This window comes from Bradyrhizobium canariense, from assembly GCF_019402665.1.
Classification (GTDB): domain Bacteria; phylum Pseudomonadota; class Alphaproteobacteria; order Rhizobiales; family Xanthobacteraceae; genus Bradyrhizobium; species Bradyrhizobium canariense.
Genome location: NZ_VSST01000019.1, coordinates 1 through 56,497 on the forward strand (window position 1 = coordinate 1; position 56,497 = coordinate 56,497).

Here is a 56,497-nt window from a genome sequence, read left to right on the forward strand (position 1 = left end):
CGCGTCCTCGCGGCGCGTTTCGCCCGAGCTTTGCCTGGTAGCTCCACCCTCTTTTCCAAGAGGGCGCAGGGAAGGCCGGGTGCCGGCTGGCACCCGCGGTCCGCTGCGCGAAAATGTAGCGCAAGGAAACCGCACAGCAGCATACAGGTGTAGCCAATCACTCGGCCTTCCCTGCGCGATGGTTGGACGGCTTATGCCGTGCTCTCCCGGGAGCCGAGTTCTCTTTGGCCTCCCTCGCCTTCGCGAAATTCACCGGCACCGCGCCGGTTGACGCAGATGCCGCATTCGCCAGGGCTTGACCGTAGCAACGACGGCCAGGACCACACGGTTTTGCCGTACGCACGGCCCGCCATTTCGCCGCAGTTTTTCCAGCCCTGTCGACGGAGCCGGAAACTTACAGACGAGACGAAGCCTAGCAGCGCCGCTCGTCGGAACGAAGCCTTGGGCTCACGGAGAGCAATCCGCCCTGCCCTTAGCCACTCGTACCCGAACGCTGCCGCGTCCACCGCAAGCCCGGCTCGCGAACGTGACGACCACAAGATCGCCCCTCAAGGATGAGCCGGGATGAGCGACACATACGCCAAAACCGAATTTCGGTAAAGTGGAATATTTTTGCGGCCAACGATTGACAGAGGAGCGACACAGGCGCGGTCCCGTAGCCCGGATGGAGCGCAAGCGTAATCCGGGAAGGTGCCAGACACCGCGCGAGCGGCCCCGGATCGCACTTGCGCTCCATCCGGGCACCGGGGCTTCGCCGTCCTACATCATCTGCTTTGCGCAAAAAAAACACCCGGCGGTTTCCCGCCGGGTGTTCGTTCATGTGTTTCGACAGATCTTACCAGTTGCGCTGAGCGCGGAGGATCATGGCGATCGAGTCCTGGTCCTTCAGTTCGTAAACCGCGGCCGGCTTAGCGGTAATAACGTTCGGGACGAGGCCAACCGTACCGGAGTACTTCTGGTCGAGGTGGGTCCAGGAGACGTCAGCCGAGAACGTCAGGTTCTTGACCGGGGTCCAGCGGGTGACGACACCGAGCTGGCCGATGGCGAAGTCCGGGTTACAACCCGTCACACCGGCCAGGCCGCCGAACACGCCGCCAGCACCGCCGGCGCCGCAGAGGGTGGTCTTGGCCAGCGTGCCGAACTGGGCCTGTGCGTAGGCACCGTACAGCGAGGAGTTCCAGTATGGATCCCAGTTGTGGGTGTAAGCGCCGCGGAAACCCCAGGTCTTGACGGTTTCCTGCGAACTGCCGGTCACGAACACCGTATCGGGAGCGCTGGCGAAGCCGATGCTGCCGTAAGAGCCAGCAATGCCCGAATTGCCGTACAGCGCGTAGCTGCTGCCCGACAGATTCTGGAAGTTGTAGCGGGTCGCACCGTCGGTGTAGACGCCCTGGATGTTGATCGTGTCACCCGCGCCGGTCGGGATGTTCTTGATCGACAGAGCGAGCTGAACCGCCCAACCCCATTTGTCGTCGGGGTGGCCGGTCGGCTCGGTCGCGCCGTAATAACCGACGTGGTTGTCATGCGCGGCCACCGACGCCTGGAACAGGCCCCAGGCCTGGTCGACACGAACCGTACCAACGAGGTTCGGCGAACGAGTGCCGCCGATCGCGTTGGTGCCGTACGAGCCGCCGATCATGCCGCCCGCGGTCGCGCCGGTCATGTTGACGTTTCCGGCCTGATAGTAGGCCGAGACGTCTTCAGCCGAGAACGACGCCGTGATGCCCTGACCGAAGTCGGCGGTGTAGGTGAACTGGTTGACACCAGTGACCGTGCCGCTGCCGCCGACGAGGTTGTCGGTGATGTTGCCGGGATAGTTGGTCCAGGGCGCGTCGAACTGCGACACGGCCTTACCCATGGTGAAGCCGGCGAACTGAATGAAGGCGTAGTACACGCCGAGTGCGCCACCCGAGGTGTTGCCGTCGGTGCCGTTGACCGAGCCGCTACCATTCGAACCAACGAGGCCGGTGCCGGCAGCGTTGAGACCGAGCGTACCGCTGTACTGGGTTGCGCCCGTTGCCGACCCGGTCGGGGTATAGTTGCCGCTCGTCCAGGTGAAGACGCCGTCGAAGAAGGTGCGGACCACGCCGTATTCGGTCGCTGTGCGGGTGTCGATGTTGAGGTCTTCACGAGCGCGGAAGGTGTAGTAGTTCATCAGGCGGTTGCGAGCACCGGCAGTGCCGCCCTGGTTCGGATTGAAGTCCGAGTTGGTGTTGAAGTTCGCGTCAGCGCGCACGTAGCCGCCGAGCTTGATGCAGGTGTCGGTGCCCGGGATGTAGTAGAAGCCGGCGCCGTACAGCGAACAGATCTTCACGTATTCGACCGCCTTGGCCTTCACGGGAAGATCGGCTGCGAACGCCCCGGAGGCGGCCATCAGGCCGGCAGCCGAGCCGAGAAAGAGTGTCTTCGTCAACTTCATTAGTAAACCTCCAGGTCGGTTCAGGGGGCTCGGGTCCTCGGTGGACGCCGCTTTACCCTCTCAATTTCGATCAATTCAGATCCGCACGAAGGTCCGGACTGAAACGACAGCGAGGTGCCCCCCCTCCGTCGTGGCTTCACATATAGTTTATAAAAACAACTGCCTCAATTTATTGATTTGATGAATCGACAGTTCCGGCCGGGATGTGGCTTAAGAGCAACAGCGGCGGCTTTGGTAGCGAAGATTCCATATAACCAAACAAGAAAAGCCCTCAGGGGGCATCCCGAGGGCTTCTTGGAGGTCTCGCATCGCTGTCCATCGAGCGGGTCAAGAGCAGCGAAATAGAGTAGGATAGTCGATAATAAAATTAATTGTTCTTTGCAAGCAATAATTTGTCCTGTGATTTCAGCTGCGCGGTATCTCCCTGTCGTCGGCGCGCGATTTTCGAGACGCTTCCAAGATATCCCATTAAAGATGGCTCATAGAACAAATGGGGAGGGAGCCACATGATCGAGAAGAAACTCGACAGGGCGATTACGGACTTTATCTGGAACGTCGTTGAAATTCATTCCCAGCTGGAGGACATCCACACCAGCTGGGCCGGACTGCTGGGCATTACCGAGCCGCAGTGGCTGATCCTGATGGCAATCACTGAACTGGACCAGGGGCGAGGTGTCGCCGGAATCGACATCGCAAACAAGCTGCGGGTCCACCCGGCCTTCGTGACCAACCAGACCAAGGCCCTCGAAAAGGGCGGCTTCCTATCGCGACGGCCGGCAGCAGACGACGCACGCTACGTCCTGATGTCGCTCACCGCAAAGGCGACCTCGGAGATCGAAAAGCTGTCCAAGAGAAAGCTCGCCTTGAACTCGACCATGTTCAACGAGCTCGACGAGAAGACCTTGGCCGATCTGAATGCCGCGCTCGCAACGATTGCGAAGAATGCCCGGTTGGCCGCACGGTTGCTGGCCATCGACGCCTCCTGACCCCCTGACCTCAGACGCGGAACGTGCGCCTCGATCAATCCCCAATCTCTTCTCGCCTTCCCAATCTCTTGCGCGGCTCAGAGGTAGGTCACAGAGCCCAGCTGGGGGGCAATTCCGAGTTTGCTGTCGAGCCATTCGAAAATGAAATCGTCCACCGCGATGAAATTCTCGACCTCGCCCAGGGGGTGCGGAATGCAGTTCGGCACGACGGTCGCGCAATCGGCTCCGGCCTGCCGATAGCCGGCTTGCAGTTCGAGAGCATCCTCCTCCCAAACCATTGAGCGGCTCCCGACGACCATCAGAAGTGGGCAAGGGATCCGACGCGACGGCGGCAACGAACCCGTTGAGGTCCCGTCACGGACCGTCTGCTCGACGCCGATCATCCAGCGCAGCGATGCCCGGCGCATGACCGGCGTCGCAATGCCGCCGTCGCCCACGACGGCAGCCATCCTGCGATCCAGGAGGGCAAGACGGGATGCGTGACTGGCGGCCGCCCCCTCGCCGTAGACCGCGATCTGCTGCGAATCGACGTCCGGACGCGCTTCCAGGTAATCCAGCCAGCATTGCAGAATATGCGCCGGCTTGAAGGGGCTGCGACCGGATGAATTGCCGGTATCAACGAGCAGGAGTGACATGTTCCGTCGCCCGGAGGCCGGCAACAGCCTGCTCATCAACGAGCCCAGGGTGATGTCCTCGTCGCTGACACAGATAACCGCGGGTGCGAAAGACCGATCGGGGAACGCCGGCAGAAAGTAGCCCGCAAGCGAGCCTTGATCAAAGCAGTCGATCTCCACGCGCTCGATCGCCGAACCGGCGTCCTCCTCGAAGCCCCTCAGGCTGAGTCCGACCTTGTCTACGAGGTCGGTACTCCCGGGATCTCCGGGCCAAGACAGGTTCCTCGCGACTTCAAGGGCCGTCAGCGAGCACAGCCACGCTTCCCGCGCGATCTGAGCTGAACCGGCTGCGCGCACCGATTCGGCGAAGATCCGGTACTCGCCTGAGATCCTCAACCAGTCCGAAATCCACCGATGCCTGTGCGCCTCGCGCACGAGTTCGGTGACGGACAAGCTTTCGAAAAAATCGGACGCGCGTTTCCGCAAGCACGCCAGGCTTCGACCGGCGCCGTCGCACGTGCCGTGAGGCCAATGATCATGTTCCATGACAGTCCCCGAACGGCGCGTCGGCGGTTGCTTGGACTCGGCGCAGCGCTGTCAGCGCAACGCCCTGCATGTCTGCTCGATGCGATATCACGCGTGCGTGATCGCGCTTGCGTCTGCCGTCCCGATGATCGTTCCGCTTTCCCTTCGCGGGCGGGGCACTGGACCAGACGGACTACAGTCCGAACGAACCGGTCGCAAAGCAAGTCTCACGCCGACTCCAACTCAATCGTCACGTCTCAGCTCCGTTGCTGATACACAGTTTAGGCCCCGCACCACTCTGCCATTTTTTGCTGTTCCGCGTTTGCAGTTTTTTGTTGCGGTGGACGACTAAAATTGGAGCTCATTTAACGAGGGAGAAGGCATCGCCTGTGTCGGCTTCCATCATGAATTCCTGATGACGCCGATCCGCCGTGCCACCAATCACGCCAGCGACAAAAGATGCGGCGGGTTGCCGCCTGATCGATGCCGACGCCCTTCGCCACGGGACTTTCCCGCGGTCGACGTCGCAGGAAAACCCGCGCGACGAAATCCTCGATGTCGCTCATCCGCACCCGGCGCGCGAGACGTGACGAGGTATGATCGCGTTCTGGGCGAGCCCGGCGATTGAGGCGTGCAACATTTCTTACTTCGGTAAGCCAGTTATTTGAGCAACTCATGGACATCCAGAACCCGTCGCCGGTGAGGCGCCGTCGCGCTTTCGGCGTCAAGCAACACGCCGGGCCGCCTGCTGAGCCTTCCGTGCCTTGTATCCATTATCCCAGTTGCCATCCCCACGCACTTTGCCTTACATGCCGGCCAAACTCGCCCGCGGATGACGGCCGGGGCTCAAAAATCGCACAAATTGTCAAAGGGACGAGACATGGCGCGTAACATCCTGATTCTCGGGGCTTCCTACGGCTCCCTGCTGGGCACGAAGCTGCTGATGGCGGGGCACAACGTGACCCTGGTCTGCCGCGCCAAGACCGCGGAGTTGATCAACCGCGAGGGTACCGAGGTGCGCATCAAGTTGCGCGACGAGGCGGTTCACCGCGCCATCTTCTCGCGCGACCTGCCCGGCAAGCTCGACGCCGTGACGCCGGCCAATGTGGACTTGTCCCGTTACGACATGGTCGGCCTTGCGATGCAGGAGCCGCAATACACCAACCACACGGTGCGCGTTCTCATGGTCAGGATCGCCGCGGCGAAGCTGCCGTGCCTGTCGATCATGAACATGCCGCCGCTGCCCTATCTGAAGCGGATCCCCTCGCTCGCAGACATGGATCTCGAGGAGGCCTACACCAATGCGCAGGTGTGGGAGCGCTTCGAGCCCGGGCTGGTGACCCTGTGCTCGCCCGACCCGCAGGCGTTCCGTCCGCCGGAAGAGGCTGCGAACGTGCTTCACGTCGGTCTGCCCACGAATTTCAAGGCATCCGTGTTCGCCGACGAGAAGCACAACAAGGTGCTGCGCGAGCTCGAAGCCGACATCGACGCGGTGACCCTGGACGGCCACGACGTGCCGGTGAAGCTGAAGGTATTCGATTCTCTGTTCGTGCCGCTGGCGAAATGGTCGATGCTGCTGACCGGCAACTACCGCTGCATCACGCCGCACGAGCCGCAGTCGATCCGCGACGCCGTGCACGGCGATCTCGCGCGCTCGCAGACGATCTACGAGCATGTCGACGCCATCGCTCGGCGTCTCGGCGCCGATCCGCAGGACCAGGTACCGTTCGCGAAATACGCCAAGGCTGCCGAGAGCCTGCTGAAGCCGTCATCGGCCGCACGCGCGGTGGCTGGCGGCGCGCCCTTCATCGAGCGCGTCGACCTGCTGGTCAAGCTGATCTCGCATCAGCTCGGCGCGCCCAATGCAGAGATCGACCGCACTGTCGAGACCGTGGACCTGAAGCTCAACGAGAAGATCGTGCAGGGCGGATCGGGCGCGCTGTAACGGGCGCTTCCATTCGCGATCGGACGCGTCGGCGCTTACGCTCCCAAGACACCGGGGCTGAGCGTCGCGCCTGGGGCTGCCACCATGCTCTCACGCAAATGATCGCGCGCGGCACTGTTCCTGGTGTGACGCAAACTCAACAGGAGTGATCGCGAGTCATCGATCACGCGATCGTGTCGCTTTCAGTTCCCTCCTGTTTTCACCGCAAATATCACGCCTGAATGACACAGAGCCCATGTGGCTCGTCATTTCTAGACGTGGCGCAGCGTGAAAATGCGGCATTTCCGCTCGAACTGAACCAAAGCGCACAATCCTTGTCCGCCGCGCGCTCGAACGAGGTCGCACGCTTCGGACGAGATCCTTCATTTGCGCAAACGCCGCATGCGCGCGCGCCAGGCTCGCCGTCTTGTCTGGCGGATGTGCCTGAGTAACATAGCTTTGCAAGACAGTCTTTACGGCTTTTCCAGACACGGTTTGCAGTCCCCGCGTTCGGATCCAGACAAGAAAAATCGAAGAAAAAGAAGCAATGGACCAGGCGATGCTGAGCGTCGTCCGCGCAGTAGAGGCAGGCGCGACGACGATGAAGGGCGTGATCGACGCCACCGGACTGTCCCGTCTCAAAATCGAACGTGCGTTGAACGCGCTGGAGAAGCAGAAGCTGCTGGTCCGCGACGGCCAGGGTTTTCGCGGAACCGGCCCGACCAGGACAGCCCAGCCTGCCCGACAATGCGGCTCGTGCGATGCCTGCTGCGACATCCTCGAAGTCGCCGCCGTCGACAAGCCGGTGAACCAGCTGTGCAAGCATTGGCAGACGGGCACGGGTTGCACCATCTACGAGCGCCGTCCCCAGATGTGCCGTTCATTCGTCTGCGCCTGGCTGCAAGGCCATCTCGACGACCACTGGTTTCCCGCGAAGTCGGGCATCATCGTGCATTTCAGCCAGGACGCCGTCAACGTCACCGTCGATGATCCTTGCCCTGATCGCTGGCGCGAGGAGCCCTATTTCAGCAAGCTCGCCGAATGGTCGCTGAACGGCATCAAGCGAATCGGAAATCGCGGCTACGCGACGCTCGTCGTCTCCGGCGCCGACCGGTTCCTGCTGCTCGGGCGCACCGTCGTTCCCGAGCCAACGCTGTTCGGCACCGCGTTCATGCCGCTCACCGCCGACACATTTCGATTCTGGCGGGCGACATCCCCGGAGCATCTGCAGCGGCTGCACGAGCGTATCGCCGAGATCGAGCGGATCAGGCAGGAATTCGGCTCCTGCGCCATTCCTTCCGATGAGGACGACGATCCGCAAGCGCCCTATCGGCCCGCACTTCTACGGCAATCGAATCACGCCTGAACTCCGCCGTGGGCAACAACGCATGATTTCCGCCATGGTGCTCGACGCGCCGCGACCGGGTTGTTAAGTCCCTGTCCGCGAATGATAGGACTTGAGTCGGGCATGACGGTTGCAATCGAGATGGGGCAGACCACGGCGGGCGCTGTGGCCGCCATGGACCTCGAGGAACTGCTGGCGACCCGCCTCCTGGTGCAGGGCAATTCGGGCTCCGGCAAATCGCATCTGCTGCGACGGTTGCTGGAGCAGAGCGCACCCTGGGTGCAGCAGGCCATCATCGATCCCGAAGGCGATTTCGTCTCGCTGGCGGAGCATTTCGGCCATCTCGTGATCGAGGCCGAGGATCACACCGAACGCGGCCTTCAGGTTGCCGGCGAGCGCGCACGGCTGCATCGCGTCTCCACCGTGCTCAATCTCGAAGGGCTCGACGCCGAAAACCAGATGCGCCGCGCCGCGGCCTTCCTCGGCGGGCTGTTCGATGTGGACCGCGACCATTGGTATCCGATGCTGGTGGTCGTCGACGAGGCGCAGCTGTTTGCGCCTGCAGTCGCGGGCGAAGTCTCGGACGAAGCGCGAAAGCTTTCGCTTGGCGCGATGACCAACCTGATGTGCCGCGGCCGCAAGCGCGGGCTCGCCGGGATCATCGCGACCCAGCGGCTGGCAAAGCTCGCCAAGAACGTCGCGGCGGAAGCGTCCAACTTCCTGATGGGCCGCACCTTCCTCGACATCGACATGGCGCGCGCCGCCGACCTGCTCGGCATGGAGCGGCGGCAGGCCGAATCGTTTCGCGATCTCGAACGCGGACAATTCATGGCGCTCGGCCCCGCGCTGTCGCGACGGCCCCTGCGTTTGAATATCGGCACGACCGAAACCCAGCCGCGCAATTCCACGCCGCGGCTGATGCCGATGCCCGAAGCCGCACTCGAAAACATGCGCGCCGTGATCCTGGCCGCGCCGCCCCCCGATGCCAGCCGGCCGCAGCGCCGGCCCGCGCCCGATCTGCTCGAGCAGCTCCGCGCCGCGAAGGCTGCGGCACCGGAGATCGGGCCCGAAATGATCGAGGTTCCGGTCAGCGCCGAGGAGCTCGCCGAACGGCGCGAGCGCGTGGATCGGACCCTTCGTGCCGTGCTCGCCGCGCCCGACGCCGGTTTCCGCGCGGTCGGCGTGCTGTACCAGGAGTTCGTGGTCCGCTGCCGCATCGAGGGCCTCGGCTCGGCGGTGCCCGACCTCACCGAATTCCGCCGCATGCTGACGCGCGCACGCGCCGGGCTCGGCGCCGAGCATGCCGAGGACGACGCCTGGCAGGATGTGTCGCTCCGCGCCTCGATCCTTCCCGACGACATGCAGGGCGTGTTCATGATGATCGCGCGCGCGGCGAAAGAAGGCTGGCCGTGTCCCGGCGACGCCGCCATCGCCCGCGCCTACGGCTCGCACTCCCTGCGCCGGGCGCAGCGCCTGCTCGGCTACATGGAAGAGCAGGGTCTGATCGTCTGCCAGCTCGACGGCGCCGGCCGCCGGATCGTGACGCTGGTAGAACTGGCCTGGGCCACCGCGCCGGGCGATCCCAATGCTGATGATTTACCCGCGGAGCAGGCTCCGAGCGCGGCTTCGGCTTGAGCCAGCGGATTGTCGATCAGGCCGCTTCGGTGACATCGGCGCCGATCAGCGCATCGGCCGCGCGCCGCCGCTCAACTGCAAACATGCGCCGATAGAGCACGACTGAGACGAGCCAGGCGACCGCGAACAGCGCGACCACGGCGAAGCCGACATTGGCGAGCGAGTCGTTGAGCGCGTCGACCAGTGCCCACGCGCCGCCGGACAGGCCGAGCCGGTCCGCGATCAGCCCGAGCGCCTCGATTCCCCCGATCAACAGCGCCACCGCCACGGAAGCTCCTGTGATCGTGAGGTTGTACCAGAGCTTTCGCAGCGGATCGACGAAGGCCCAGCGATAGGCGCTCACCATCAGCGCGGAGTCGGCGGTATCGACCAGCGCCATGCCCGACGCGAACAGCGCGGGGAAAACGAGAACATCGGCAAACGACGCACCGCGCGCGGCTTCGCCGGCGGAGATGCTGAGCAGGCCGATTTCGGTTGCGGTGTCGAAGCCGAGCCCAAACAAAAAGCCGAGCGGATACATGTGCCAGGGTTTCGTCACCAGGCGGAACATCGGGCCGAGCAGCCGCGCCAGGAGACCGCGACTGGCGAGCAGGGCGTCGAGGCCCTCGGCGTCGTGAATGCCCTGCTCCCGTGCGGCGCGAAACGTCCGCCACAGGCCGGCGAAGATGACGAGATTGATGGCCGCGATCACCAGCAGGAACAGCGCCGAGACCGACGTGCCGATGAAGCCGCCGATCTCCTTGAGCAGGCTGTCGCCACCCAGGGTCACGACGCCGAGCGCGAGCAGCATGGTCGCGACCACGACGATCGTGGAATGGCCGAGCGCGAAATAGAGACCGACGCTGCGCGGCGCGCCGCCGGCCTGCATCTGCTTGCGCACGACATTGTCGATGGCCGCGATGTGGTCGGCATCGACGGCGTGGCGCAGGCCGAACACCCAGGCGAGCAGCGCGGTCGCCATCACCGTCGGCCGGTCACCGAACGCCGCGAAGGCCCAGGCCCACGCCGCGATGTTGGCCGCGATCAACCCGCCGAACAGCAGCACCATCCCGGGCTCGACCGCCCGCAAAGATAATCTCGTCACGTCAATCATTCGGTCCACTGCGCACGCCCATCGCACGAGCGGTATGATCTTTTCATAAGGTGGTCATACTGGCCAGACTCGACTTCCACCCGATGATCGCATATGCGGATTTGCGGGAGGGAGGAGACGACAGCGGACCCCTTACGCGGCCTCGGAGCCGCCGAGATAGGCATCGCGGATGCGGGGATCGTCCTTCAGCGCGCGGGCGGAGCCGGAGAGAACGATCTTGCCGGTCTGGAGCACATAGGCCTCGTGCGCGATCTCGAGCGCGAGGCTGGCGTTCTGCTCGACCATGAAGACCGAGACGCCCTCCTGGTTGATGGTGCGGATCAGCTCCAGCACGCGGTCCACGTAAAGCGGCGACAGGCCCATGGTCGGCTCGTCCATCACGATCATCCTGGGACGGCTCATCAGCGCGCGCGCCATCGCGACCATCTGCTGCTCGCCGCCCGAGAGCGAGCCGGCGCGCTGCGACAGCCGCTGGCCGAGCTTCGGGAACAGCGTGAGCATCTTGTCGAGATCCTGCGCGATCGCCTCGCGGTCGTTGCGCACGAACGCACCCATCAGGATGTTCTCGCGCACGCTCATGTCGGCGAACAGCCGTCGCGCCTCCGGCACCGAGGCGATGCCGCGGCGGACGATCTGCGGCGTGGTAAGTCCGAGCAGCGAGGCACCGTCGAAAGTCACCTCGCCCGAGCGCGGCTTCACCAGGCCCAAAATGATCTTCATCGTGGTCGATTTGCCGCTGGCATTGCCGCCGAGCAGGCAGACGATGTGGCCGCGCGGAACTGATATCGACAGGTCGAAATGCACCTGGGCCTGACCGTAGAAGGTGTTGACGTCGGTGAGCGTCAGCAGCGCATCGGGAGGCGGGTTCGTCATGCCGCGCTCTCCTGCTTCGTCGTCAGGCCGTGGCCGAGATAGGCCTCGATCACCTTGGGATCGCCGCGCACCTGTTCACCCGGGCCTTCCGCGATTTTCTTGCCCTCGTCCATGACGATGACGCGATCGGAGAGGCGCATTACCATTTCGAGCTTGTGCTCGATCAGCAAGATCGTCAGCCCTTCGGCTTTCAGCTCGGCGACGAGCCCCTGCATCTCCGTGGTTTCGGTTGGATTCATGCCGGCGGTCGGCTCGTCGAGCAGCAGCAGGCGCGGCCTCAAGGCGAGCGCACGGGCGATCTCGACGCGGCGGCGGTTGGCGTAAGAGAGACTGTAGGCGGGCTGGTCGATGCGCGGCAGCAGCCGCTCGCCGAAGCGCGCGAGAATGACCTTCACCTCCTCGCGCAGCCGCTCCTCCTCGGCCTTGACGCTGGCGGGGCGCAGCAGCGCCAGACCCAGTTCCAGCAGCGGGCCGATCAGCGGCACGGCCGGCTTGACGGCACGCAGCCGCGTATGGGCGCCGATCAAGACGTTGTCCATGACGCTGAGATTGCCAAACACGCGACCGAGCTGGAACGTGCGCGCGATACCTTCGGCGGCAAGCCGCTCCGGCGAGAGACCCGTGATGTCCTGACCTTCGAAGCGAACCGTCCCGGCGTCCGGCAGATCAAGCCCGGTCACGAGATTGAACAGCGTCGTCTTGCCGGCCCCGTTCGGGCCGATGATGCTGATCAGTTCGCCTTTGGCGAGATCGAGATCGATGGCGTCGACGGCGGTGAGGCCGCCGAAACGCCGCGTCAGACCGCGCAGGGACAGCATGGTCGTGCTCATCACATCGTCCCCAACAGGCCCTGCGGCCTGAACCGCACCAGCAGCAGCAGCACGATGCCGTAGATCAGGATGCGATACTCCGCCGCAATGCGGAACACTTCCGGCAGGCCGACCAGCGCGACCGCCCCGAGAATCGCTCCGACGACATTGCCGAGGCCGCCGAGGATCACCACAGTCAGCGCCAGGATGGATTGCTGGGTGTTGAAGGTCTCGTGGTTGATGTAGGAATAGAGGTGCGCGGCGATGCCGCCGCTGACGCCGGCGGCAAAGCCGCCGAAGATGAAGGCGAGCGATTTGTAGCGATTCAGGCTGAGCCCATAGGCGCGCGCGGCGATGTCGTCGTCGCGGATGGCGCGAAAGCTGCGGCCGAGATGCGAGCCGAGCAGGCGTCCCTGCAGCAGCGCCAGCACGACCATCACGATGAAGCTGAACCAGTAGATCGAAATCGGGCTGACCAGCTCATAGCCAAACAGCGACAGCGGCGGAATGCCGGAGATGCCGATCGGCCCGCGCGTGACGCTCTCCCAGTTCAGGATCACCAGCGAGACGATCTCGCCGATCGCGAGCGTCGCGATCGACACATAATGCCCGCGCAGCCGGAACGACGGCGAGATCAGCGCCGTGCCCAGCGCCGCGCTCATCAGGCCGCCGCCGATGATGGCAAGGCCAACCGGGACGGCGAACGTGAGCGACAGCAGCGCGGAGGTGTAGGCGCCGATCGCGAGCAGCGCGGCGTGCCCGAGCGAAACCTGGCCGATCGTGCCTGCCACCAGGGTGAGGCTCAGCGCGAGCATGCCGAGCAGCCAGGCGTTGATCAGGGTCTGGAGCACGTAGAACGACACCGGCAACAGCGGCAGGATCGCGAAGACGGCGGTCGCGATCAGCAGAGCCCAGCGCGGAATACGCACCGGGCGGCTCGGCGCAATGAAAGTGCCGGTGAGCGGCTCGGGCGGCGCCTGCCGTGCGCTGGCGAACAGACCGTTCGGGCGCAGCACGAGCACCACGACCAGCAGCAGGAATGCGAACAGATTGCGGTAGCTGGTGCCGAACACGGCGACGCCATAGCTCTCGACCAGTCCGAGCAGCAGGCTGCCGATCACCGCGCCCGGCACGTTGCCGGCGCCGCCGACGACTTCGGCGACGACGCCCTTGAGCGTCGCCTGCAGGCTCATCGCGGTGTCGATCTGGTTGTAATACATGCCGACCAGCAGGCCGGAAACGCCGCCGAGCGCAGCCGCAATGCCGAACACCGCCTGATTGACGCGATTGACGTCGACGCCCATCTGCATCGCGGCGTCGCGGTCCTGCGCGGTGGCACGCACGGCCCAGCCGAGCTTGCTGTAGCGCAGGAACACGAACAGCAGCAACGCGCTGGTGAGGCCGACACCGGCGATGAGGAGATCGAGCGGTCCGATCGTGCCGCCGCCGATCTGGAAGCGGATATCCGGCAACTGGCTCGGCAGCGCGCGCGGATTGGGCGAGAAGGTCAGCATCACGAGCTGATCGAGCACGAAGCTGATGCCGATCGTCGCCAGCAGCGGCGCGATGCGCACCGAGTTCTGCAGCGGACGCAGGCCGAACCGTTCGATGATCAGGCCGACCAGCGCTGCCGCCACCGCGACCACGATGATGGTGAGCGGCAGCGGCGTGTGCAGCTGCACCACCGCGACCCAGCCGATATAGGCGCCGACGAGGTAGATCGACCCTTGCGCAAAGTTGATCAGCCGGCTGACGCCGAAAATCAGCGCGAGCCCGACCGCAACGAGGGCGTAGACGTTACCGACGATCAGCCCGTTGATCGTGTAGTCGAGCCAGGAAGACACGCAGAAAATCCCCTCAGGTCGGCTTGCCGTCCCAGAGCGCGAACTGGCCCTTGCGTACGACGAGCTCGGCATTCATGGCGCCCTTGACGCGCCGGCTCTCGACGTCGAACGTCGCTTTGCCGAAGATCACGCTCGAGACGTCCTTCACTTTCGTGAAGGCGTCGCGGATCGCACGCCGGTCGGTGCCGCCGATCTTCACCACGGCGGCGGCCATGTTCATCGCGTCATAGGCGTAAGCGTTGAACGCGTCGGGCTCCACCCCGTTGTACTTCTTCTTGAAGCCCGCGATGAACGTCTGCACCTCGGGGCGCGGGTCTTCCGGGAAGTAGCGCGTGCCGACATGGACGTCCTCGACGGCCTCGCCGCCGAGCTCCAGGAATTTCGGCGAGTAGACCGAGCTCGCGGCGCAGATCACCTGCTTCAGCCCGACCTGGCGTGCCTGCCGCGCGATCAGCGCACCGTCGGAATAATAGGAGATCAGGATCAGCCCGTCCGGATTGGCGTCGCGGACCCGCACCAGCGTGGAGCGGAAGTCGCGCTCCTCCGCAATGTAGCCTTCGGTGACGGCGATTTCGGCGCCGTGTTCTTTCGCGGCCTTGACGAAATAGTCTCGGCTGGTCCGGCCCCAATCGGTGTTGAGGTGCAGCACGGCGAGCTTCTTCAGGCCGAGACGCTTCACGGCATAAGCCGCCAGCAGCGGCTGCTCGTCAGCCTGGCTGACGGAGGTGCTCCACATGAAGTCGCCGCCCTTGGTGAAATCGGGATGCGAATTGGTGAAGCCGAACTGCACCAGCCCGCCGCGCTGATAGATCGGCGAGGCCGCCATCGAGGCGGGGCTGGAGAAGTCGCCGAGCTCCATGACAATCCTGGGATCGGAGACGAGCTTCTGGGCGATCGCCACCGACTGGCGCGGGTCGCTCTGGCTGTCTTCGAAGCTGTAGGCGAGCTTGCGGCCGTTGATGCCGCCCGCTGCCTGGATCTCGTCCAGCGCGAGATCAAAGCCCTGCTTCCACTGCGTGCCATATTGTGCGTTCGGCCCGGTCAACGGACCGCTGACGCCCAGCAAAATCGGTTCGGACGATTGCGCAAGCGCGGCGCGCGAGAAGGCTGCTCCCGCCATCATGGCGGCAAGCGAGCCCTTGACCAGGGTACGACGATCGATGTTGCTCATGGACGGCTCCATCCTGTCAGGTGTTGAAACAACCAGCAATTTCCATGCCGGTGAGATTGGCTATTTCGAGGGCTCGCCGAGCGACAGCATCAGCCGGTTCGCCCAGTTGAAGAACGACGCGCCGTTGATGACGTCGACGATCTCGGCATCGTCGAGACCGGCGCGGCGCAGCTCATCGATATTGTCGGGGCCGAACGCGATCGGCGTTGCGGCCAACGCCACCGAGGCATTGACGACCGCATTCCAGCGCTCGTCGCCGAGATCGGCGCCGACGCCTTCGTCGAGCAGCCGCTGCACATCGTCGCGGCGCTTGGAATAAGTGCTGGCGAAACGCGCATGCACGGAGGCGCAGTAGATGCAGCCGTTGTAGCGCGAGGTCGCAGCCGCCGCCAGCTCGCGCTCGGCGCGCGGCAGGCCGTCGGCAACGTTGTAGAAGATGTCCTTGTCAGTCTTGGTGCGGGCTTCCAGCACCTCGGGATCGCGCACCAGCAGTCGAAAATATTCGGACTTGGAACGGGAGCGATCGACGAGGCCGGCGAAATGCCGCGCGGTCAGCTCGGCTTCGGGCAGCGGATCGATCCACGACACCCAGCCCAGTTCATCCTGGGTGAAGACGACGGGCGGATTGACGTTGTTTGCAGCGCTCATGATTGCGATCTCCTTAGCCGGCGCCCGCGGCGTTTGCGCTGCCAAGCGAGGCGCCGAGCACGCGCAGTCCGGTGACGACGCGCACCTGGAACGACAGGAACGCAACGAGCTGAGAGAACGTGACGATTCCGGTGTTCGACCAGCCGGCGGCGAGCAGCGCCTTCATGTCGGCTGCAGCCGCATCGCGCGGGCGGAACACCAGCAGATGCGCATGTTCGAACGCCGCAGCGAGCCGGGCGCCAAGCTCGGGCTTGCGCTCAGCGCTGACGCGATAGATCAGGCCGGCCTCGTTCTCGACCGACAGCGGGCCGTCCGGAAACGCACCGTAGGGGCCCGAGGTCTCGCCACGCGCGATTTCGACATCGACCGCTTCGACCAAGCGCGCGCCATTGGCGGTCGCAGCTAACTTCGCCCGATAGAAGCCGGCCATCGTGGGCTCGCGGTGAAGGCCGATCACGAAGAGCGCAACCGCGGCGCGCTCCACCAGCGAGACATCACCGGCATCGATCGGCTCGAACAAAGAGAGATAGCTCTTCTGCGCGTTGTCGCGCGCCTGCAGGCGGCGCGCGCGAATGGCGTCGAGGGACGAACCCGGTTCGATCCCGGCGAGCGTGTCGATGATATCTTTCGTAGCCATCATTCAGCCTCTTGCACCTGGTGCAACGCGATTCCGTTCATTCCGACTATCCCGCCAGCGCCACATCCGCCGCCGTCCGGGTCCAGCCCAGCGCCGGCGCGACCTTCTCCGCGACCAGCTCGATCGAGCGCAGGATATGGGGATGCGGGGCATCGACCGAATGCGCCTGGAAGACGAGATCGGTCACCCGCTCCAGCGTGGCGTCGGCGCGGAGCGAAGCGATGACGTCGTCGGCCGCGCCGACATGGGTGTCGAACGCTGCGATCATCTCCTCGAGCGTCTCGCCCGGCTTGGCGTGGCCGCCCTTGAGGAATTGCGGCAGCGCGCGCCGCAGCCCGATACCGGCAAGGCGCAGCGCCTCGGTGCGGTCGTCGGCGACGAAGATGGTGCGCGAGGCCATGATGCGGGGTTCGCGTCCCGGCGGCAGTGCTTCGAGGTAGGCATCGATGACCGGATTCTGAATCTCGGCCAGCGTTGCCTTCGGCGCCTCCTTGGTTCGAGGCTGGGTGCGCGACAGCAACAGGCCATCGCCTGCCTTGCCGGCACGCGCGCCGCCCGCAACGGAGAACGTCGCCTGCCAGATCCGGTTGTCCAATTGCGGCCGCTGCGGATAGAGCGTGTCGCCACCGTCGAGCGGCTTGCCGACCAGCGCCGTGCGGACGATTTCCAGATTGCGCGCAAAGATCTCGTTGCGCTGGGCGCTGTCGAGGCCGAAGGCGGCAAAGGCCGAGGGATTGCCGCCGGTGCCGACACCGAGCTCGAAGCGACCATTGCAGAGCAGATCGAGCACCGCAGCGTCCTCCGCCACCCTGACCGCATTCTCCAGCGGCAAGGTGACGATGCCGGTGCCGAGCCGGATGCGCGAGGTTTGGGCTGCGACGTAACCGAGGAAAGTAAAGGGCGACGGCAGGCCGCCCTCGCGCTCGTGGAAATGGTGCTGCGCGATCCATGCGGAATCGAGGCCCGCTTTCTCGGCGCGCACGATCTGCTCGGCCGCGAAGCGATATCGGTCGGCGGGCGGGGCGTCGTCGAGAAGCCGTGTGAAAAAGCCCAGGCGTTTCAGGTTTGCTAAGCGTTTCATACGACCCCTGCAAGGCGAGGATGGGCCCCGATGATGTCGGTTGCCGCAGTTCCAGACAAGCGGGCATTGCGCAGGGCTCGTACGCAAGGCTGCCCGCCGGGATCGCCCTGAGCTGAACTTTGGCTGGGCAGACTGCCTACCAGCTCGGCAGTACCGCGCCCTTGAACTTGGTCAGGACGAACTCCTTCACCTCCGCCGTGTGATAGCTGTCTACCAGCACCTTGACCCAGGGCTTGTCCTTGTCGACCGTGCGAACGGCGATGAGATTGACGTAGGGACCCTTCGGGTCCTCGCGCAGGATCGGATCCTTGACGGGATCGAGGCCCGCCTGGGTTGCATAATTGGTGTTGATCGCGGCGGCGTCGACGTCGTCGAGCGCGCGCGGCGCCTGCGCCGCGTCGACCTCGATGAACTTCAGCTTCTTTGGATTCTCGGCGATATCAAGCACCGTCGGCTTGAAGCCCGTGCCGTCCTTCAGCTTGATCACGCCCTTGTCGCGCAGCAGCAGCAGCACGCGGCCGCCATTGGTCGGATCGTTCGGGATCGAGACCTTGCCGCCCTCGGGGATGTCGGCGAAGGCCTTGTGCTTCTTGGAATAGACGCCGATCGGGAAATTCACGGTCAGGCCGACGGCTTCGATCTTGTAGCCACGGTCCGCCTTCTGGTTGTCCAGATAAGGCTGGTTCTGGAACGAATTGGCCTGGATCTCGCCGGCCTCGAGCGCGGCGTTCGGCACGACGTAGTCGGAGAATTCGATGAGCTGGATGTCGAGACCCTGCTTGGCGGCGATCGGCTTCACGGCCTCGAAAATCTGGGCGTGCGGCCCCGGCGTCACGCCGATCTTGATGGTCTCGGCCGAGGCGCCCGCCGACCACGCGACGAGGACGGCAGAAAGGATCAAGGGGAGGCGAAACGACATCTTGGTCTCCATGATCTTGGTCTCCATGATCTTGGTCTCCATGACTCAGCGGCAACGATTGGAACCGTATTCGCTTCTCTATGTGGCGAAATCAATGAAATGGAAATCCATATTGGATGCCGGCAGCGGCAGACACCTTCTCAATTCGATACCAATCGCGAAACGAATTTACAGAGATTAGGAATGCTCTGCGCAAGCGTGACGGGCATCATGGCGCAACAACAGCCGGAGAGCGAAAATGGCGGCGAGATAGCAGCAGGCAATCCAGCCGGGATTTCGGTGCTGGTTGTCGGTGTTGCCAGCATCAGATGATCTGCGCCTACTCGGACCGCCAGGTCGACGGCGACAGCATGATCAGGACACAGATCACGGCATAGGCGGCGAGCGATGCCGTCACCATGGTGGCGAGCCCCGCCATGCCGGCGCCGAAGCTTGCCACCGCGATCCAGCCGCCGCCGGCCGCGATCAGGATGCGCGCGACCGAGGACGCGAGCGGGCCGATGGCGCGGCCGGTGCCTTGCACGGCGAACGACGTCACGAAGCCGAAGCCGAGTGCGACGTAGGCCGGCGCGACGATGCGCAAGTAGGTCATGCCTTCGCGCACCACCTCGGCATCGTGACTGAAGAGATTGAGCCAGGCCGTCGGGAAGATCGCCACCAAAAGGCCGATCGTGCCGGTCATAACCATGCCGACAACGCCGCTGATCCAGCCAATGCGACGTGCCCGCGCCGTCTGTCCCGCGCCCATGTTGACGCCGACCATCGTTAGCGTCGCGGTGCTGATGCCGAACAGCAGCGGGATCATGATGTAGTCGAGCCGGGAGGCGATGCCGTAGCCGGCGAGCGCGGAGGTGCCGAACAGGCCGACCGCGCCGGTGACGAGAATGACGGTGAGATTGGTCAGCACCGCATTGAAGGCGGTGGGAATGCCGACCTTCAGCATGTCACCGAAGATTTTTGCGCGGAGCGGCACGATGTGCAGCTTGAGGCCGGTCGCGCCTGAGGCCATGTAGCGCAGCAGAAACAGCATCGCCGCGCCGTAATAGAGGCCGAAGGCGATGCCCGCGCCGCCGATGCCGAACCGCGGGATCGGTCCCAGACCGAAGATCAGCGCCGGCGACACCGGAATCGTCACGATCGCGCCGACCAGCGTCACCAGCGCGGGCACCTTGACATTGCCCGCGCCGCGTAGCGCCGCCGCCTGGAGATTGACGATCCAGACCGGGATGGCGCCGGCGAACAGATAGTTGGAATAGGTGGTGGCCGCAGCGAGGGCACCGTCGGCGCCGCCAAGGGCGCGGTAGAGATGCGGACCGCCGACGATGACGCCGAGCGTGAACACGCCGCCGGCAATCATCGCGAGCACCACGGCATGAAACAACGCGGCTTCGGCATCGTCGCGGCGGCCGGCACCGACCGCGCGCGCGACCGAGGAGGCAACGCCGCTGCCGAAGCCGCCATTCGACATCATGGTCATCAGCATGAAGATCGGGAACACGAGCGCCGCACCGGCCAGCGAATCGGTGCCGAGGAAGCCGACATAATAGGCTTCCGCGATGTTGACCGCGGTTTGCGCCACCAGGACGGTCACGGTCGGCAGCGCGAGCCGGAGCAGCGTCGGCAGGATCGGCGCCGTCAGCAGCGCTGCGCGCCGCTGCTCGGCCGCGCCTGGTGTTGATGCCGCCACTTGGCGGAGCGGAGCGGTGGCGCGAGCCACGATCTGCGGGGCGGACAAGGCCGGCGCGGCGGCATCCTCGACTGACATGGGTTCGATCCCTGGGGTCCCGAAGGGCCGCCGCCGATCGGCCGCCCATTGCATTATGTTCATAATGTATTATTATGATCATAATGCAATGGGCCCGGCCTCACGATTTTGTGGCGGGGTCGCGCAGGAGGCGGGATTGGCGCGCTACGACAAGGGACACAGGGACACGACGCGGCGGCACATCATCGACGTCGCCTCTTCGCAGTTCCGCGAGAGCGGCATCGCCGCGGTCGGCCTCGCCGGCATCATGGCGGAAGCGGGCCTGACCAACGGCGCCTTCTACACGCATTTCGCTTCCAAGGAGGATCTGGTACGCGCGGTGCTGATCGACGCCCTGGAGCGGCGCGAGCAGAGGCACAAGGACAATCTTGCAAACGGCGTCGCGCTCGAGGAAACGATCCGCGACTACCTCTCCCCGCGCCATCGCGACCGCGCGGGCGCCGGTTGCCCGACCGCAGCCCTTGTCGCCGAAATCGCCCGACATCCCAAGGCGACGCGTGATGCCTTCACCGAGAAGACGTCGGAGATCATCGCGCTGATGGCGGCGCAGATGCCGGAAGGTCCGGTTGCGGAGCGTCGACGACGCGCGATTTCGGTCTACGCAACCATGGTCGGCGCGCTGCAATTGTCGCGCGCGGTGAGCGACAGGCAATTGTCGGAGGAAATTCTCGAGAACGCGGTTGGAGCTGCGCTGGCGCTTGCGAATGGGCGGTTCCCCTAGCTCGCATTGGATCGCCGCCTTGGGTCTCTCGCGCGGCGATCCAGCTAGCGCCCCTTGGCAGCCATAGCTGCCGTCCCCTACGTTCGTCATTTCGCCGCAGGGTTTTCTCACCCTGTCGGCATTGCCGCCTCGCCCGTGATGAAACATGATGGGCCTTGGCCGGTGACGACTTGTCTGTGAAGTGGGGATCATCCGATGAACGAGAACGAAATCCGCAAGTCCATCGCTGAGGTGAAGCAAGGCAAGCTATCGCGACGTTCGTTCATGCAGACGATGGCTGCGATCGGGATCGCAGCGCCGGTCGCAAGCCAGATCCTGGTCTGGAATGACATGGCGATGGCGGACGCCACGCTGCCTTACAAGCCGACCAAGGCCGGCGGCGGCGGCCCGCTCAAGATCCTGCTCTGGCAGGCCCCGACGCTGCTCAATCCGCATTTCGCGCTCGGCACCAAGGACCAGATCGCCTCGCGCGTCTTCTTCGAGCCGCTCGCCGGCTGGGACAAGGAGGGCAACCTCGTCCCCTGCCTCGCGGCCGAGGCTCCATCCAAGCAGAACGGCGGCCTTTCGCCGGACGGCCTGAGCGTGACCTGGAAACTGAAACAGGGCGTGAGGTGGCATGACGGCAAGCCCTTCACTGCCGACGATGTCGTCTTCACCTGGCAATACGCCTCGGATCTCGCGACCGCGGCGTACACCACGGGTTCCTACAAGGACATCACGGTCGAGAAGATCGACGACCACACCGTCAAGGTACTGTTCAAGGCGCCGACGCCGTTCTGGGCCGATCCCTTCGTCGGCTCGGTCGGTCCGATCCTGCCGAAGCATCATTTCGGCGATTATGTCGGCGCGAAGTCGCGCGAAGCGCCCGGCAATCTGAAGCCGGTCGGCACTGGTCCCTACAAATTCGTCGAGTTCAAGCCGGGCGACCTGATCCGGGCCGAACGCAATCCCGACTATCACGTCAAGAACCAGCCGCATTTCGACACGCTCGAAATCAAGGGCGGCGGCGATGCGGTATCCGCGGCGCGCGCCGTGCTGCAGACCGGCGAATATGACTACGCCTGGAACATGCAAGTGGAGGAGGAGGTCCTCAAACGCATGGAGGCCAGCGGCAAGGGCAAGCTCGACGTCACGCCGTCAGGCAATGTCGAGTTCATCATCCTCAACACGACCGATCCGTGGACCGAGGTGGACGGCGAGCGCTCCAGCCCCAAGACCAAGCACCCGACGCTGTCCGATCCCGCCGTTCGCCGCGCGATGAACTTGCTGATCGACCGCGAGTCGATCCAGAAGTTCATTTACGGGCGCGGCGGCGTCGCCACCGCGAGCTTCGTCAACGCACCCAAACAGTTCAAGTCGGCCAAGCTGAAATACGAGTTCGACGTCGACAAGGCCAACAAGGTCCTGGATGACGCCGGCTGGGCAAAGGGCGCGGACGGCATCCGCGAGAAGGACGGCAAGAAGCTCAAATTCGTCTTCCAGACTTCGACCAATGCGCCGCGTCAGAAGACGCAAGCCATCATCAAGCAGGCCTGCCAGAAGGCCGGCATCGAGATCGAAATCAAGGCGGTCACGGCATCGGTGTTCTTCTCGTCCGACGTCGGCAACCCCGACACCTACTCGAAGTTCTATGCCGACATGGAGATGTACAACACGACGCAGCCGCAGCCCGACCCGGAGCGCTTCCTGAACCAATGCGTCTCCTGGGAGATTTCCAACAAGGACAACAAATGGCTCGGCCGCAACGTCTCGCGCTGGTCCGATCCCGAGGCCGACAAGGCCTACAAGGCCGCCCAGAACGAGCTCGATCCGGTCAAGCGGGCCGCGCTGCTGATCAAGGTCGACGAAACTTTTTGCGAGGCCAACGTGTTCCTGCCGCTTCTATCCCGCAACATCGTCAACGCAGGGGTCAACAATCTCATGGTCGACATGTCAGGCTGGGACGTCACGACCTGGAATCTGGCGAGTTGGTACCGCAGCTGACGCTTTCCAGCTCAATTGCCAGTTCAATCCTTGCGAGCTCAATCCCTGCCGGCGAATTGACGGTCGAGGTTTGACGCAGTGTCTGCGCTTCTCAGCCGCTTCATCAGCTCATCCCGCTCCTTGCCGTCGGGCAACGCCTCGGCCTTTTCGCGGATGGTCCTGGTGAACTCTGCAAGCCGCTCTTGAAGCGTGGTGGTTTGCTGAACGCGACGCCGCCTGTGCACGATCGGGTCTCCATGTCATGGCACCATGCGGTGCCTTTCCGCATGGCCGATGATAAGAGCGAGCGCAGCCATGTCTGCATCAAATGATATAGTTCAAGCCATTTGGTGCCGACGCCCTTTGTGCACATGTGAACAGTCGGAGCTGCCTTCAGCTGCCGGTCCGGAACGAAAATGACGGCTGTTACATTGACGCGGCGAGACAGCACGGACGCGCCATGGGCAAGATATTGATCAGCACCGCCGTCGTAAGCCTGGCGCTCATCATTGCCTTCGCGGTCTATGTCATCACTCTGTGAATTGCCGACAGCAGAAGCCAATGATGGTGCGGCTCGGACATCACCCGCGCGCGCAGCAATCGACCAACAGGCCCCAGATCCGCTGCGCCTCGGCCGGCTTGCGGGCTTCGAGCCCCTTCTCCGGGTCGGACTGCGAGTGGCCCGCCACCGGGTGCGTTTCGCGCGGCACGATCCATCTCTGGGAGATCGGGTCGTACCATTTTCCGATCATCATTTCAGTCACGCCGATCGACTCACCGATTTGATCCTGGGCGGAGCTACGGCTCACGGGCTTCGTCCAATCCCATTCGCCGCGCCTCGCCCATTTTACAAATCGGCTTCTTGCCCGATCGTTCCTGCAACGGCTCAGCCAGGCCGCGCCGGATGAAGCGTACGGGGATGCCGCTCGTGCAGCAGCCGCGCGAGCTCTTCCCGCTCCGCTGGCCGTCCCTTCATGGCGGTCTCGAACAGCGCTTCCTGGATGTCGCGGGGCATGTCACCCCAGACGTCCATCGCCGCTCGTCCGAGCAGGCTCGCAAGATGATCCGCTCCATCGCTCATTCGGCTCTCCTGATCTGGTCACGGGAATGGAACAGCTGCAGCTGTGCGGCGTTCCAGTTCCATCATTGACAAGGAGACGTCGTTTACGGGATTCTTCACCAAGGACATCAAATCGATGGAAGACCTGCTGCTGCACGGGCTGCAGGATATCTATTACGCGGAACAGCAGATCCTCAAGGCGCTGCCGAAGATGATCGATAAGGCGACAAACAAGGACCTCGTCGCCGGTCGAGGCGTACTGGTGAAGACGTGCTGGGCGTGGCGGCCCTGCTCGCAGGGCTGCCACGTTCTCGTCGCACGTTCGGTCAGATGAACGGCTTGCCGCCGGTGACCGCCAGGGTCGCTCCCGATGTGTAGCTCGAGAGCGGATCGGCGAGCATGACATAGGCTGTCGCGAGTTCGGCCGGCTGGCCGGCCCGTTGCATCGGCACCTGCTTGCCGAAGTTCTTCACAGTGTCCTCCGCCATCGTCGACGGAATCAGCGGCGTCCAGATCGGACCCGGGGCGACCGCATTGACCCGAATGCCTTTGCTCGCCAGCATCTGGGCGAGCCCACCGGTGAAATTCTGAATGGCGCCCTTGGTCGTGGCATAGGCCAGCAAAGTCGGATTCGGCATGTCGGAGTTCACCGACGCGGTGTTGATGATCGCCGCTCCCGGGCGCATGTGGGGGACCGCAGCCTTGGTGAGATAGAACATGGCGTGGATATTGGTCTCGAACGTCCGCTGCCATTCCTCGTCGCTGATGTCAGCGATCTCCTTGAACGTGTCCTGATGCGCCGCGTTGTTGACGAGGATGTCTATTGCGCCGAACGCCTCGACGGTGCGCTGGATGATCGCGCGGCAATGATCGGGATTGCGGATGTCGCCGGGGATCAGGACGACCTTGCGTCCTGCGCGCTCCACCAGCGTCTTGACCTCGGCGGCATCCTCGTCCTCGTTCAAATAGGCGATGACGATGTCGGCACCTTCCCGGGCATAGGCGATCGCGACCGCGCGGCCGATGCCACTGTCGCCTCCGGTGATAATTGCCTTCTTTCCGGTCAGGCGCCCGGCGCCCCTGTAACTTTCCTCGCCATGATCCGGTCGCGGGTTCATCGCGCGCGTCGAACCGGGCATCGATTGCTGCTGCGGCGGAAAAGGCGGCTTTGGATAGTCGGTCATGAAGCGGCTCCAGAGATTCACTGCGCTAACGGAAAGCTTTCGGAAGCGTTCCTCGCTGTTCCATCACGCCTCGTGGCCAAGCCTTACGATGATGTCGCTCCGCAACAGGGCTGGCGCGTCGGCGGCGCCCAATCGCCATAGGCTCTCGCCCGCAACCAGCGCCGGCATGGGCAGTTCGCCGTCCGCGAAATTGGCGACGATCTGCAAGATGTCTCCGTTCGCCCTCCGCCAACGGGCATCCAGGCCGCCCTTACGCTGGTTCTCCCCCAGCAACTTGCAATGAGCCGAAAGGAAACCCCGTTTGATCAGCGGAACGATCTTCTCGCGCCGTATCTTCAGCAATCGGGATGTTAGGCTGCGAAACCTGGCGCTGGCGGGAGAGCGGTCGATGCCGGTCCAGTCGAGCTTCGATGCCGCGAAGGTTTTTTCATCGCACGGATCCGGAATCCTGGCGCGTATGTCGGGCGTCGAGAACGCCTTGAAGTGCGCGAACTCCTTACGCCGCCCTTCCCGCGTCAGCTCGGCAGCTTCGCCGGACCAGTCTGCGAAAAACAGGAACGGTGTCTCGGCCGCGGCTTCCTCACCCATGAACAACATCGGAATGTGCGGATTCAAGAGAACCAGCGCCATGGCCTGATCCAGTTTCTCCGGACCGACCAGCGCGGAAAGCCGCTCCCCGAGCGCGCGATTGCCGATCTGGTCGTGGTTCTGGGCGAAGAAGATGGTGGCCTCAGGCGGCAGATGCGCGCTCGGCTCGCCGCGCGGTTCGTCATGCAGCGGAAAGACTTCGCCCTGATAGGCAAAGCCCTCGGTGAGCGCTCGCGCGAGATGTTCAAGCGGCCTGTCTGCGAAGGCGCGATAGTAGCCTTCGTCCTCACCCGTCAAGAGGACATGGAGCGCGTTGTGAAAATCATCGCCCCATTGCGCGTCATAGAGCCGGGTTCGCCCTTGAGCACGGTCGAGCAGGCGGGCCTGATTGGCCTCGTTCTCCAGCATCAGATGCACGCGTCGGCCCGGCAGCTGACTGCGAACCGTCTCGGCAAGCTCGATCAGGAAATGGCGGTCGGAATCGTCCTTGAGCGCGTGAACCGCATCGAGCCGCAAGCCGTCGAACCCGTAGTCGCGCAGCCACATCAACGCGTTCTCGATCAGGAACTCGCGCACGAACGCGCCGTCGTGTCCCTCGAGGTTGACGGCAGGGCCCCAGCCGGTGCTATGGCGCGTGATGAAGAAGCTTTCCGCATAGAGGTGCAGATAGTTCAGCTGCGGCCCGAAATGGTTATAGACCACATCGAGGTAGACCAATATGTCGAGGGCATGCGCCGCGCGTAGCAGCCGCTTGAGGTCTTCCGGCCTGCCGTAGCGTGCATTTGGCGCATTCAGCAGCACGCCGTCATAGCCCCAATTGTGCCGGCCGGGGACGTCATTGAGCGGCATCAGCTCGATTGCGGTGATGCCGAGATCGCGCAGATAGGGCAACTTCTTCTCGACGCCGGCATAGGTGCCTTCCTCACTGAAGGTGCCGACATGCAACTCGTAGATCACGGCCTCCGCCCAGGGGCGGCCGGGATAGAGCACCGAGTCCCGGAACGTCGCGGTGTCGATCACCTCGCTCGGCGCCCCGACGTCGTCTGGCTGGAAGAACGAGGCGGGATCGGGAACGACCAGGTCTTCGTTGATCCTGAACTGATAGCGCGTGCCGACATGTGCGGTGGGACTCAACGACTGGTACCAGCCATCATGGTCGCGCGTCATCCGGAGTGGCGGCCGGCCGGCTTCGAGCAATTCGACCGATTGCGCCGTCGGCGCCCAGAGATTGAAGCAGACCCCGTGATCGAGGCATCGAGGGCCGTGGTGTCGCGCTTGCCCGGCCATTCCCAATCTGTGACTCAAACCTGGTCGCCTTTGCGTGGCTGGAAGTAACAGCACGCTTCGCGAGGCTCGATTTTGCGATCGCTTGAGCATGCTCTGGACGGGAGAAGCCGAGATGGAGGCATTCGTTCCTCAGGCCGGCACCACACTGATGCGCCGTGCGCGTTGTGTGCACTTTTGGGCCGAGGTGCGGCGACGATGGTTGGGGAAGATCACTGTTGCAAACAGGGAACGGAATCGCCTCGGCGACGGTTGCAATTCTACACGGGAGTTTTCGCCATGCGCCGCTCGAAGCCACAGCCGATCCGCAACAAGCTCGACCTGACCGACCGTACTCAAGTCCGCCTCGTCAGAAAGCGTCTCGGACTGTCCGATGCGGAGCTGACCAGCATCGTCGAGCGGACCGGCAACTCGATTGCGGCTATCAGCAAGGAGGCGGCGCTGCAAAGGGCAACCACGCTGCCCAAGCCGGACGATGTGCCTCCTGCCGCCGTGATCGCTTCGGCGACCGTCGGCGAGCAGGCGACGACGGAAGTGACGGCGATCCCACCAAATTCTTGATCGACTTTTCGGGGCACCGATGGATCAAACAGTACATCCAGACGACGCCCTGACGCGGGCGGCCTCGAGCCTGCGCCGCTCCCGCGTCAGCGAGGGCAAGCCGTTTCCGCTCGGCGCCACCTGGGACGGGCTCGGCGTCAATTTCGCGCTGTTTTCGGCCCATGCCACCAAGGTCGAACTCTGCCTGTTCGACGACGACGGCGAGACCGAACTGGAGCGGATCGAACTCCCGGAATATACCGACGAAGTCTGGCATGGCTATTTGCCCGCGGCCCGTCCCGGCACCATCTATGGCTATCGTGTTCACGGCCCCTACGAACCCGACGCGGGACACCGCTTCAATCCCAACAAGCTCGTGCTCGATCCTTACGCCAAGCAGCTGGTCGGCCGGTTGCGCTGGGGACCGGAGCTGTTCGGCTACCAGCTCGACCATGCCGACAAGGATCTCTCCTACGACGAACGCGACAGCGCGCCCTTGATGCAGAAATGCCGCGTCATCGACCCGGCCTTCACCTGGGGCGCCGCGCGCAAGCCGGAAGTGCCATGGGAGCGGACGATCGTCTACGAGATGCACGTCAAGGGTTTTACCCAGCTGCATCCGCTGGTGCCCGACGCAGACCGCGGCACGTTCTCCGGCCTCGCGCATTCGGAGGTCCCGGCCTATCTGCGATCGCTCGGCATCACCAGTGCAGAATTGCTGCCGATCCATGCCTTCGTCGACGACAGCTATTTGGTTGAGAAAGGCCTGCGCAATTACTGGGGCTACAACTCCCTCGCCTTCTTCGCGCCGGAGCCACGTTACCTCAAGACGCCGTTCGCGAACGAATTCAAAGCCATGGTCAACCAGTTCCACGCCCATGGCATCGAGGTCATCCTCGACGTCGTCTACAATCACACCGCTGAAGGAAACGAGCTCGGCCCGACCCTGTCCTTCAAGGGCATCGACAACGCTAGCTATTACCGCCTGCTGCCGGACCAGCAGCGCTACTACATCAACGATACCGGTACAGGGAATACTGTGAACCTGTCGCACCCGCGTGTGCTGCAACTCGTCGCGGATTCCCTGCGCTATTGGGCGACCGAGATGAGGATCGACGGCTTCCGTTTCGACCTCGCCACCATCCTGGCACGGGAGCCCTACGGGTTCGACGAAGGCGGCGGCTTTCTCGATGCCTGCCGCCAGGACCCCGTGCTCTCCAGCGTCAAGCTGATCGCCGAGCCTTGGGACATCGGTCCGGGTGGCTATCAGGTCGGCCAGTTTCCGCCGGGATGGGCGGAGTGGAACGACAAGTTCAGGGACACGGTGCGCGCCTTCTGGAAGGGCGACGAGGGATCGATCGCGGACTTCGCCAAGCGCGTGTCCGGATCCGGCGATCTCTTCAACAAGCGCGGCCGCCGGCCGTGGGCCAGCGTCAACTTCGTCACCGCACATGATGGTTTCAATCTCAACGATCTCGTCTCGTACAACGACAAGCACAATGAAGCCAATGGCGAGGACAATCGCGACGGCCACAGCAACAATCACTTCTGGAACTGCGGCGCCGAGGGACCGACGGACGATCCGGACATCATTGCGCTGCGCGAGCGCCAGAAGCGCAATCTGCTGGCAACCATGCTGTTGTCGCACGGCACGCCCATGCTGCTTGCCGGTGACGAATTCGGACACACCCAGCACGGCAACAACAACGCGTACGCCCAGGACAACGAGACCACATGGCTCGACTGGATGGGCATCACCGCGAACGGCCGCAGCCTGCGCGAATTCACCCGAAAGCTGATCGCCACGCGCAAGGCATTTCCGATTCTCTACCGCAGCCGCTTCCTGGTCGGCTCCCACAACGAGGAGCTGGACGTGAAGGACGTGACGTGGCTCGCGCCGTCCGGAGAGGAAATGACGACGGAGCAGTGGCAGGACGGCAACGCCAAATGTTTCGCTTTGCTGCTCGACGGCCGCGCCCAGGAGACCGGCATCAAGCGCCGCGGCTCGGACGCAACCATGCTGCTGATCTACAATGCTCATCACGACGTCGTCCATTTCACCCTGCCCGCCGTCGCCGAGGGACGCAGCTGGGTCGGGTTGATCGACACCAATCAACCGGAGGGGCAGATGCCCGCGTTCGACTTCGGGCATGTTTATGTGATGACCGGGCGATCCCTCGTGGTGTTCGGTCTCGCCACCGAGAGCATCGCCACCCGCCGCCTGCGCCAGGGCCTGGGAGCGCTGCTCGACGTCGTGGAGGCGCCGCTGCCGGGATAGTCGCCACGATCAGGCGAGCCGATGCTTTCGAGTTGATGACAATAGGGAACGCACGCAGGTCACCGGCGTTCGAGTAGATGGGGCATCAGTCGGAGAACACCGAGATGAAGTTCACAGGTGCCGTTATCCTCGCCGCTCTTGCGCTGCCTGGTGCAGCTTGGGCGCAGGCCAGCAAGCCTGACGTTTCGTCCGCGCCGAGCGCGCAGAATTCGGGTGCCGGCATTGCCGGACAGCCCGGCAACAAGAACGGTCCGGCCGCCAAGCCCGGTGAAACCGTCGGATCAAGTTCGACAAACTCCACCGGCAACACCGCCGTGCAATCGCAGGACCCGGCGCATATTCAGGGCGCACCGGGCAACAAGAGCGGGCCGCCCGCCAAGCGTCCGGACCAACGCTGAGCGAGTACGTCCACAATCCTGCCGATCGTCTTTGAACGACCTGCGCCTGATCGGCGCAGGTCGTTTCGCTAGGAACGAACACTGAAGCCGCCCGTTCGGAAGACATCTTCTTTTCCTGCCCTCCCAATCCGAGAGTCCCGCCATGTATCATCACGTCAAGAAGCTGATGTTCACCGTTCGCGTCGACGAGCCGGATCCGCGCTTCGGCAACATGCTGCTGGAGCAGTTCGGCGGCGCCAATGGCGAGCTCGCCGCCGCGATGCAGTACTCGATCCAGGGATTGAACTGTGAGGATCCCGATCGTAAGGACCTGCTGATGGACATCGGCACCGAGGAGCTCAGTCATCTGGAAGTGGTGGGCACGCTGGCGCGGATGCATCTCAAGCCCTCGAAGTTCGACCGCCAGGCGGCCGAAGCCGATCCCCTCATCGCCATCGCGGGCGGCGGCGGAGTCAATCTGTTCAACTCGCAGGGCAATGCCTGGACCGCCGACTATCTGAAGATCACCGGCGAGCTCGACGTCGATCTGCGCAGCAACATCGCCGCAGAGGCGCGGGCCAAGATCGTCTATGAGCGGCTGATCAATTTCTGCGACGACGCCGGCAGCAAGGACGCGCTGCAGTTCCTGATGACCCGCGAGATCACGCACATGAAGGCGTTCGCGCTGGCGCTCGAGAGCATGGGCAAGCCGGCCTTCAGCATCGGCCGCATCGCCCCGACGCCCGGCCTTGTCGACCAGTTCTTCAACGATTCCACCGGCGCCGGCGACCATGGCGAGATCGACACGCGCGGCCCCTGGAACGAGGGCGGCGACTGGGTCTTCACGGAGTCGCCGGCGATCCAGGCGGGCGAACCGGGTCCGGCCTCGGCCATCGTCACCGAGAGCTCGCCGCCGGCCGACGAAGCGGGTCTCGGCGATCTGCTCATCAACGAGCTGCGCGATATCTTGCATGCCGAGAAGCAATTGACCAAGGCGCTTCCCAAGATGGCGGAGGCCGCCCGCTTCGACCAGTTGCGCGAGCTGTTCGAGCAGCACTTGGCGGAGACCGAAGCACAGGTCGAGCGCATCAACGAATGCTTCGAGATGCTCGGCAAATCCGCCCGCGCCAAGCCCTGCAAAGGCATGATGGGCCTCGTCGAGGAGGGCCAGGAGATCATGGCCGAGGGTGAGGACAAGGAGGACGCGGCGGCCGACCTCGCGCTGATCGGCGCGGCGCAACGCGTCGAGCACTACGAGATCGCAGGCTATACCACGGCGCGCAACCTCGCCCAGCAGCTTCGCCACAGCGCCGTTGTCGCCCTGCTGTCGAAATCACTCGCGGAGGAGGAGAACGCGGATCAGCTCCTCAACCAGGTGGCCCGCTCGCTGATGTCGGTGGCGAAAATGCCCGCGGCAGTCGAGCAGACCGAATGATCCCTAGCCGTCCAGCAGGTCGAGAAACTCCTCGACCCGGCTGAACGGATCCGCGTCGCGGCGGCCGGCGTGAACGACGCGGTCGCCGTCGCGCTGCAGCGCTCCCGTCTGCGACTTTCCTCTGGATTTCCGCAGCCGCCCCGGCAGGAACGTCGCGGCGACCGCCTCGGGCCCGACATCGAGCCTGACGATGCCGCGCCGTTTGCAATCGATCCGGAGCCTGGCGGATGCGAAGAAGTCGCGGGCCTCCGGCGGCAACCGACCGAAACGACGCGAGATCTCCTCCTCCAGATCTTCCAGATCGTCGTCGCTTCGGCATCGGGCAGCGCGGCCATAGATCTCGAGCCGGACCGCTTCCGATTGCACGTAGCCCTCAGGCAGCATGTCGGCCAACGGCATATTGAGATCGGGCACCCACAGATCGGCGCCGGCGTCGCTGCCTCGCTCGGACGCCCGCTTCAGCAGATGACTGTAGAGCACCGGTCCGAACACCTGGACATGGCCGGACTGCTGTTCCGAGAACAGATCGCCGGCGCCCCTGAGGTCGAGGTCGCGCTCGCTGATCGCAAAGCCGGCACCCGGCTTGCTGAACTCCTCCAGTACCGCCAGACGTTTCTCGGACTGCTCTGCGGTCGATTCCGTCAGCAGATGGGCAAAAGCGCGCGTGCCGCCGCGTCCCACCCGTCCCCTGAGCTGATGCAGCTGCGCAAGCCCGAACTTTTCGGGCCAGCACACCACGATGGTGTTCGCGCGCGGAATATCGAGCCCGCTTTCCACGATATTGGTCGCCAACAGCACGTCCGCCTCGCCGTCGACGAAACTCATCATGCGGTCGTCGATCTCGTCCACGGGCAACCTGCCGTGAAGACAGACGATGCGCAGCTCCGGCGCCACCGATTGCACCCGCGCCAGCATCGGCTCCAGATCCTGGATGCGTGGGCAGATCAGGAAGCTCTGACCGTGCCGCCTGCGCTCGCGCAGCAGCGCCGCGGCAATGGCAGCGTCGGACAGCGGCGCGATCCTGGTCACGATGGGAAGGCGATGAACCGGCGGCGAGGCGATCACGCTGAGGTCCCTGAAGCCGGCGAGACCCGCCGCGAGCGTGCGCGGGATCGGCGTGGCGCTCATCCACAGCGAATGGGCCCCCTTGGCGAGGCCTGAGAGCTTCGCCTTCTCCGCCGCCCCGAAATGCTGCTCTTCGTCGATGATGACGAGGCCAAGGTCGGCGAACTTCACGTCCTTTGCCGCAAGCGCCTGTGTGCCGACCACGACTTTCAGCGTGCCGCGCCGCAGCCCCTCCTTGGTCTCTCGCGTCTCCGGGCCTGAACTGGCCCGCGACAGGCTTCCCACCTCGATCCCAAGAGGGCCGAACCGTTTGCGGAAGGTTTCGACATGCTGCCGCGCCAGCACGGTCGTCGGCGCCGCGATCGCCACCTGTTTGCCGGACAGCGCCACTGCGGCCGCCGCCCGCAGCGCGACCTCGGTCTTGCCGAATCCGACATCACCGCAGATCACCCTGTCCATGGGATGGCCCGCCGCAAGATCGTCGAGGACGTCTTGAATGGCCTGGCCCTGGTCCGCTGTCGTGAAATAGGGGAACCGTCCGACGAATTTTTCATAAGCCGGCCCCGGTGGCACCAGTTTGGGTGCACGACGGCGGAGGCGCTGGCTGATGTGTTTGGCGAGCGCCTTGGCGGCGACTTGGATTTCCGCTTCCGCCTCGGTACGCCGCGCCCACCAGCTGCTGCCGTCCGCCTTGTCGAGCGTCAGCTTGCCGGGTTCGCCGGCATAGGGCCAGATCACCGCAAGATCGGCCGGTGGAACGAGCACGGCATTGTCGCCCGCGAATTTGAGCCTGATCATCTCGCGTCGCGATCCCTTGCCCATATCGAGGGTCTGCAAGCCATCGAGCACGGCTAGCCCGCGTTGCAGATGGACAATGGCGGCGCCCTTTTCGGGCACATCGGGATGATCGAACGCCGGGTTCCATGCGCGCGCCATCGGCTGGGGATGATGGGCCCGGCTGCCGAGCACGTCGGACGCGGTCACGACGACAAGCGGCTTGCGGCCGGCGCCAATGAACCCCGCGTCGAAATCGGCCAGCAGCGCGCCTTCGCGGCTCCGTGCCTTCGCCACCTCGCTCCAATCGGCCAGGCGCTCCGCCTTGATGCCGCTCATGCGCTCCATCGCGCGAAGGTCGTCCTCGACGGCCGCGACGAACAGCAGCCGCGATCCGCCGCGCTGCATGTCGGCGACGAAGGCGCGAAGCGCCTTGCGCGGCGAGGCCAGCTTCGAGAACTCCGGAGTCGAGATGAAGGCGGCCTTGCGCGGCAGCACGCTGATGCGCTTCTTCAGCTGCTTCCAATCCGCCTGCCCCAGATACTCGCGCTCCGCATCCCTGCGGCCGGCGGCGTCCTCAATCGTGGCCTGCCAGCTCTCGGCGTGGGTCGATACCCCGGCATCCGCGATCCACCGCGCGCGGCTGCAATAATCAGGCAGCGTCGCCCGCTGTCCGCGCGTAGCTCCCAGCGCGATCCGCTCGGACATGGGATCGATGATCAATTCCGCGGTCTCGTAGACGACCTCGTGCTCGATCGGATCGACCGCGACGATCTTGCGAATCGTGTCTCCGGAATGCTCGATCCGGAAGGGAGCGAGCGCGCCGGCGGGAAACACTTCGAACGTCTTGCCGTGGAACAGGACGCCGCCCGGATACTCCGCCTCTTCGTCGAGATCGTAGCCGAGAGCCTCCAGCCGCGTCTCCAGCTCGGGCCCGGAATAGGGCGCGCCCACCTTCAGCGTGAGGCTCGACCGCGACCAGCTCGCCGGCAGCGGCAGCCGTTCCATGATGGCTTCCGCGGTCGACACCAGGAAGACGGGCTTCTTTGCCTTGGCGAGACGCCGCAGCACCGAGCTGCGCCGTCCCGCGATCTCGCGGGATGGCTCGAGGCCGTCGAAGGGCAGCGTGTTCAGGCGCGGAAACACCAGCACGTCGACCGAGGGATCGAGAGCGTGAATCACGCCGCCCAGCCGCTCCGCCCTGCTCTCGTCGTCGCAGAGGAAGACGAGGCCGTCGGACTTCTCCCACTGCTCGAGCAGATGCAGCGCCAGCATGCCGAGCGGCGATGAGGAGGCGACCGCGGAACGCGAGGCGCTCTTGTCCGGACGCTTGCTTGTCGAGCTCCTGCTTCTCGAGCTTGTGCTCTTCGTGCTCTTGCTTTTCGCGCTCTTGCTTAGCGAGCCTTTGCTTTTTGAGCTCTTGCTTTGTGTCTTTATCGCGCCGGTCGTGGCCCGGGCTTTCCTGGTGGGCGCCAATGTGTATCCAACTTTGTTTCGCAAATAGAGGCGAGCGACGACGAGCCCTCCCGTTGAGCTCCGTCGATAACGCGCCTCGGGCCTGAGCGCCCAATGACGTCATTACAATTTTGCAATTGCGTTGAAAAGCAGAGACAGAGCGTGAAGGCAAGCGGCTTGGACGGCCAGAAGGCTAGCGGGCTATTGCAGGACCTTCGGCAGCACTACGACCACATCCACGCTTTGCGCGAGGATATGCGTTGCGACCACAGCGAGCTGGTGCGAGAACTCGTCCTCGATCTCGGCCGCGCAGTCTTCGTCGCTGGCAATGGCAAACAGCAGATTGCCGTCGATTTCGTCGAACCGGATGCCGGCGAACAGGCGATCGAAAATCTCGGCGCCCGCGATGTACGCGATTCGCGCCTGGATGGCCTGGTCCTCGACGAGCGACAACTTCCTCATGGACGCAACATATGGCCGCACCATCCGAATGCAAGAGCAGGAGAGCGCTGGCGCGGCGTGCCTTGCGAACTATATTGGTGGCATCGTCCCGCCTGACCGCCGTTTGCCCTTGAGGAAATCCTTGATTCTGTTCCTGCTGCTGATCTTCCTGCCGATCGCCGTGTCGGCCGGCCGCTATTATTTGCGCGGCGACGGCCGCGGCAATTGGCAGACGGCGGATCGCTCCAGCGCCGGCCTGCTGCCGCCCGCGTCCGCCAATCCGGACGCGCTGATCCGCGTGTTCGCCGCGCGCACGGTGCGCTGGCGCAGTATTTTTGCTGTCCATACCTGGATCGTCGTCAAGGAGAAGGGCGCCGCGACCTACAGCCGATACGATTACACGGCCTGGGGCGACCCTGTTCGCAGCAACGGCTTTGCGCCCGATGGCCGCTGGTTCGGCGCGATGCCGGAAACGGTCGTGGCGGTCGACGGCGCGCGGGCAGAAGCATTGATTCCGAAGATCCGCACCGTCATCGAGAACTATAAGTTCCGCGCCTATGGCGACTACAGCGCCTGGCCGGGGCCGAATTCCAACACCTTCGTGCAGGCGGCGCTTGACGCCGTTCCCGAGTTGCGCGCCGTGCTGCCGCCGACCGCCATCGGTAAGGACTTTCCCTACAGCGGACGCTGGGCCGGCATCACGGCGTCCGGCACCGGGCTCTACGCCTCGCTGTCGGGCTATCTCGGCATGACCATCGGCTGGGTCGAAGGGGTCGAGATCAATTTCCTCGGCGCGGTGCTCGGCCTCGACATCCGCCGCCCCGCGCTGAAGCTTCCAGGCATAGGCCGCCTGGGTGTCACGGCCGGCGCGTAGCGCCATGGCGGGGCAATCCCATCAAAGTCGGCGCCCTCCCAAGCTTCCCGACATTGTCTTTTCAATGTGTGCTTCAGGTCACAGCAGAATCGAGCGCCTTGGCCTAAACTGAACTTGCATGGCCGCAAACAAGGTAACGGCGGTACGCACGAGGCTGGAAAGGCGACCGACAGCTACGGACTTTTGAAGCCGCCAGGTGAAGAACTCGGCGGCTTTTTCTCTGTCCAGGGAACGCGCGGCCGAAGCTTGTTCGCTGCCGATGTGGCTCCCGGAACCTCTACCGTTTGTCTGAGGAATCCGAGAGCCTCCGCTGATCGCGCTCTTCGTCGATCTGCCGTTCGGCCTCGAGCCAAAACTCCACGTCCCGATCGACCGGGCGACCGGCCTGCTCCCAGAGTTCGTAGGCGCGCGCTCGCACCTTTCCGCGCCGCATCATGCGAAGCAGCTTTTGCTTCAGCTCCTCGGCGAACGTCCTGAATCGCTGGACGGTGGTTTCGTCTTTGACAAGGGCTGCCGCTCGCGTTGCGAGTTCGATCTGGTGCTCTATCTTTTGCCGCTCGTCCACCGCAAACCCCGCCGTAGCCACGGGCCTGCGTCGCAGCCCGTGCTGCTCACAACCTCAATTCCTGCTGGAAGGCTCTGTTCCGCCTTCAATGCCAGGTCTTGCTAGTGCCACGTCGTGTCCGCTTCGACGACCACCGCCCTTGCTTCGGGATCTTCCGTCGTGTTGCAGGTGCAGGGCATTCCCTCACCGCAGCGGCAGCCGCCCAGTTCCTCGCTCCAGGCGCGGAGCGGATGGTTTGCGCAGACCCATCCCAGACCGTGGCAGAATGGGCATCTCTTGTCGGTCACAGCGTATCCGGCGTCCGCATGGGGTTCGACTTGTCCTCGTTGCGCAACTCCTGCTCGGCCGCATGCCAGAATTCTTCCTCGCGGCCTTCCGGCTTGCCCGCCTGTTCCCACAAGCGGTGCGCGCGTTCTCTGATGTCGTGATCGGTCGGCTCCGGCATTGCATCTCCTGCGACGAGAGACACGGCCCCACCCTGGGGGGTATGGGGGCTTGGAGGCGGGGCCGTGCAGGCCAGCAAATCGGCGGCGACGCTGGCCCGCTGAGTCAAGCCTCGATGGTGCGCAGAGTTCCTAGCCCTGAGCGGCGAACGATCCGGCTTTCAGTTACCTTCGTCCTGAGCTGAAGCGCCCGCGGCATGCATTGCCGCGCACCATCCGAATACCATCGCAGGCCCGATCATCGTGCCCGGGCCCGGATAAGTGCCTCGAAAGATCGAGGATGAATCGGTACCGACGGCGTAGAGTCCGGGTATGGCGGTCCCACGGCTAGACAAGACGCGGGCGGTTGAATCCGTGCACAAGCCGGCGCTGCTAGCGAGATCCGTCGGCCATACTGCGACGGCATAGTATGGCCCAGGACCGACCCGCCGCAGGCACGGGTTTGGCACGTTCCGGGGATCACCATTGAACCGGTTCAACTCGCTTGAACCGCGGCCGAACTCTTCGTCCACACCGCTCTCGGCATAGCGATTGTATCGCTCGATCGTTTGAGCAAGCTCGCCGCCATCGACGCCGATGTTTTCGGCCAGTGCTTCAATCGTTTCGCCCGCCAGCAAATATTTAGCCTTGAGAAATTTGTCCAAATCCCTCGTCCCGGGATGAACGAGACCAATGCCATAGTCGCCGATAAAGGCGCGATCGCAAATCAGGAAAGCTGGCGTTGCCAATACCGAAGACGAGTCCGATCGCAACATCGCTTCCACGAAGTCGTGATAGGAGTCGGCTTCATTCACGAAACGGCGGCCCGACTTGTTCACCGCAAGCAGTCCTGGCTTGGCACGATCCAGCATAATGTGCGGAAATACCGAGACGTAGCCGTCCGCCTGCGTCATGACCGAGCTCGGCATCCACAAGGCGGGGCTATCGAAATTACGCTCAATCACCGCGTCGACGCGTTCGGCCGCGAGCAGGCCGTCCCCGGTATTGCACGAAGGCGCGAGCGAAAATCGGCGCGCGGCCTCGGGGAAAAACCTGTCGCGAAGCTCGCGGCTCCAGCCGATGCCTCCCGTTGCCAGCACCACGCCCTTGCGGGCACGTATCGCCAATGCTCCTGAGGGCGATGACAAAACGGCCCCGACGACTGCGTCGCCATTACGGATGAGCTCAGTGAGCTCGGTCTCATATCGCAGATCCACGCCGGAACGACGAAGGCTGTCAAACAGCCTCGCGACGAGAGCGTTGCCCATGATCAGACGCGTTCCGCGGTTGTAGCGAAGTCGATCAAGCAAATGCCGACCGAGCAGACCAACGACATGCCTGAAATTCGTCCAGTTGCGGAATGGCGCCAGCAACGCCGGGATGTCCGCCTTTCCGACCATCATGCCGCCGAGGACCATGAACTCTCGCCGCGGGGCCCTTATGCGCTCGAAGTCCTTGCCAAGCTTGCGGCCGTCGAACGGAACGGCGCCGAGAGCACGACCACCGATCGCTGCCCCTAGAAGATTCTTGTAGTCGGGATGGACCGGCGGCGCCGCAAACCGTACGCTCGTCCTCTGCTCGAGATAATCGAGCATCATTGGACCCGTCTGGAGGAACGCATCCACACGCGCGTCCGCGGCGTGTTCGCCGAGCAATGCTTCAAGATAGACCCGCGCCGCCTCGGTGGAGTCTGAGATCCCTGCAAGCAATCCCTGCCGATTGCCCGGAATCCAGATGGTGCCGGCGGAGGTCGCGGTCGTGCCGCCAACCGTGTCCGACTTCTCGCAAAGGATCACGTCGAGCCCTTCGAGGGCGGCCACCAGCGACGTCGTCATGCCGGCGGCACCCGCCCCGACGACCAGAAGATCGGTCTCGACGTCCCAGGAGCGATCGGCTTGCGACATCCCGCACTACCCTTCTCGTCCCGAAATTCTCACCTCTCGCTGCGCACCCGCTCGACAACGGCTCTGCCTGCCGCCAACGCCCGGCGTGCTCGCGTCGCGGCGTCGACGCTCTTGGCCAGCTGAACGGTCGGAACCTCGATGCTGATCGTCAGATCATTCGGCATCGCGCTTGCAAGCCCCATCAGGTCTATTCCGCCCTCGCCCGGAAACATCCGCTCCTCGCGAGCGGCATGGATGAGCTGCTCCGTGGTCGCCGGGCGCTCGGCCGGGCCGTCGCAAAGTTGCCAGTAGTGAAAGCGTTGCGCCGGCATAGCGCGGAGGTCCGCAAGCGAACATTGCGACCGATCGAAATGCAGTGCATCGACCAGAATGCCGGCACCGGGATGATCGACGTCGCCGACGATCCGCATTGCGGTCTTCAGGTCCGGAACGCTGGTCCAGGGCATGAATTCGAGGTCGGAGGTCAGGCCATAGCTTGCTGCCGCTTCACAAAATTGCTGGTAGCGATCCGAAAACCGCGCCAGGTCCGGATCGTAGGCCGCGACGAGGATGTGTTTGGCACCGAGGCGCGCGCCCACCTCGAAGAAGGGCGTGAACGAGGCAATCTCGGTTTCCGGTCTGAACGCAACGACCTCGAGATCGGCGACAGACACCCCCGTCAACTCCAACCGCCGAAGCGTCTCCCGCAGGAGCGGCGCATCGTCCATCAGGCGATAGGCAACTCCGCCAGGCGTGGCGGGCAACAGCCTGAGCCCGACCTTTTCGTAACCGCAATGCGCCGCCAATTCGATCATCTCGGGCGGCGCAAGCTCGAGCACGGTCAACGCGGCGAGCGAGAACGTTGTCATCAGCCGAAATCCGCGATACGGGCGTCGAGCGCAAACATGCTTTGATAAACTTCCGGCTCGCTCGCCCCGACCATGACGTCGGGCGCAAGCTCGCTCGCCCGCCGCAAGGCAGCCTGCAACGAGGCGACGTCGAGCGCCTCGATCAGCAAAAGCCCCGCGAAGAAGCCCTCATTCTTCCGCATGCCCTTCTCCGTCGTCCGCACCGACGTCCGCGCCTCGTCGGTCGCGCCGATCTGCACGGCGGCGACCCCGTCGCACGCAACGAGCGCCTGGGCCAGACCTTCCGGATCTTTCGGCAACGTCTCGATCCGGAGCGCCACGACCGACGCGCCCTCGCCCCGCCCTGCCCGCGCGATCATGACACCGCCGCCCCGCATGAAATTGCCGAGCTTCGGCATGATGCGCTGGGACCATTGCGTCGGAGCGTTGAGGCGCGCCAGATAGGCCTCGCCGTCGAGGACCTCCGGCGTCTCCAGCTCATACAGAATGAAGAAGCGGTTGATGTCGTCCCTTGCCGCGCGGAAGACACGCGATGCCAGGAAGCCCTTCGTCGTCACGCGCTCGGTCGTGTGTTCACGCGTCAGCCAGTATCGGTAGTCGGTCAGGTCGTGAGCCTCGACGTCGCTCCAGATGGCGAGAAATCCCGTGCCGCGCATTCCGCCCTCCATGCCTACGCCTTGCCGCCGGCCGGAAGCCCGCGCAGAGCCGGTGCCATGGTCGCAGGCATTTGCCCCAGCCGTTGGACCGCCGCGAGCATCGCCGCGAGATAACCATAGGGACCCAGGCCGCAAATGACAGCCGTGCAGGCACTCGACGTGATCGAGCGGCGGTGCAGCTCGTCCCGCGCGTGGATGTTCGAGATATGCACCTCGATCTTCACACCCTCGAAAATCTTCAGCGCGTCGATCAGCGCGATCGAGGTGAATGAATAGGCCGCGGGATTCATGATGATGGCTTCCACGTTGCCATGGGCGGACTGGATCAGATTGACCAGTTCGCCCTCCATGTTCGATTGATGGAACGACATCGAAACGCCGAGCTGATCGGCCAGCGCGCGGCAGCTCGCCTCGATCTCCCCGAGCGTCGTCGAGCCGTAAATGTGGGGCTCGCGGATGCCGAGGAAATTGAGATTGGGTCCGTTGAGGATCATGATCCTTGCGGCCATTTCGCTTGTCCTTCCTTTGTTGCCGACGGGTCTAGCCGGCAAACCATTTGGCCGGGATCGTCACCAGTCCCGGGAATAGCACCATCGCGAACAGGACGATCAATTGTGCAATCAAAAAGGGCCAGACGCCCTTGATGATGTCCTCCATGCTGATCCTCGAGACGCCGCAAACCACATTCAGCACGATGCCGACCGGCGGCGTGATCAGGCCGATCGCATTGTTGATGATGAAGAGGACGCCGAAGTAGACGGGATCGATGCCCGCTGCCTTGACGATCGGCATCAGGATCGGCGTGAGAATGAGGATGGTCGGCGTCATGTCGAGGGCCGTTCCCACGATCACCACCACGACCATGATCGCCAGCATCAGGAGCGTGTTGTTGCCCATGAAAGGCTTCAGCAGGGTGACGATCTGTGCCGAAATCTCGGACACGGTGATGAGCCAGGACGATACCAGCGCCGCTGCCACCAGAAACATCACGATGCTCGTCGTCAGGGCCGAGGAGACAAACACCTCATAAAGCTGCGACGGCTTCAATTCCCGATAGATGCAGGTCGCGACGAACAGCGAATAGACGGCGACGACCACTGCGGCTTCCGTCGGCGTGAAGATGCCGAAGCGCAGGCCGACGATGATGATGACCGGGAGCATCAACGCCCAGAAGCCGTCGACCACGGCATTTACCATCTCCGAGAGCGATGCCCTTGGCGGGGGCGTCAGGTTCTCCTGGCGCACCACCCACCACCAGGTCAGGCAGAGCCCAGCCCCGAGCAGCAGCCCCGGGACGATCCCGGCCAGAAACAGCTTCGAGATCGACACGCCCGCGGCGACACCGAAGATGACGAACCCGATGCTGGGCGGAATCACAGGCGCGATGATGCCGCCGGCCGCCACCAGACCCGCCGCATAGGACTTCTTGTGGCCCGCCGCCACCATCATCGGCACCAGCAGCGCAGCCAGCGCTGCGGCGTCGGCCGCCGCGGAGCCCGAGAGCGACGCGAGGATGCAGGACGCGAGGATCGTGACGTAACCGAGTCCGCCGCGAAAATGTCCGACTGCGACGAGCGCAACATTGACGATTCGCTTGGCCAGACCGCCCTTGTTCATGACCTCGCCGGCGAGCATGAAGAAGGGAATGGCCATGAGTGGAAAGCTGTCTGCGCCGTTGATGACGTTCTGCGCCACGATCTGGGCATCGAACATGTCGATCGTGCTCATCAGGGCCACGCCGCAGACGATCAGCGCAAAGGCGATCGGCATGCCCAGCGCCATGGCGCCGAGCAGCGAGAAGGTGAAGACGGCAATCGTCATGGCGTGATCCCGGAGATTTTCAGGATGTGAGCGCCGGGCGACACGATATTGGGAGACAGCATCAGTGCTCCTCCGATTCCCTGACGGCCACCATGTCGGCTTCGCTGGCTTGTCCGGACATGACGCGGAACAGATCGTAGAGAAGGATCACGCCGGCCGAAACGCCGAAGATCACGCCCACGCCATAGAAGATGCCGAGCGACAGGCCGGTCGCCGGCGCGCGGTCGTCGAGATTGATGATCGTCTGCCGCCAACTTCCCGAGAGCAGAAGCCAGTCGGCGAACAGCATCAGGACGTAGCTGACGATGAAGCAGATGCGTTTGCCGTAAGCCGGCAGCATCCGCACAAGGCTATCGACGCCGAGATGGGCGTGCTCACGCATTGCCACGACCGCACCGAGGAAAGTCAGCCAGACCAGGAGCCAGCGCGACAGCTCCTCGGAAATCGCGATACCGGAGTTGAAGCCGTAGCGCAGAACCACGTTGCCGAACACCAGCACCACCATCACCGCGAGAAATGCGGCGATGATGCCTTTCAGCAGGGTGCAATACAGGTCGAGAAATCGCGCCATACGTGCCGTCCGGGCAAAGTCGGATTCAGAGCCGGCCGACTGGACGGCTCTGCGTCTTGCATGCTGACGAGGTCGACTATTTCACGTCCTTGCGGATGCGATCGAGCTCGTCGTTGAAGAGCTTAACCGCGTCCGGCTTGAGATTGGCGGCAATCTTGTCGACCACCGGCTGCGCCGTCTTGCGCATGCGATCGAGCTCTTCCGGCGCGACGGTGTTGTACTGCATGCCTTTGGCCTGCAATTCCGACAGCGCCTTTTCGGTCTGAAGGCGTGTCTGCTCCTTTTGATAGCCTCGGCTTTCCTCATACGCCTCGCGCATCAGGCGCTGCTCGGTCGGCGAGAGCTTGTCCCAGAACGCCTTGCTCACCAGGATGATGTTCAGGGTGAAGGTGTGATTGGTGGCGGAAACGTACTTTTGCACTTCGTAGAACTTGTTGGAGAGAATGACCGTAAAAGGGTTCTCCTCGCCATCGACGGTGCGCGTCTCCAGCGCCGAGTAGAGTTCGCCGAAGGCCATCGGAACGGGATTGGCCTTGAACGATCCGAAGGTCTCAAGGTAGACCGGGTTCGGAATGACGCGAAGCTTGAGGCCGTTGAAATCCTCGACCTTGGTGATCGGCCGCGTGCTGTTGGTGACGTTGCGGAAGCCGAGGCCCCAATAGCCCAGACCGATCAGCCCCTTCGACGGCAGCGTATCGAGCATTGACGTGCCGAATTTTCCGGTCCCGAGCGCGTCGGCCTGCTCGATGGTCTTCACGATGAATGGAAAGTCGATGAGGCCGAACTCCGGCACGACGGTTGCGAGCGACGTCGTCGAGGCCGAGAGCATTTCCTGGGTACCGCCGCGCAGCGCCGATTGCTGCTGCAGCTCGTTGCCGAGCTGCGAGGCCGCGAACTCACGGATCTTCATCTTGCCCCCGCTCTTCGCCAGCAGGATCTCCGCAAATTTCTGCACCCCCGCGCTGACGGGGTGATCGGTGTTGTTCAGGTGTCCCCACCTGATCGTGCGCTCCTGAATGTCCTCAGCGGATGCGCCGACCGTCAGCGCCACGCAGATCGCCGTCGCAGACAGCGCCCGTACCAACAAGCTCATCGTTTCCTCCCTGTTCGACCGGGCACGACCGGCGGCTTAAGCCATTATTTTTCGTGCCCTCAGCCTATTTAGACATCACACATATATTTCCGTGTCAAATGACGATATCTATTTCATATGATGATTTGTCATACATCATACATCTGAAATCTGCTATAGTGCTGGCAACATTGATGGTTCGGCCGCGTCCGAAGTGGCCGACGATCGGGACAGGCGGGATCAGAAGGCATGACGTCAGTCGAGGAACGGCCCCTATCGGCAGGCCACAGCGGCTATCAGCGCATCCGGGCCGACATCATTTTCGGAGTGCTCACGCCATCCGGACGCCTCAAGCTCGACGCCATGAAGGAGGACTACGGGGTCAGCATCTCCACGCTGCGCGAGATCCTCAATCGTCTGACCTCCGAGGGCTTCGTGGTTGCCGAGGGCCAGCGCGGCTTCGAGGTGGCGCCGATCTCCATCCAGAACCTGCGTGAGCTCGCCGGCCTGCGCATCCTGCTGGAGCATCACGCGATGGCCGAGTCGTTTCGTGCCGGCGACGTCGAGTGGGAGGGCCGCGTGGTGTCCGCGCATCACAAGCTGGCGGCCACCGAACGCACCGTCCTCAAGGAGGGTGACGATCCCGAGCTGCGCAAACGCTACGACGGCGAATTCCACCAGGCGCTGATCTCGAGTTGCGGTTCGCGCGAGCTGATGCAGACCCACGCGGTCGTGTTCGACAAATATTTCCGCTATGCGCTGCGCTACCGCGGCGCGGAGACGATCAACCAGCACAAGGCGCTGCTCGAATGCGCCCTCAAGCGCGACATCAAAGGCGCCAAAACCGTGCTCACTGACCACATCAACGGCTGCGTCGCGCACGCCCTCGCCTCCTGGAACGAGGACTGATCGCCCGGCTCGCGGCTGCAGTCGGATATCGGGATGACCATCGACATGATCCCCGCACATCGGGCCGAGACCGCGGTCGCCGCGGGCGATATCCTCGGCGAGACGCCGTTGTGGTGCGACCGCTCCCGCAAGCTGTGGTGGGTCGACATCGACCGACGGCTGCATCAATCGTTCGATCCGGCGACAGGCGCTCATCAGGTTGTTCCGTACGCATGCAACTTTCTCGGCAGTCAGGCTCTGACGGCGGATGGCTCCCACCTGCTCGCGCAGGATCTGGGGCTTTATCGCCACTCGCCTAGTGACCGTCCTCCAGGCCAGCTCTGCGAGGTCGAAAGCGGCCCCGACAACCGTCTCAACGACGGGCGCGTCGACGCCCGGGGTCGGCTATGGATCGGCACCATGGACAACCAGCTGCATCGACCGAACGGGGCGCTGTATCGCGTAGATGCCGACGGCCGGACGGTGCGCATGTTCGGCGATGTCATCGTAACGAACGGCATCGCGTTCTCACCCGACAATCGCACGCTCTACTTCACGGATACCAGGCGTTACCGCACCTGGCAGTTCGACTTCGATCTCGATGACGGCGTGATCCGAAACAGGCGGCTGTTCGCGGATTGCAGCGCCTCCGGGGAGAGGCCCGACGGCGCTTGTATCGACGTCGCCGGCGGATTGTGGACCGCATTCTTCTCCGGCGGCCGGGTGGTGCGCTATCGGCCGGACGGCCGGATCGACACCGTCATTCCGGTGCCGGCGACCAATCCGACCTGCGTGTGCTTCGGCGGAGCCGATCTGAAGACCTTGTTCGTGACGACGGCGCGAAAGTTTCTAGATCGTGAGCAATTGAGCCGCGAACCCCAAGCGGGTCATGTTCTGGCCATTGAGGGCATCGCACAGGGACTTCCAGAACACCGCTTCGGCAATTGATCCTGAACCCTCTTCATTCAGAACCCTTGCACGGGCCGTCGTGAACCGGCTTCGCTACCATTTCTCGCCGAAGGGACGAATCTCCAGCTCGAAGGTCCAGGCGCTTTTGGGTTGCTGATAGAGCATCCAGTAGGATTCGGCGACCGACGATGGCGGCATCAGGAGGTCGGGATTGTCCAGCGCGTTCGGACCGAGCGCCTCGATCCGCCGTTGCCGGACCCATTCCGTGTCGACGCCGGAATCGATGATCAGATGCGCCACGTGAATGTTCTTCGGGCCCAATTCGCGCGCCGCGGCTTGCGCGACCGCCCGCAGGCCGAACTTGGCGCTGGCGAAGGCCGCATAGCCGCTGCCGCCGCGCAAGCTCGCCGTCGCACCTGTGAAGAAGATGTTGCCCTGGCCACGGGGCAGCATCAGGCGCGCGGCCTCGCGGCCGGCGAGGAAACCGGAATAGCAAGCCATTTCCCAGACCTTGCGGAACACCCGTTCGGTCGTGTCCAGAATCGGAAAGTTGACGTTGGCGCCGACGTTGAAGATGCAAACCTCGAGCGGGGCGTGCTTGTCGGCATCGCCGAGAAACGAGATGACCTGGTCTTCCTTGCGCGCGTCGAGCGCGCGCGCGTGAATTTCGCCGCCGGCCTGCTCGATCTCCTTGACGAGCGGTTCGAGCTTGGCGCCGTCGCGGCGTCCCGCAAACACCGTAAAGCCCTCGGAGGCGAACTTCTTTGCAATCTCGCTGCCGATAAAATCACCGGCGCCGATCACGGCCACGGTCGCGTTTCTCTTTTGCATGGGACTTCTCCCGGTCAGGTCTGGATCCGGTCGTCGGATCATAATTCAGACCGCGGATTGTCTTACAGTTCTAAAACCGAACTGTCAATTCGAGTAGATTTTGTGCTCTAGGAAAGACATTGTCTCGCAGTAGGTACCGATTTAGAATGGTATCTGAACCAAAGGCTTCCTGAACGATATTCGCGCGGAAGCCGCGGGCAGAGTGGAGATCTGGAATGAAATGGGGTGAGCTGGAGGACGAGCCGTGTTCGATGGCCCGAACCATCGGCGTGATCGGCGACCGCTGGACCCTTCTGATCCTGCGTGAATGCTTCCTGCGCACACGCCGTTTCGAGGGCTTTCAGTCTTCGCTCGGAATCACGCGCCACCTGCTCGCCGAGCGGCTGAAGAAGCTGGTCCGGCAAGGCGTGTTGCGGCGTATCCCCTATCAGGACTCGCCCAAGCGGCACGAATACATCCTCACTCAGAAGGGGCTCGATCTCTATCCGATCATGATGGCGATCGTGCATTGGGGCGACACTCATATGGTCGACGCGCGCGGACGACCTTTGCTGCATCAACACCGCAAATGCGGCAAGGACTTCGATCCGGTCATGGTTTGCTCCGAATGCGGCGAGCCGCTTTTGGCCAAGGAGATTCATACCCACCCCGGCCCTGGTGCTCGACGCACCCCGGCGCCGGAGAAGCCGAAGGCAAAGCGAGAGACAAGGGCAAAGACAAAGGCCCACCGCAGCGCCGCGTGAGATGGCTGCGTAGCGCGAGCAACGTTCGACATATCCCTGGAAATGGTGCGACCGATCTTTCAAACGGACATGAACTCTCGTTCCCGCGGCGCATTTCGCGCGAGCTTTGCTTCATCACTCACCCGCTCAAATCCAAGAGGGCACAAGGAAGGCCGGGTGCCGGCTGGCACCCGCGGTCCGCTGCGCGAAAAGCACATAGGCAAGTTCACCCTCTATCCACCACGCACTCCGCACCATCGATAACATAGGCTGCGTGACGAAAATCCCTGATAGTGGCGAGCTTGCCGGCGGACCAGTCGAGCAGCATGAAATATTTCGCCCGCCCGGCTGGCTCGTTCGGATCGAACACCAGGATCGCGGGACGTCCCTCGACCTGCCCCGTCACCAGGTGCCAGTCGCTGACCTTCGAATAATTGCCGAAATAGTTCGACACCTCGGCCTTGCCTTTCAGCCTGGTGCGGTTGACGAGCTCGAGCCTGACGTCGTCGGCGATCATGGCGCGGATCGCGTCGAAGTCGCGAGCGTTGAAATGGCCGACATAGGCGCTAAGCCGCGTCCGATCGGCTTCCGACAGGCCCGGCTGCGACACGTCGTCCGGCTCTCCGGCGAACTCACGCAGCTGCGTGCGTCCGCGATGCAGCGTGGCCTTCACCGCCGGCAGGCTGAAATCCATGATGTCGCAGACCTCGGCAAGCGAGCAGCCGAGCACGTCCATCAGGATCACGCTGGAGCGCTGCGCCACTGGCAGCCGCATGAAGGTGCGCAGGCTGGTCGCGGCGATCTGGCGGCTTTCCACATCATCGAGCCGGTCGGCAATCATCTCCACCTCCTCGGCCGAATGCAGCGCCTCCTGCCGGTTGCGGCGGCGCAGGAAATCCAGCGCGGTGTTGTGCGCGATGCGGAACAGCCAGCCCTCCATATTGACAGGCGTGACCGATTGCAGCGCTTCCATCGCCTTGATCAGCGCATCCTGCAGCACATCCTCACCGTCGATGACCGAGCCGACCATGCGCGCGCAGTAGCGATGCAGTTTCGGCCGCATCCGCGCCAGCAGGGCCTCGACATCGACGGTGGCCAGGGGGTCTGGCGCCATTGCTCCTCCGCTTCGCCTGCTCAGGACTCGTCCAGCATACGATAGTTGCCGACAATCCTCACATCACGAACCAGCGGCAGCTCCGCGCAGCGGTCACGGATGCCGTCCTGGAACGTCTGAAATGCCTTGAGTTTCGGGATCGGGCTCGAGCCGTCCTCGGCCGCGGCCTCGACAAGATGGATGAAGGTGTCGTCCTCCAGCCGCAGCGTCAGATAGCGCACACCGTCCGGCCCGGCCGCCTTCAATTCGGCAAATACGGCCGAAACCAGCTCAGCATTCCGATCGGCCAGCTCCGGCCTAGCCTTGTACCTGATCAACGTCCTTCTCATCGCGCGCTCCTTGCTCATGTCGCGACCTGGTTCGCTCAAAATCGCGCACATGGCCGCATCACCCCTAGGACGTTTGCCGACCGGCGAAGGATGCGGCCCGGAAACAATTATTTTTGGGCGCATCCTTTGCCGCTCAGCCCTCGTCTAGCCCGCAGAACGCGCCGCGACAGGCTGGCGCGACACACGGAGAGAGGGCGATGCAGACCCCGACCAATCGCGCCGCGCAGAACTGGGTGCTCGGCGTCACCGCGCTGGCATCCTTCATGATGGCGCTGGACGCCATGATCATCACGACGGCATTCGCGACCATCCGCGCCGAATTCGGCAGCCCGGTCGAGACGCTGCAATGGACCGTCAACGCCTTCAACCTGACCTTTGCCGTGCTGCTCCTGACCGGTGCCGCGCTCGGCGACCGCTTCGGTCGCCGCCGCATGTTCGCGGCCGGGCTCGCCCTGTTCGTCGTTGCATCGGCGGCCTGTGCGCTCGCAGGCAATGCCACCGCGCTGATCGCCGCCCGCGCGCTGCAGGGCGCCGGCGCTGCGCTGGTGATGCCGCTGGCCATGGCGATCCTGAGCGGCACGTTCGGCCGCGAGGAGCGCGCCCGCGCGCTCGGCATTTTCGCCAGCATCACCGGCTGCGCGCTGATCATCGGCCCCGCCGTCGGCGGCTTCATCACCGAACATTTCGGCTGGCGCTGGGTGTTCTGGATCAACCTGCCGATCGGCCTGATCGCGATCACCCTGGTGCTGGCACGATTGCGCGAAAGCTTCGGCCCGGCCGCCGCGTTGGACATCCCCGGACTGGCGCTTGTTGCGCTGGCGGCGCTGGCGTGGGTGTGGAGCCTGTTGCGCGGCAACGCCGTGGGGTGGGCGAGCGCCGAAATCATCGCCACGCTGATGTCGGGCCTGGTGTTCACGGCCGGCTTCGTGCTCTGGGAATTGCGCGCGGCCGCGCCGATGGTGCCGATGCGGCTGTTCTCATCGCGGGCGCTTGCCTCCGGCATGTCCGCAAGCGTGCTGTTCTACGCCGCGATGTATGGCGTCTTGTTCCTGCTGCCGCAGTTCCTCCAGACCACGCTGGGCTTCGACGCCTTCGGCGCCGGACTTCGCCTGCTCCCCTGGACAGCGACGCTGTTCGTCACCGCCCCGATCGCGGGCGCGGTCGTCAACAGGTTCGGCGAGCGGCCGCTGGTGGTGACGGGATTGCTGATGCAGGCGATCGGCCTCGGCTGGATCGCGGAGATCGTGAGCCCCGCGGTTACCTACTCCGCTCTGGTCGCGCCGCTGGTGCTGGCCGGCGTCGGTGTCTCGATGGCGATGCCGGCAGCACAGAACGCCATCCTGAGCTCGGTCGCGGTGGCCGAAATGGGCAAGGCGTCCGGCATCTTCAACATGGGCCGCTTCCTCGGCGGCATGTTCGGCATCGCCGCGCTGGTGGCGAACTTCTCGGCCCATGGCGGGGTCGATTCGGCCGCTCATTTCGAGAGCGGATTTGCCGCGGCGATGAGCCTCGCCGCAACGCTGTCGCTGGCCGGCGCGATTGCAGGGTTTTTCCTGCCGGCACGGCGACGGACCGCCGGCGCAGCCGCGCCGCAAGATGCGTGAGGCTGACAACACTTGAGTTTCGTTATTGGGCTGGCGGCTTGTGCCGCCACCCTTCTTTCTGATCATGAAGCGTCGTTCTAAAATGAAAACGACATCTGGTGGAAGACATCGCAGTCCTCCGACGCGCATTGCAACCCGCAGGACACGTTTTCGCGTTCTCGCGGCGAAATTCGCCCGAGGTTTGCCTGGTCACTCCGCCGTCAAATCCAAGAGGGCGCAGGGAAGGCCGGGTGCTGACCTCGCACCCGCGGTCCGCTGCGCGAAAAGCACACGCAGAAAAACCGCACAGCAGCATACAGGTGGTGCCAATCACTCGGCCTTCCCTGCGCGATGGTTGGACGGCTTATGCCGTGCTCTCCCGGGAGCCGAGTTCTCTTTGGCCTCCCTCGCCTTCGCGAAATTCACCGGCACCGCGCCGGTTGACGCAGATGCCGCATTCGCCAGGGCTTGACCGTAGCAACGACGGCCAGGACCACACGGTTTTGCCGTACGCACGGCTCGCCATTTCGCCGCAGTTTTTCCAGCCCTGTCGACAGAGCCGGAAACTTACAGACGAGACGAAGCCTAGCAGCGCCGCTCGTCGGAACGAAGCCTTGGGCTCACGGAGAGCAATCCGCCCTGCCCTTGGCCTCTCGCACCCGAACGCTGCCGCGTCCACCGCAAGCCCAGCTCGCGAACATGACGACCACAAGATCGCCCCTCAAGAATGAGCCGGGATGAGCGGACACATACGCCAAAACCGAATTTCGGTAAAGTGGAATATTTTTGCGTGAGCGGATTGACAGGGGGCGACACAGGGCTGGAGCGTTGCGAGACAGACCGTCGGTTCGACAGGCGAGAGTTGGCCAAAGGAACGGAAAAGCCCACCAATTTAACCTACCCGCTCGAACGACAAATCTGGCTTTCCATCGAAGCGCACCAGAACAGCTTGAGTCGCTGCCTCTCCACAAACCCATGAGTCTTGTAGCCGGCGGCTTTTGCGGTCCAGTTCGCAGGGACATACTTGTTTCTCGCCTGCCTGGCGCTTGTCGCTTTGATGGTTCAGGCTCGTCTGAATTTACTGCCATCCCACGATGAGTCGGAGCAAACCGAAAGCCGCCCGATTTCGCAGATCGCACGCCAGCCGGGGTTCATCATGGCCGTTCTCAGCAGCGCGTTCGGAAATGCAGGCATGAATATGCTGATGACATCGGCTCCAATCGCAATGATCTCCCATCATCACACATATGCCGATGCTGCGTTCGTGATCCAATGGCATGCCTTGGGAATGTTCGCCCCGTCCTTGGCGACGGGGGCATTGATCAAGCGCGCAGGCCCGACCACGATCATCCGGCTCGGCGCGCTTTTGATGCTCGCTTGCGCTGCCGCGGCCGCACTTCTCGGAACCGGCGTGAGTGCGTTCTGGGTTTCGATGGTGCTGCTGGGGGTTGGCTGGAATTTTCTCTACGTCGGCGGAAGCACGCTTCTGACCGGAAACTATCGCGTTTCAGAGCGCGCCAAGGCTCAAGCGCTGCACGATCAAACAGTATTCCTATCAACCGCCATCAGCGCGCTTCTATCCGGTTGGCTGCTCCAGCAGGCGGGCTGGCAATTCTTGCTCGGCGTGACAGCGGCTTTGGCAGCGACCGTCTTGCTTGCGAGCATCTGGTTGGCAGAATCCGAGACCAAGGTGCCGCAGTTCGCCAAGGCATCTGAATAAGGCATATCCTCTTCATAATGCGGAGCCCAATGGTCTGCACAAGGGTCGAATGATATGGGCACGCACAGCAAACAGTCGCTGCCGTAGATACCCGACGCCGGGGTACCACCGAAGTGCCGCCTACCGCGCGGCCCACATCACAGCGCCTCGACAGAAGTTGAAGGCGAGGCGTCCATAGAGAAAGCCGCTTCCCGGCTCTGACGCAGCGAGGCGGTACGAATTGCCGAGAGCACGGAGAATTTCGATCATCTCCATCAATTCATGATGCGTCAGCGTCAAATGAAGACTGGCATGCGACAGGAGCAGGGCTTGAATGCCAATGTTGATCATGACGGACCTGCTCCTGCGCACGGCAGCGGCATAATTTGCGCGAGATAAGCGCTTCTCCATTGATACGGCGTATCGCCGACAAAGCGCTTGAACACCGTGGTGAAATGCGCCTGGGTCTGGAAACCCACGGTCAGGGCGATGTCCACGAGCGCAATTTCGGCCTGCTTGAGCAGCTCCTGGGCGCGCTCGATGCGGCGCCTCAGCAGATATTCATGAGGTCGCACGCCGACGGCCGCACGGAACTGCCCGGCGAAATGCATCCTGCTCAGGCCGGCGACGGCGGCCATGTCCTGAAGCGTTATCTTTGCAGTCAGATTCTTGTCGACATATTGCAGGACGCGCCTGAGACGCCAATTCTGCAGCGACCGTACGGTCCTTCCAGCATCCCCCTCGCGAATGGCGTCGGCCTGATCGAGCTCGGCCCGTGCGCTGGGAGCCTGCCGACTGAACGTCCGGGTGAGGATCGCAAGCCGCAGGGCGTCGGCCATGATGGCGGAATGGGTATCGTGCGTGGCCTCGGTCGCCGCGAGCGCATCGGACAGGCGCCGCATCACCGGATCAGCGGCTTCTCCTCCTGCGAAGGCCCGTTCGCTCTCGGCAGGCGGCGGTGCAAGGAGTTTTGCGGAGAGCCTGAAGCGGGGCCCGCGAGCGGCAGAACGTCCGGCGTCCGCCGCATGCTCGACCGCCAGGGCCATGTCCAGATGGACGAAAGACAGCATTGTTCCGCCTTCGTCGAACCGGTCAGGGAGTTTCGATAGCCCGAGCCGATCGCGATCGATTGCCGAGATATCGATCGCGCGAACGTCATGATCCTTGATCGCCTGTGAGCGTGACATCTGCAGCGACATCGTCGAATCTCCTTGTCCCGTTTTCGATCCGGCCTGGCCTGACCGGCTTGCCCGAATGCCATGGGAGGAGAGTAATTCGGCGGTGTGCGCGATCCATTCTACCCGCGGGTGCGTCTATAGGTTCTCGGGTTGACCGCGTCATACCTAGGTATGATCACGACCTGTTCGTCGGGTGAGCGCACCGATGCGACGTCTCACCGGGATTGCGGCTGCGGGCACAACTTGCGGCGCGACGCCTGCGGTAAGTTGACGCGCTTTCTGCGCACCATCCGCCGGCGGGACCACGCGAGCTCCCTGGTTTTTCCGGGGAATGCCGCTTGCCGGCGGTTTCACCGCATCGAGCGCGCGACAGGTCTTCCACGAGAGCACGAAAATCGCGCGGGTGGATGTTGTGAACGCGATCAAATCGCGGCATCAACGCGCTGATAGCTGATGTGAGAAGAACGACTGCAAGTGACGATGACGCGTCATGATCTGACCACGGGCTCATCCAAGAGCCGCACCGGCTTGCGGTCCTTGTCCGCCATCCTCGCCTTTGCGGTTTTCCTGGTTGACGTCCTGACGCCGCTCGAGGGCGCGGTGGCGGTTCTCTATATCGTGGCGATCCTGCTCGCGGCGAAGACCAACCGGCGCGACGACACCATCGTCGCCGCGGCCGGCTGCGTCGTCCTGACGATAACAGCCTATCTCCTGTCGCACGATCTGCGGACCATCGCCTCACCCGCCCTTCGTGTGCTGGTGAGCCTCGCGGCAATCGGGATCACGACCTTGCTGGCGCTGCAAAATCACGCGGCAACGAAGCGCCTCGCCGCGCAGGCCCGCCTGCTCAACCTCTCGCACGACATGATCTTCGTCAGAGACCGCGGCGGCGTGATCACCTTCTGGAACAAGACGGCCGAGCAGGTCTACGGGTGGTCTGCCGACGAGGCGGTCGGGCAGCTCGCCGACGCGCTCCTGCAAACCAGATATCCCGACCGGCGCGAGGTCATCGAAGCGGGCCTGGTGGGCACCGGTCGATGGGAAGGCCGCGTGCAGCAACGAACGAAAGACGGCGCGGCGCTCACCGTCGATGCCCGATGGGCCTTGCAGCACGACCGTCTTGGCAAGCCGGTCGGAGTCCTTGAAACGCACACCGACGTCACCGACCGCGTGGCCGCACACAACGCGCTGGTGCGAAGCGAACAGCGATACCGCCGGATGTTCGACGCAAGCCGGATCGGCGTCGTCGAAGAGGATTGGAGCGAACTCCGAACCGCACTGCAATCGCTGGATACCGCGGGAGCCAGCCTGCGCGACCATCTGGCGCGGCATCCCGGTTTCGTCCGGCATGCCCGCCGGCTCGCTGCAATCACCGACGTCAATCCGGCCCTGCAAAAGATGGCAGGCGCAAACGGCGCCTCGACTTTTATCGAGAATGTGGACCTACTTCTCGGCGAGAACGACCGCAGCTTCCTCGGCGCGTTGATCGCGTTCGCGGAAGGCGAGCCGTTCTACGAAGGCGAAACCGAGCTCGTCAGGCTCGACGGACGCAAGGTTCCGGTGCTGTTCACGATCACCTTCCCCTCCGGGCCTGACGGCGACCGCAACGTGCTCGCCTTCGTCGTCGACATCACCGAGCGCAAGCAGGCGCAGGATGCGTTGCTCGCGGCGCAGGCGGAGCTCGCCCATGCCGCGCGCGTTGCCACCCTCGGCGAGCTCAGCGCCTCTATCGCCCACGAGGTCAATCAGCCGCTGGCGGCGATCGTCACCAGCGGCGAGGCCGGCTTGCGATGGCTGCGGCGCGACGTGCCCGATCTGAAGGAGGTCGCGGCCACGATCGTTCACGTCGTCGCGCAGGGCCGCCGTGCCGGCGAGGTCGTGGCCCGCATCCGCACCTTCCTGAAGAAGGCGCCTGCCCAGCAGGACAGTCTCGATATCGCCGAGATCATCCAGGAAGCGGCCCTTCTGGTCGCGCGGGAGCTCGCGAATGACGACGTCGTCCTGACTGTCGAGACGACGCCTGGCCTGAAGCCAATTCGCGGCGACCGGATCCAGCTTCAGCAGGTGCTGGTCAACCTGCTGGTCAATGCCGCCCAGGCCATGTCGGACCAGCGCGGTTCCCGTACCGTCATGCTGCGCGCCAGCGCCGTCGACGGCGAGAGACTCGCCATCACGGTGCAGGACAGCGGCCCCGGCATCCGGCCGGACGACATGCCACGCCTGTTTGATCCGTTCTTCACGACGAAGCGCGGCGGAATGGGCATGGGACTTGCGATCTGCCGAACGACGGTGGAAGCTCACGGCGGCGAGTTGTCGGTCGAGAGCACCCCCGGCGCGGGAGCGACATTCCGCCTGACACTGCCATACAGCCAAGAACACATCAGACCATGACACGACCAGACCACGCGCAATCGCCCGCCCAATCGCTCAACTCGGTCGTTATCATCGTTGATGACGACGCAGGGATCCGCGCCTCGCTCGACAGCCTGTTCCGATCGGTCGGCCTCGATACGCGCCTGTACGGCTCGCCGTCCGAACTGCTTGGAGGCTCGCTGCCCGACGGCCCCGGCTGCATCGTGCTGGACGTCCGCCTTCCCGGCGTGAGCGGGCTCGACCTGCAGGGCCAGCTCGTCCGGCAGGGCATCAGCTATCCGATCATCTTCATGACGGGCCATGGGGACATTCCGATGTCCGTGCGTGCCATGAAGGCCGGCGCGGTCGATTTCCTCTCCAAGCCATTTCGCGACCAGGACATGCTCGATGCCGTGACCGCGGCGCTCGAACGCGATGCGCAGCACCGGGCCGAAGCCGCGACCAAGGAGGACATCCGCGCCCAATACGAGACCCTGACGGCGCGCGAGCGCGAGGTGATGGGCCATGTCACCGCCGGCCTGATGAACAAACAGGTCGCCGCCCTGATCGGCCTCAGCGAGATCACGGTCAAGATCCACCGCGGGAACGTCATGCGCAAGATGGGGGTCCGGTCGTTCGCCGACCTCGTTCGCAAGGCCGAGGCGCTCGGAGTTTCCCAGACCCGCAGGACTTCGGACCAAACCTGA

52 protein-coding genes and 2 pseudogenes are annotated in these 56,497 nt (G+C 63.8%); 21 read left to right on the forward strand and 33 right to left on the reverse strand.

The features are described 5' to 3' along the window. Positions 1-835: 835 nt before the first annotated feature. Complete coding sequence (locus tag FXB41_RS09225; RefSeq protein ID WP_007595920.1) at positions 836-2,419, reverse strand: porin; 1,584 nt, start codon at positions 2,417-2,419, stop codon at positions 836-838. Between the two features lie 506 nt (positions 2,420-2,925). Between FXB41_RS09225 and FXB41_RS09230 the strand changes: the two genes are divergently transcribed. After that, the gene (locus tag FXB41_RS09230) at positions 2,926-3,405 is read left to right on the forward strand and encodes a MarR family winged helix-turn-helix transcriptional regulator (RefSeq protein ID WP_007595922.1); all 480 of its coding nucleotides are present in this window, start codon (positions 2,926-2,928) and stop codon (positions 3,403-3,405) included. A 77-nt stretch (positions 3,406-3,482) separates the two neighbouring features. Here the strand turns inward: FXB41_RS09230 and FXB41_RS09235 are convergent, their stop codons facing one another. Continuing rightward, entirely contained in the window at positions 3,483-4,565 is a 1,083-nt protein-coding gene (locus tag FXB41_RS09235) for an alpha/beta hydrolase family protein (protein WP_219681513.1), read from the reverse strand. A gap of 859 nt (positions 4,566-5,424) precedes the next feature. Here FXB41_RS09235 and FXB41_RS09240 point away from each other — a divergent pair. From FXB41_RS09240 to FXB41_RS09250, 3 genes are all read left to right on the forward strand, one after another. Continuing rightward, complete coding sequence (locus FXB41_RS09240) at positions 5,425-6,489, forward strand: ketopantoate reductase family protein (protein ID WP_007595931.1); 1,065 nt, start codon at positions 5,425-5,427, stop codon at positions 6,487-6,489. A 526-nt stretch (positions 6,490-7,015) separates the two neighbouring features. Then, complete coding sequence (locus FXB41_RS09245; RefSeq protein WP_219681514.1) at positions 7,016-7,834, forward strand: YkgJ family cysteine cluster protein; 819 nt, start codon at positions 7,016-7,018, stop codon at positions 7,832-7,834. Positions 7,835-7,936: 102 nt separating this feature from the next. Further along, complete coding sequence (locus FXB41_RS09250) at positions 7,937-9,448, forward strand: ATP-binding protein (protein ID WP_219681516.1); 1,512 nt, start codon at positions 7,937-7,939, stop codon at positions 9,446-9,448. Positions 9,449-9,464: 16 nt separating this feature from the next. Here FXB41_RS09250 and FXB41_RS09255 read toward each other — a convergent pair whose 3' ends face one another. The 9 genes from FXB41_RS09255 to FXB41_RS09295 form a co-directional block, all read right to left on the reverse strand. Continuing rightward, a complete protein-coding gene (locus FXB41_RS09255; protein ID WP_219681725.1) occupies positions 9,465-10,496 on the reverse strand; it encodes a HoxN/HupN/NixA family nickel/cobalt transporter in 1,032 nt (343 codons plus the stop codon). Between the two features lie 177 nt (positions 10,497-10,673). Further along, positions 10,674-11,414 carry an ABC transporter ATP-binding protein gene (locus FXB41_RS09260; protein ID WP_007595939.1) on the reverse strand — a complete coding sequence of 247 codons (741 nt, stop codon included), beginning with the start codon at positions 11,412-11,414 and terminating at the stop codon, positions 10,674-10,676. Continuing rightward, a complete protein-coding gene (locus FXB41_RS09265) occupies positions 11,411-12,244 on the reverse strand; it encodes an ABC transporter ATP-binding protein (RefSeq protein WP_219681517.1) in 834 nt (277 codons plus the stop codon). Before FXB41_RS09265 ends, FXB41_RS09260 begins: the two co-directional genes overlap by 4 nt. Continuing rightward, on the reverse strand, positions 12,244-14,067 hold the full coding sequence (locus FXB41_RS09270) for an ABC transporter permease (RefSeq protein WP_007595943.1): 1,824 nt from the start codon (positions 14,065-14,067) through the stop codon (positions 12,244-12,246). The genes FXB41_RS09265 and FXB41_RS09270 overlap by 1 nt, the downstream gene beginning before the upstream one ends. A gap of 13 nt (positions 14,068-14,080) precedes the next feature. Next, positions 14,081-15,238 (reverse strand): ABC transporter substrate-binding protein, encoded by a 1,158-nt coding sequence (locus FXB41_RS09275; protein WP_219681520.1) that lies wholly within the window; start codon positions 15,236-15,238, stop codon positions 14,081-14,083. 60 nt (positions 15,239-15,298) lie between these two features. Then, the gene (locus FXB41_RS09280) at positions 15,299-15,886 is read right to left on the reverse strand and encodes an alkylhydroperoxidase domain protein (RefSeq protein ID WP_219681522.1); all 588 of its coding nucleotides are present in this window, start codon (positions 15,884-15,886) and stop codon (positions 15,299-15,301) included. A 13-nt stretch (positions 15,887-15,899) separates the two neighbouring features. Beyond that, positions 15,900-16,523 (reverse strand): CMD domain protein, encoded by a 624-nt coding sequence (locus tag FXB41_RS09285; protein ID WP_219681726.1) that lies wholly within the window; start codon positions 16,521-16,523, stop codon positions 15,900-15,902. 46 nt (positions 16,524-16,569) lie between these two features. After that, positions 16,570-17,604, reverse strand: a complete 1,035-nt coding sequence (locus FXB41_RS09290) for a putative FMN-dependent luciferase-like monooxygenase (protein WP_219681524.1) — start codon at positions 17,602-17,604, stop codon at positions 16,570-16,572. Between the two features lie 136 nt (positions 17,605-17,740). Next, the gene (locus FXB41_RS09295; protein WP_219681727.1) at positions 17,741-18,535 is read right to left on the reverse strand and encodes a MetQ/NlpA family ABC transporter substrate-binding protein; all 795 of its coding nucleotides are present in this window, start codon (positions 18,533-18,535) and stop codon (positions 17,741-17,743) included. A gap of 87 nt (positions 18,536-18,622) precedes the next feature. Between FXB41_RS09295 and FXB41_RS09300 the strand changes: the two genes are divergently transcribed. Beyond that, positions 18,623-18,835, forward strand: coding sequence for a hypothetical protein (locus FXB41_RS09300; RefSeq protein WP_219681526.1), 213 nt, complete (start codon positions 18,623-18,625; stop codon positions 18,833-18,835). Between the two features lie 7 nt (positions 18,836-18,842). Here the strand turns inward: FXB41_RS09300 and FXB41_RS09305 are convergent, their stop codons facing one another. Beyond that, positions 18,843-20,288 carry an MATE family efflux transporter gene (locus FXB41_RS09305; RefSeq protein WP_219681528.1) on the reverse strand — a complete coding sequence of 482 codons (1,446 nt, stop codon included), beginning with the start codon at positions 20,286-20,288 and terminating at the stop codon, positions 18,843-18,845. 136 nt (positions 20,289-20,424) lie between these two features. Here FXB41_RS09305 and FXB41_RS09310 point away from each other — a divergent pair, with 136 nt between their 5' ends. Further along, a complete protein-coding gene (locus FXB41_RS09310; protein ID WP_219681529.1) occupies positions 20,425-21,009 on the forward strand; it encodes a TetR family transcriptional regulator in 585 nt (194 codons plus the stop codon). A 195-nt stretch (positions 21,010-21,204) separates the two neighbouring features. Beyond that, positions 21,205-22,992 carry a peptide ABC transporter substrate-binding protein gene (locus FXB41_RS09315; protein ID WP_219681531.1) on the forward strand — a complete coding sequence of 596 codons (1,788 nt, stop codon included), beginning with the start codon at positions 21,205-21,207 and terminating at the stop codon, positions 22,990-22,992. A gap of 38 nt (positions 22,993-23,030) precedes the next feature. Here FXB41_RS09315 and FXB41_RS09320 read toward each other — a convergent pair whose 3' ends face one another. The 3 genes from FXB41_RS09320 to FXB41_RS09330 all read right to left on the reverse strand — a co-directional run bounded on the left by FXB41_RS09320 (position 23,031) and on the right by FXB41_RS09330 (position 24,052). After that, a complete protein-coding gene (locus FXB41_RS09320; protein WP_007595953.1) occupies positions 23,031-23,216 on the reverse strand; it encodes a hypothetical protein in 186 nt (61 codons plus the stop codon). 336 nt (positions 23,217-23,552) lie between these two features. Beyond that, the gene (locus FXB41_RS09325; RefSeq protein WP_219681734.1) at positions 23,553-23,780 is read right to left on the reverse strand and encodes a hypothetical protein; all 228 of its coding nucleotides are present in this window, start codon (positions 23,778-23,780) and stop codon (positions 23,553-23,555) included. A gap of 77 nt (positions 23,781-23,857) precedes the next feature. After that, a complete protein-coding gene (locus FXB41_RS09330) occupies positions 23,858-24,052 on the reverse strand; it encodes a hypothetical protein (protein ID WP_027519884.1) in 195 nt (64 codons plus the stop codon). 115 nt (positions 24,053-24,167) lie between these two features. On the opposite strand from FXB41_RS09330, the pseudogene FXB41_RS09335 reads away from it, so the two are divergent. Next, positions 24,168-24,281: pseudogene (locus FXB41_RS09335) on the forward strand (DUF892 family protein); the annotation flags it as partial. Between the two features lie 76 nt (positions 24,282-24,357). On the opposite strand, the gene FXB41_RS09340 reads toward FXB41_RS09335, so the two are convergent. Both FXB41_RS09340 and treZ read right to left on the reverse strand, forming a co-directional pair. Then, positions 24,358-25,215, reverse strand: coding sequence for an SDR family oxidoreductase (locus tag FXB41_RS09340; RefSeq protein WP_007595960.1), 858 nt, complete (start codon positions 25,213-25,215; stop codon positions 24,358-24,360). Positions 25,216-25,278: 63 nt separating this feature from the next. After that, positions 25,279-27,090 (reverse strand): malto-oligosyltrehalose trehalohydrolase, encoded by a 1,812-nt coding sequence (treZ, locus tag FXB41_RS09345; protein WP_219681533.1) that lies wholly within the window; start codon positions 27,088-27,090, stop codon positions 25,279-25,281. 276 nt (positions 27,091-27,366) lie between these two features. Here treZ and FXB41_RS09350 point away from each other — a divergent pair, with 276 nt between their 5' ends. The 4 genes from FXB41_RS09350 to FXB41_RS09365 all read left to right on the forward strand — a co-directional run bounded on the left by FXB41_RS09350 (position 27,367) and on the right by FXB41_RS09365 (position 31,717). Further along, positions 27,367-27,648 carry a DUF3606 domain-containing protein gene (locus FXB41_RS09350; RefSeq protein ID WP_219681535.1) on the forward strand — a complete coding sequence of 94 codons (282 nt, stop codon included), beginning with the start codon at positions 27,367-27,369 and terminating at the stop codon, positions 27,646-27,648. A 19-nt stretch (positions 27,649-27,667) separates the two neighbouring features. Then, positions 27,668-29,905 (forward strand): glycogen debranching protein GlgX, encoded by a 2,238-nt coding sequence (glgX, locus tag FXB41_RS09355; RefSeq protein WP_219681536.1) that lies wholly within the window; start codon positions 27,668-27,670, stop codon positions 29,903-29,905. Between the two features lie 104 nt (positions 29,906-30,009). Beyond that, complete coding sequence (locus tag FXB41_RS09360; protein ID WP_007595967.1) at positions 30,010-30,303, forward strand: hypothetical protein; 294 nt, start codon at positions 30,010-30,012, stop codon at positions 30,301-30,303. A gap of 142 nt (positions 30,304-30,445) precedes the next feature. Then, on the forward strand, positions 30,446-31,717 hold the full coding sequence (locus FXB41_RS09365; protein WP_007595978.1) for a DUF892 family protein: 1,272 nt from the start codon (positions 30,446-30,448) through the stop codon (positions 31,715-31,717). A gap of 3 nt (positions 31,718-31,720) precedes the next feature. Here the strand turns inward: FXB41_RS09365 and FXB41_RS09370 are convergent, their stop codons facing one another. After that, on the reverse strand, positions 31,721-34,831 hold the full coding sequence (locus tag FXB41_RS09370; RefSeq protein WP_219681538.1) for a DEAD/DEAH box helicase: 3,111 nt from the start codon (positions 34,829-34,831) through the stop codon (positions 31,721-31,723). Between FXB41_RS09370 and FXB41_RS09375 the strand changes: the two genes are divergently transcribed. Beyond that, positions 34,830-35,060 (forward strand): hypothetical protein, encoded by a 231-nt coding sequence (locus tag FXB41_RS09375; RefSeq protein WP_219681540.1) that lies wholly within the window; start codon positions 34,830-34,832, stop codon positions 35,058-35,060. The two genes, FXB41_RS09370 and FXB41_RS09375, sit on opposite strands and share 2 nt — an antisense overlap. A 152-nt stretch (positions 35,061-35,212) precedes the next feature. On the opposite strand, the gene FXB41_RS09380 is transcribed toward FXB41_RS09375, so the two are convergent. After that, positions 35,213-35,473, reverse strand: coding sequence for a hypothetical protein (locus FXB41_RS09380; protein WP_007595982.1), 261 nt, complete (start codon positions 35,471-35,473; stop codon positions 35,213-35,215). Positions 35,474-35,594: 121 nt separating this feature from the next. Here FXB41_RS09380 and FXB41_RS09385 point away from each other — a divergent pair, with 121 nt between their 5' ends. After that, positions 35,595-36,326, forward strand: coding sequence for a DUF3750 domain-containing protein (locus FXB41_RS09385; RefSeq protein WP_007595984.1), 732 nt, complete (start codon positions 35,595-35,597; stop codon positions 36,324-36,326). Positions 36,327-36,603: 277 nt separating this feature from the next. Here the strand turns inward: FXB41_RS09385 and FXB41_RS09390 are convergent, their stop codons facing one another. The 9 genes from FXB41_RS09390 to FXB41_RS09430 form a co-directional block, all read right to left on the reverse strand. Then, entirely contained in the window at positions 36,604-36,891 is a 288-nt protein-coding gene (locus FXB41_RS09390) for a DUF2934 domain-containing protein (protein ID WP_007595986.1), read from the reverse strand. A gap of 283 nt (positions 36,892-37,174) precedes the next feature. Continuing rightward, positions 37,175-37,336: a DUF2934 domain-containing protein gene (locus FXB41_RS09395; RefSeq protein ID WP_007595988.1), complete on the reverse strand. Its 162-nt coding sequence runs from the start codon at positions 37,334-37,336 to the stop codon at positions 37,175-37,177. A 159-nt stretch (positions 37,337-37,495) separates the two neighbouring features. Beyond that, positions 37,496-39,217, reverse strand: a complete 1,722-nt coding sequence (locus tag FXB41_RS09400; RefSeq protein ID WP_219681542.1) for an FAD-dependent oxidoreductase — start codon at positions 39,215-39,217, stop codon at positions 37,496-37,498. Between the two features lie 29 nt (positions 39,218-39,246). Beyond that, the gene (locus tag FXB41_RS09405) at positions 39,247-40,065 is read right to left on the reverse strand and encodes a sugar phosphate isomerase/epimerase family protein (protein ID WP_219681545.1); all 819 of its coding nucleotides are present in this window, start codon (positions 40,063-40,065) and stop codon (positions 39,247-39,249) included. Further along, on the reverse strand, positions 40,065-40,721 hold the full coding sequence (locus FXB41_RS09410) for a hypothetical protein (protein WP_219681547.1): 657 nt from the start codon (positions 40,719-40,721) through the stop codon (positions 40,065-40,067). Before FXB41_RS09410 ends, FXB41_RS09405 begins: the two co-directional genes overlap by 1 nt. 14 nt (positions 40,722-40,735) lie before the next feature. Next, positions 40,736-41,230 (reverse strand): type II 3-dehydroquinate dehydratase, encoded by a 495-nt coding sequence (locus tag FXB41_RS09415; RefSeq protein ID WP_219681549.1) that lies wholly within the window; start codon positions 41,228-41,230, stop codon positions 40,736-40,738. A gap of 31 nt (positions 41,231-41,261) precedes the next feature. Next, the gene (locus FXB41_RS09420) at positions 41,262-42,542 is read right to left on the reverse strand and encodes a TRAP transporter large permease subunit (RefSeq protein ID WP_219681551.1); all 1,281 of its coding nucleotides are present in this window, start codon (positions 42,540-42,542) and stop codon (positions 41,262-41,264) included. A gap of 61 nt (positions 42,543-42,603) precedes the next feature. Further along, entirely contained in the window at positions 42,604-43,113 is a 510-nt protein-coding gene (locus FXB41_RS09425) for a TRAP transporter small permease (RefSeq protein WP_007595997.1), read from the reverse strand. 76 nt (positions 43,114-43,189) lie between these two features. Beyond that, complete coding sequence (locus tag FXB41_RS09430; RefSeq protein WP_007595999.1) at positions 43,190-44,206, reverse strand: TRAP transporter substrate-binding protein; 1,017 nt, start codon at positions 44,204-44,206, stop codon at positions 43,190-43,192. 228 nt (positions 44,207-44,434) lie between these two features. Between FXB41_RS09430 and FXB41_RS09435 the strand changes: the two genes are divergently transcribed. Together FXB41_RS09435 and FXB41_RS09440 are read left to right on the forward strand one after the other, a co-directional pair. Continuing rightward, positions 44,435-45,094 (forward strand): GntR family transcriptional regulator, encoded by a 660-nt coding sequence (locus tag FXB41_RS09435; protein WP_219681553.1) that lies wholly within the window; start codon positions 44,435-44,437, stop codon positions 45,092-45,094. A gap of 33 nt (positions 45,095-45,127) precedes the next feature. Then, positions 45,128-46,021 (forward strand): SMP-30/gluconolactonase/LRE family protein, encoded by an 894-nt coding sequence (locus FXB41_RS09440; RefSeq protein WP_219681555.1) that lies wholly within the window; start codon positions 45,128-45,130, stop codon positions 46,019-46,021. Positions 46,022-46,075: 54 nt separating this feature from the next. On the opposite strand, the gene FXB41_RS09445 is transcribed toward FXB41_RS09440, so the two are convergent. Then, complete coding sequence (locus FXB41_RS09445; protein WP_219681557.1) at positions 46,076-46,813, reverse strand: SDR family oxidoreductase; 738 nt, start codon at positions 46,811-46,813, stop codon at positions 46,076-46,078. 215 nt (positions 46,814-47,028) lie between these two features. Between FXB41_RS09445 and FXB41_RS09450 the strand changes: the two genes are divergently transcribed. Further along, on the forward strand, positions 47,029-47,556 hold the full coding sequence (locus FXB41_RS09450) for a winged helix-turn-helix transcriptional regulator (RefSeq protein ID WP_007596008.1): 528 nt from the start codon (positions 47,029-47,031) through the stop codon (positions 47,554-47,556). Between the two features lie 205 nt (positions 47,557-47,761). Here FXB41_RS09450 and FXB41_RS09455 read toward each other — a convergent pair whose 3' ends face one another. Both FXB41_RS09455 and FXB41_RS09460 read right to left on the reverse strand, forming a co-directional pair. Next, positions 47,762-48,649: a sigma-70 family RNA polymerase sigma factor gene (locus FXB41_RS09455; protein ID WP_219681558.1), complete on the reverse strand. Its 888-nt coding sequence runs from the start codon at positions 48,647-48,649 to the stop codon at positions 47,762-47,764. Between the two features lie 20 nt (positions 48,650-48,669). Continuing rightward, positions 48,670-48,978, reverse strand: a complete 309-nt coding sequence (locus FXB41_RS09460) for a hypothetical protein (RefSeq protein ID WP_219681560.1) — start codon at positions 48,976-48,978, stop codon at positions 48,670-48,672. 197 nt (positions 48,979-49,175) lie between these two features. On the opposite strand from FXB41_RS09460, the gene FXB41_RS09465 reads away from it, so the two are divergent. Together FXB41_RS09465 and FXB41_RS09470 are read left to right on the forward strand one after the other, a co-directional pair. Beyond that, positions 49,176-50,582, forward strand: coding sequence for a DHA2 family efflux MFS transporter permease subunit (locus FXB41_RS09465; RefSeq protein WP_219681562.1), 1,407 nt, complete (start codon positions 49,176-49,178; stop codon positions 50,580-50,582). A 1,000-nt stretch (positions 50,583-51,582) separates the two neighbouring features. Continuing rightward, positions 51,583-52,281 (forward strand): annotated as a pseudogene (locus FXB41_RS09470) (MFS transporter); the annotation flags it as partial. 120 nt (positions 52,282-52,401) lie between these two features. Here FXB41_RS09470 and FXB41_RS09475 read toward each other — a convergent pair. Then, a complete protein-coding gene (locus tag FXB41_RS09475; protein WP_007596015.1) occupies positions 52,402-52,611 on the reverse strand; it encodes a hypothetical protein in 210 nt (69 codons plus the stop codon). Next, positions 52,608-53,459 carry an AraC family transcriptional regulator gene (locus FXB41_RS09480; protein WP_007596017.1) on the reverse strand — a complete coding sequence of 284 codons (852 nt, stop codon included), beginning with the start codon at positions 53,457-53,459 and terminating at the stop codon, positions 52,608-52,610. Before FXB41_RS09480 ends, FXB41_RS09475 begins: the two co-directional genes overlap by 4 nt. Positions 53,460-53,918: 459 nt before the next feature. Between FXB41_RS09480 and FXB41_RS09485 the strand changes: the two genes are divergently transcribed. Together FXB41_RS09485 and FXB41_RS09490 are read left to right on the forward strand one after the other, a co-directional pair. Then, positions 53,919-55,829 carry a PAS domain-containing sensor histidine kinase gene (locus FXB41_RS09485; RefSeq protein WP_219681566.1) on the forward strand — a complete coding sequence of 637 codons (1,911 nt, stop codon included), beginning with the start codon at positions 53,919-53,921 and terminating at the stop codon, positions 55,827-55,829. Continuing rightward, a complete protein-coding gene (locus FXB41_RS09490) occupies positions 55,826-56,497 on the forward strand; it encodes a response regulator transcription factor (RefSeq protein WP_007596020.1) in 672 nt (223 codons plus the stop codon). Before FXB41_RS09485 ends, FXB41_RS09490 begins: the two co-directional genes overlap by 4 nt.

Excerpts from the sequence above, each read along its gene's own strand:
- FXB41_RS09225 (WP_007595920.1), bottom strand. The coding sequence starts at position 2,419 with ATGAAGTTGACGAAGACACTCTTTCTCGGCTCGGCTGCCGGCCTGATG.
- FXB41_RS09230 (WP_007595922.1), top strand. The coding sequence starts at position 2,926 with ATGATCGAGAAGAAACTCGACAGGGCGATTACGGACTTTATCTGGAAC.
- FXB41_RS09235 (WP_219681513.1), bottom strand. The coding sequence starts at position 4,565 with ATGGAACATGATCATTGGCCTCACGGCACGTGCGACGGCGCCGGTCGA.
- FXB41_RS09240 (WP_007595931.1), top strand. The coding sequence starts at position 5,425 with ATGGCGCGTAACATCCTGATTCTCGGGGCTTCCTACGGCTCCCTGCTG.
- FXB41_RS09245 (WP_219681514.1), top strand. The coding sequence starts at position 7,016 with ATGGACCAGGCGATGCTGAGCGTCGTCCGCGCAGTAGAGGCAGGCGCG.
- FXB41_RS09250 (WP_219681516.1), top strand. The coding sequence starts at position 7,937 with ATGACGGTTGCAATCGAGATGGGGCAGACCACGGCGGGCGCTGTGGCC.
- FXB41_RS09255 (WP_219681725.1), bottom strand. The coding sequence starts at position 10,496 with ATGGTGCTGCTGTTCGGCGGGTTGATCGCGGCCAACATCGCGGCGTGG.
- FXB41_RS09260 (WP_007595939.1), bottom strand. The coding sequence starts at position 11,414 with ATGACGAACCCGCCTCCCGATGCGCTGCTGACGCTCACCGACGTCAAC.
- FXB41_RS09265 (WP_219681517.1), bottom strand. The coding sequence starts at position 12,244 with ATGAGCACGACCATGCTGTCCCTGCGCGGTCTGACGCGGCGTTTCGGC.
- FXB41_RS09275 (WP_219681520.1), bottom strand. The coding sequence starts at position 15,238 with ATGAGCAACATCGATCGTCGTACCCTGGTCAAGGGCTCGCTTGCCGCC.
- FXB41_RS09280 (WP_219681522.1), bottom strand. The coding sequence starts at position 15,886 with ATGAGCGCTGCAAACAACGTCAATCCGCCCGTCGTCTTCACCCAGGAT.
- FXB41_RS09285 (WP_219681726.1), bottom strand. The coding sequence starts at position 16,523 with ATGGCTACGAAAGATATCATCGACACGCTCGCCGGGATCGAACCGGGT.
- FXB41_RS09290 (WP_219681524.1), bottom strand. The coding sequence starts at position 17,604 with ATGAAACGCTTAGCAAACCTGAAACGCCTGGGCTTTTTCACACGGCTT.
- FXB41_RS09295 (WP_219681727.1), bottom strand. The coding sequence starts at position 18,535 with ATGGAGACCAAGATGTCGTTTCGCCTCCCCTTGATCCTTTCTGCCGTC.
- FXB41_RS09300 (WP_219681526.1), top strand. The coding sequence starts at position 18,623 with ATGGAAATCCATATTGGATGCCGGCAGCGGCAGACACCTTCTCAATTC.
- FXB41_RS09305 (WP_219681528.1), bottom strand. The coding sequence starts at position 20,288 with ATGTCAGTCGAGGATGCCGCCGCGCCGGCCTTGTCCGCCCCGCAGATC.
- FXB41_RS09315 (WP_219681531.1), top strand. The coding sequence starts at position 21,205 with ATGAACGAGAACGAAATCCGCAAGTCCATCGCTGAGGTGAAGCAAGGC.
- FXB41_RS09330 (WP_027519884.1), bottom strand. The coding sequence starts at position 24,052 with ATGAGCGATGGAGCGGATCATCTTGCGAGCCTGCTCGGACGAGCGGCG.
- FXB41_RS09340 (WP_007595960.1), bottom strand. The coding sequence starts at position 25,215 with ATGACCGACTATCCAAAGCCGCCTTTTCCGCCGCAGCAGCAATCGATG.
- treZ (WP_219681533.1), bottom strand. The coding sequence starts at position 27,090 with ATGGCCGGGCAAGCGCGACACCACGGCCCTCGATGCCTCGATCACGGG.
- FXB41_RS09350 (WP_219681535.1), top strand. The coding sequence starts at position 27,367 with ATGCGCCGCTCGAAGCCACAGCCGATCCGCAACAAGCTCGACCTGACC.
- glgX (WP_219681536.1), top strand. The coding sequence starts at position 27,668 with ATGGATCAAACAGTACATCCAGACGACGCCCTGACGCGGGCGGCCTCG.
- FXB41_RS09360 (WP_007595967.1), top strand. The coding sequence starts at position 30,010 with ATGAAGTTCACAGGTGCCGTTATCCTCGCCGCTCTTGCGCTGCCTGGT.
- FXB41_RS09365 (WP_007595978.1), top strand. The coding sequence starts at position 30,446 with ATGTATCATCACGTCAAGAAGCTGATGTTCACCGTTCGCGTCGACGAG.
- FXB41_RS09375 (WP_219681540.1), top strand. The coding sequence starts at position 34,830 with ATGCCGAGCGGCGATGAGGAGGCGACCGCGGAACGCGAGGCGCTCTTG.
- FXB41_RS09370 (WP_219681538.1), bottom strand. The coding sequence starts at position 34,831 with ATGCTGGCGCTGCATCTGCTCGAGCAGTGGGAGAAGTCCGACGGCCTC.
- FXB41_RS09380 (WP_007595982.1), bottom strand. The coding sequence starts at position 35,473 with ATGAGGAAGTTGTCGCTCGTCGAGGACCAGGCCATCCAGGCGCGAATC.
- FXB41_RS09395 (WP_007595988.1), bottom strand. The coding sequence starts at position 37,336 with ATGCCGGAGCCGACCGATCACGACATCAGAGAACGCGCGCACCGCTTG.
- FXB41_RS09400 (WP_219681542.1), bottom strand. The coding sequence starts at position 39,217 with ATGTCGCAAGCCGATCGCTCCTGGGACGTCGAGACCGATCTTCTGGTC.
- FXB41_RS09405 (WP_219681545.1), bottom strand. The coding sequence starts at position 40,065 with ATGACAACGTTCTCGCTCGCCGCGTTGACCGTGCTCGAGCTTGCGCCG.
- FXB41_RS09410 (WP_219681547.1), bottom strand. The coding sequence starts at position 40,721 with ATGCGCGGCACGGGATTTCTCGCCATCTGGAGCGACGTCGAGGCTCAC.
- FXB41_RS09415 (WP_219681549.1), bottom strand. The coding sequence starts at position 41,230 with ATGGCCGCAAGGATCATGATCCTCAACGGACCCAATCTCAATTTCCTC.
- FXB41_RS09420 (WP_219681551.1), bottom strand. The coding sequence starts at position 42,542 with ATGACGATTGCCGTCTTCACCTTCTCGCTGCTCGGCGCCATGGCGCTG.
- FXB41_RS09425 (WP_007595997.1), bottom strand. The coding sequence starts at position 43,113 with ATGGCGCGATTTCTCGACCTGTATTGCACCCTGCTGAAAGGCATCATC.
- FXB41_RS09430 (WP_007595999.1), bottom strand. The coding sequence starts at position 44,206 with ATGAGCTTGTTGGTACGGGCGCTGTCTGCGACGGCGATCTGCGTGGCG.
- FXB41_RS09435 (WP_219681553.1), top strand. The coding sequence starts at position 44,435 with ATGACGTCAGTCGAGGAACGGCCCCTATCGGCAGGCCACAGCGGCTAT.
- FXB41_RS09440 (WP_219681555.1), top strand. The coding sequence starts at position 45,128 with ATGACCATCGACATGATCCCCGCACATCGGGCCGAGACCGCGGTCGCC.
- FXB41_RS09445 (WP_219681557.1), bottom strand. The coding sequence starts at position 46,813 with ATGCAAAAGAGAAACGCGACCGTGGCCGTGATCGGCGCCGGTGATTTT.
- FXB41_RS09450 (WP_007596008.1), top strand. The coding sequence starts at position 47,029 with ATGAAATGGGGTGAGCTGGAGGACGAGCCGTGTTCGATGGCCCGAACC.
- FXB41_RS09455 (WP_219681558.1), bottom strand. The coding sequence starts at position 48,649 with ATGGCGCCAGACCCCCTGGCCACCGTCGATGTCGAGGCCCTGCTGGCG.
- FXB41_RS09460 (WP_219681560.1), bottom strand. The coding sequence starts at position 48,978 with ATGAGAAGGACGTTGATCAGGTACAAGGCTAGGCCGGAGCTGGCCGAT.
- FXB41_RS09465 (WP_219681562.1), top strand. The coding sequence starts at position 49,176 with ATGCAGACCCCGACCAATCGCGCCGCGCAGAACTGGGTGCTCGGCGTC.
- FXB41_RS09475 (WP_007596015.1), bottom strand. The coding sequence starts at position 52,611 with ATGATCAACATTGGCATTCAAGCCCTGCTCCTGTCGCATGCCAGTCTT.
- FXB41_RS09480 (WP_007596017.1), bottom strand. The coding sequence starts at position 53,459 with ATGTCGCTGCAGATGTCACGCTCACAGGCGATCAAGGATCATGACGTT.
- FXB41_RS09485 (WP_219681566.1), top strand. The coding sequence starts at position 53,919 with ATGACGCGTCATGATCTGACCACGGGCTCATCCAAGAGCCGCACCGGC.
- FXB41_RS09490 (WP_007596020.1), top strand. The coding sequence starts at position 55,826 with ATGACACGACCAGACCACGCGCAATCGCCCGCCCAATCGCTCAACTCG.